The sequence below is a fragment of the Stenotrophomonas sp. YJH_SMC_64 genome, from assembly GCF_059371375.1.
The window spans coordinates 110,398-166,224 of the sequence record NZ_JCAFUN010000009.1 but is presented as its reverse complement, the minus strand read 5'-3'; the positions used below and the strand labels follow the sequence as shown (position 1 = coordinate 166,224).

General features: G+C 66.0%; 50 protein-coding genes (2 of these 50 cut by a window edge). 26 read left to right on the top strand and 24 right to left on the bottom strand.

Annotation, left to right across the window (positions count from 1 at the left end):
* A protein-coding gene (locus tag AC5P9L_RS11680; RefSeq protein WP_060380358.1) for a sigma-54 dependent transcriptional regulator crosses the window boundary here: on the top strand, positions 1-836 show its 3' portion. 520 nt of this gene lie to the left of the window's left edge; the window shows 836 of its 1,356 coding nt (coding positions 521-1,356); its start codon lies beyond the left edge, outside the window; its stop codon occupies positions 834-836.
* Here the strand turns inward: AC5P9L_RS11680 and AC5P9L_RS11675 are convergent, their stop codons facing one another.
* From AC5P9L_RS11675 to AC5P9L_RS11660, 4 genes are all read right to left on the bottom strand, one after another.
* Positions 837-1,145: a DUF6958 family protein gene (locus AC5P9L_RS11675; RefSeq protein WP_005413537.1), complete on the bottom strand. Its 309-nt coding sequence runs from the start codon at positions 1,143-1,145 to the stop codon at positions 837-839.
* A complete protein-coding gene (locus AC5P9L_RS11670) occupies positions 1,138-1,674 on the bottom strand; it encodes a GFA family protein (protein WP_111118065.1) in 537 nt (178 codons plus the stop codon). Before AC5P9L_RS11670 ends, AC5P9L_RS11675 begins: the two co-directional genes overlap by 8 nt.
* 67 nt (positions 1,675-1,741) lie before the next feature.
* Positions 1,742-2,623: a TolB family protein gene (locus AC5P9L_RS11665; RefSeq protein ID WP_279915518.1), complete on the bottom strand. Its 882-nt coding sequence runs from the start codon at positions 2,621-2,623 to the stop codon at positions 1,742-1,744.
* Positions 2,620-3,660 carry a hypothetical protein gene (locus tag AC5P9L_RS11660; RefSeq protein ID WP_495230621.1) on the bottom strand — a complete coding sequence of 347 codons (1,041 nt, stop codon included), beginning with the start codon at positions 3,658-3,660 and terminating at the stop codon, positions 2,620-2,622. Before AC5P9L_RS11660 ends, AC5P9L_RS11665 begins: the two co-directional genes overlap by 4 nt.
* A 91-nt stretch (positions 3,661-3,751) precedes the next feature.
* Here AC5P9L_RS11660 and AC5P9L_RS11655 point away from each other — a divergent pair, with 91 nt between their 5' ends.
* The 4 genes from AC5P9L_RS11655 to AC5P9L_RS11640 are packed head-to-tail and all read left to right on the top strand — an operon-like array spanning position 3,752 to position 5,805.
* A complete protein-coding gene (locus AC5P9L_RS11655) occupies positions 3,752-4,678 on the top strand; it encodes a LysR substrate-binding domain-containing protein (RefSeq protein ID WP_227415512.1) in 927 nt (308 codons plus the stop codon).
* The gene (locus tag AC5P9L_RS11650; protein WP_024957195.1) at positions 4,675-5,142 is read left to right on the top strand and encodes a helix-turn-helix domain-containing protein; all 468 of its coding nucleotides are present in this window, start codon (positions 4,675-4,677) and stop codon (positions 5,140-5,142) included. Before AC5P9L_RS11655 ends, AC5P9L_RS11650 begins: the two co-directional genes overlap by 4 nt.
* Before the next feature lie 10 nt (positions 5,143-5,152).
* Positions 5,153-5,578 carry a VOC family protein gene (locus tag AC5P9L_RS11645; protein WP_049450762.1) on the top strand — a complete coding sequence of 142 codons (426 nt, stop codon included), beginning with the start codon at positions 5,153-5,155 and terminating at the stop codon, positions 5,576-5,578.
* Positions 5,575-5,805 (top strand): hypothetical protein, encoded by a 231-nt coding sequence (locus AC5P9L_RS11640; protein ID WP_033834252.1) that lies wholly within the window; start codon positions 5,575-5,577, stop codon positions 5,803-5,805. Before AC5P9L_RS11645 ends, AC5P9L_RS11640 begins: the two co-directional genes overlap by 4 nt.
* A gap of 6 nt (positions 5,806-5,811) precedes the next feature.
* On the opposite strand, the gene AC5P9L_RS11635 is transcribed toward AC5P9L_RS11640, so the two are convergent.
* The 3 genes from AC5P9L_RS11635 to AC5P9L_RS11625 form a co-directional block, all read right to left on the bottom strand.
* Positions 5,812-6,507, bottom strand: coding sequence for an HAD family hydrolase (locus AC5P9L_RS11635; protein WP_279915517.1), 696 nt, complete (start codon positions 6,505-6,507; stop codon positions 5,812-5,814).
* A gap of 104 nt (positions 6,508-6,611) precedes the next feature.
* Entirely contained in the window at positions 6,612-7,352 is a 741-nt protein-coding gene (locus AC5P9L_RS11630; RefSeq protein WP_099531350.1) for a DNA/RNA non-specific endonuclease, read from the bottom strand.
* A 289-nt stretch (positions 7,353-7,641) separates the two neighbouring features.
* Positions 7,642-8,955: an adenine nucleotide alpha hydrolase family protein gene (locus AC5P9L_RS11625; RefSeq protein ID WP_180881192.1), complete on the bottom strand. Its 1,314-nt coding sequence runs from the start codon at positions 8,953-8,955 to the stop codon at positions 7,642-7,644.
* A 143-nt stretch (positions 8,956-9,098) separates the two neighbouring features.
* Here AC5P9L_RS11625 and AC5P9L_RS11620 point away from each other — a divergent pair, with 143 nt between their 5' ends.
* Together AC5P9L_RS11620 and AC5P9L_RS11615 are read left to right on the top strand one after the other, a co-directional pair.
* The gene (locus AC5P9L_RS11620) at positions 9,099-10,673 is read left to right on the top strand and encodes a S15 peptidase family protein (RefSeq protein ID WP_180881193.1); all 1,575 of its coding nucleotides are present in this window, start codon (positions 9,099-9,101) and stop codon (positions 10,671-10,673) included.
* A gap of 87 nt (positions 10,674-10,760) precedes the next feature.
* Entirely contained in the window at positions 10,761-12,212 is a 1,452-nt protein-coding gene (locus tag AC5P9L_RS11615) for a S41 family peptidase (protein WP_279915516.1), read from the top strand.
* A 58-nt stretch (positions 12,213-12,270) separates the two neighbouring features.
* On the opposite strand, the gene AC5P9L_RS11610 is transcribed toward AC5P9L_RS11615, so the two are convergent.
* The 7 genes from AC5P9L_RS11610 to AC5P9L_RS11580 form a co-directional block, all read right to left on the bottom strand.
* The gene (locus tag AC5P9L_RS11610; protein ID WP_024957202.1) at positions 12,271-13,200 is read right to left on the bottom strand and encodes a DUF6708 domain-containing protein; all 930 of its coding nucleotides are present in this window, start codon (positions 13,198-13,200) and stop codon (positions 12,271-12,273) included.
* Between the two features lie 61 nt (positions 13,201-13,261).
* Positions 13,262-14,281, bottom strand: coding sequence for a sugar kinase (locus AC5P9L_RS11605; protein WP_197584218.1), 1,020 nt, complete (start codon positions 14,279-14,281; stop codon positions 13,262-13,264).
* Positions 14,282-14,291: 10 nt separating this feature from the next.
* Positions 14,292-15,479, bottom strand: coding sequence for a GDSL-type esterase/lipase family protein (locus tag AC5P9L_RS11600; RefSeq protein WP_197584216.1), 1,188 nt, complete (start codon positions 15,477-15,479; stop codon positions 14,292-14,294).
* A gap of 21 nt (positions 15,480-15,500) precedes the next feature.
* Positions 15,501-16,253: an SDR family NAD(P)-dependent oxidoreductase gene (locus AC5P9L_RS11595; RefSeq protein WP_005409758.1), complete on the bottom strand. Its 753-nt coding sequence runs from the start codon at positions 16,251-16,253 to the stop codon at positions 15,501-15,503.
* Positions 16,254-16,295: 42 nt separating this feature from the next.
* Complete coding sequence (locus AC5P9L_RS11590) at positions 16,296-17,600, bottom strand: MFS transporter (protein WP_279915515.1); 1,305 nt, start codon at positions 17,598-17,600, stop codon at positions 16,296-16,298.
* On the bottom strand, positions 17,597-19,822 hold the full coding sequence (locus AC5P9L_RS11585; protein ID WP_005413518.1) for an oligoalginate lyase: 2,226 nt from the start codon (positions 19,820-19,822) through the stop codon (positions 17,597-17,599). Before AC5P9L_RS11585 ends, AC5P9L_RS11590 begins: the two co-directional genes overlap by 4 nt.
* The gene (locus tag AC5P9L_RS11580) at positions 19,819-21,258 is read right to left on the bottom strand and encodes a polysaccharide lyase 6 family protein (RefSeq protein WP_005413517.1); all 1,440 of its coding nucleotides are present in this window, start codon (positions 21,256-21,258) and stop codon (positions 19,819-19,821) included. The genes AC5P9L_RS11585 and AC5P9L_RS11580 overlap by 4 nt, the downstream gene beginning before the upstream one ends.
* A 241-nt stretch (positions 21,259-21,499) precedes the next feature.
* On the opposite strand from AC5P9L_RS11580, the gene AC5P9L_RS11575 reads away from it, so the two are divergent.
* From AC5P9L_RS11575 to AC5P9L_RS11560, 4 genes are all read left to right on the top strand, one after another.
* Positions 21,500-24,391, top strand: coding sequence for a TonB-dependent receptor (locus tag AC5P9L_RS11575; protein WP_279915514.1), 2,892 nt, complete (start codon positions 21,500-21,502; stop codon positions 24,389-24,391).
* 102 nt (positions 24,392-24,493) lie between these two features.
* A complete protein-coding gene (locus AC5P9L_RS11570; RefSeq protein ID WP_005409753.1) occupies positions 24,494-25,237 on the top strand; it encodes a FadR/GntR family transcriptional regulator in 744 nt (247 codons plus the stop codon).
* A gap of 117 nt (positions 25,238-25,354) precedes the next feature.
* Positions 25,355-27,121, top strand: a complete 1,767-nt coding sequence (locus AC5P9L_RS11565; RefSeq protein WP_279915513.1) for a wall associated protein — start codon at positions 25,355-25,357, stop codon at positions 27,119-27,121.
* Between the two features lie 164 nt (positions 27,122-27,285).
* A complete protein-coding gene (locus AC5P9L_RS11560) occupies positions 27,286-27,885 on the top strand; it encodes an NADPH-dependent FMN reductase (RefSeq protein ID WP_065183560.1) in 600 nt (199 codons plus the stop codon).
* A 19-nt stretch (positions 27,886-27,904) separates the two neighbouring features.
* Here AC5P9L_RS11560 and AC5P9L_RS11555 read toward each other — a convergent pair whose 3' ends face one another.
* Positions 27,905-29,551 carry a fatty acid--CoA ligase gene (locus AC5P9L_RS11555; RefSeq protein ID WP_180881196.1) on the bottom strand — a complete coding sequence of 549 codons (1,647 nt, stop codon included), beginning with the start codon at positions 29,549-29,551 and terminating at the stop codon, positions 27,905-27,907.
* A gap of 129 nt (positions 29,552-29,680) precedes the next feature.
* Between AC5P9L_RS11555 and AC5P9L_RS11550 the strand changes: the two genes are divergently transcribed.
* Positions 29,681-30,355, top strand: coding sequence for a response regulator transcription factor (locus tag AC5P9L_RS11550; protein ID WP_062607091.1), 675 nt, complete (start codon positions 29,681-29,683; stop codon positions 30,353-30,355).
* A gap of 4 nt (positions 30,356-30,359) precedes the next feature.
* Here AC5P9L_RS11550 and AC5P9L_RS11545 read toward each other — a convergent pair whose 3' ends face one another.
* Genes AC5P9L_RS11545 through AC5P9L_RS11530 form a run of 4 tightly spaced genes read right to left on the bottom strand, consistent with a single transcriptional unit; the run spans position 30,360 to position 37,308 of the window.
* Complete coding sequence (locus AC5P9L_RS11545) at positions 30,360-33,689, bottom strand: hybrid sensor histidine kinase/response regulator (protein WP_279915512.1); 3,330 nt, start codon at positions 33,687-33,689, stop codon at positions 30,360-30,362.
* 36 nt (positions 33,690-33,725) lie between these two features.
* Entirely contained in the window at positions 33,726-34,202 is a 477-nt protein-coding gene (locus AC5P9L_RS11540; RefSeq protein ID WP_049450730.1) for a MaoC family dehydratase, read from the bottom strand.
* A complete protein-coding gene (locus AC5P9L_RS11535; RefSeq protein ID WP_227415521.1) occupies positions 34,199-35,077 on the bottom strand; it encodes an alpha/beta fold hydrolase in 879 nt (292 codons plus the stop codon). Before AC5P9L_RS11535 ends, AC5P9L_RS11540 begins: the two co-directional genes overlap by 4 nt.
* Before the next feature lie 32 nt (positions 35,078-35,109).
* Positions 35,110-37,308, bottom strand: coding sequence for a TonB-dependent receptor (locus AC5P9L_RS11530; RefSeq protein ID WP_227415522.1), 2,199 nt, complete (start codon positions 37,306-37,308; stop codon positions 35,110-35,112).
* A 196-nt stretch (positions 37,309-37,504) separates the two neighbouring features.
* Here AC5P9L_RS11530 and AC5P9L_RS11525 point away from each other — a divergent pair, with 196 nt between their 5' ends.
* The 4 genes from AC5P9L_RS11525 to AC5P9L_RS11510 all read left to right on the top strand — a co-directional run bounded on the left by AC5P9L_RS11525 (position 37,505) and on the right by AC5P9L_RS11510 (position 41,497).
* Positions 37,505-38,509 carry an extracellular catalytic domain type 1 short-chain-length polyhydroxyalkanoate depolymerase gene (locus tag AC5P9L_RS11525; protein WP_049459993.1) on the top strand — a complete coding sequence of 335 codons (1,005 nt, stop codon included), beginning with the start codon at positions 37,505-37,507 and terminating at the stop codon, positions 38,507-38,509.
* A gap of 128 nt (positions 38,510-38,637) precedes the next feature.
* Positions 38,638-39,786, top strand: a complete 1,149-nt coding sequence (locus AC5P9L_RS11520) for a serine hydrolase domain-containing protein (RefSeq protein WP_164172786.1) — start codon at positions 38,638-38,640, stop codon at positions 39,784-39,786.
* 245 nt (positions 39,787-40,031) lie between these two features.
* Positions 40,032-40,844 carry a S1 family peptidase gene (locus tag AC5P9L_RS11515; RefSeq protein WP_049450722.1) on the top strand — a complete coding sequence of 271 codons (813 nt, stop codon included), beginning with the start codon at positions 40,032-40,034 and terminating at the stop codon, positions 40,842-40,844.
* A gap of 83 nt (positions 40,845-40,927) precedes the next feature.
* A complete protein-coding gene (locus AC5P9L_RS11510) occupies positions 40,928-41,497 on the top strand; it encodes a hypothetical protein (RefSeq protein ID WP_225792127.1) in 570 nt (189 codons plus the stop codon).
* On the opposite strand, the gene AC5P9L_RS11505 is transcribed toward AC5P9L_RS11510, so the two are convergent.
* Genes AC5P9L_RS11505 through msuE form a run of 3 tightly spaced genes read right to left on the bottom strand, consistent with a single transcriptional unit; the run spans position 41,454 to position 44,149 of the window.
* Positions 41,454-42,488, bottom strand: coding sequence for a methionine synthase (locus AC5P9L_RS11505; protein ID WP_005409740.1), 1,035 nt, complete (start codon positions 42,486-42,488; stop codon positions 41,454-41,456). The two genes, AC5P9L_RS11510 and AC5P9L_RS11505, sit on opposite strands and share 44 nt — an antisense overlap.
* A gap of 39 nt (positions 42,489-42,527) precedes the next feature.
* Positions 42,528-43,505, bottom strand: a complete 978-nt coding sequence (locus AC5P9L_RS11500; RefSeq protein ID WP_049459991.1) for a DUF1852 domain-containing protein — start codon at positions 43,503-43,505, stop codon at positions 42,528-42,530.
* Between the two features lie 56 nt (positions 43,506-43,561).
* Positions 43,562-44,149, bottom strand: coding sequence for an FMN reductase (msuE, locus tag AC5P9L_RS11495; protein WP_171968491.1), 588 nt, complete (start codon positions 44,147-44,149; stop codon positions 43,562-43,564).
* Positions 44,150-44,224: 75 nt separating this feature from the next.
* On the opposite strand from msuE, the gene AC5P9L_RS11490 reads away from it, so the two are divergent.
* Both AC5P9L_RS11490 and AC5P9L_RS11485 read left to right on the top strand, forming a co-directional pair.
* Positions 44,225-45,139 carry a LysR family transcriptional regulator gene (locus tag AC5P9L_RS11490; RefSeq protein WP_024956807.1) on the top strand — a complete coding sequence of 305 codons (915 nt, stop codon included), beginning with the start codon at positions 44,225-44,227 and terminating at the stop codon, positions 45,137-45,139.
* Entirely contained in the window at positions 45,139-46,008 is an 870-nt protein-coding gene (locus AC5P9L_RS11485) for a methylenetetrahydrofolate reductase (protein ID WP_005413500.1), read from the top strand. The genes AC5P9L_RS11490 and AC5P9L_RS11485 overlap by 1 nt, the downstream gene beginning before the upstream one ends.
* A 392-nt stretch (positions 46,009-46,400) precedes the next feature.
* Here AC5P9L_RS11485 and AC5P9L_RS11480 read toward each other — a convergent pair whose 3' ends face one another.
* A complete protein-coding gene (locus AC5P9L_RS11480) occupies positions 46,401-46,646 on the bottom strand; it encodes a hypothetical protein (protein WP_005409734.1) in 246 nt (81 codons plus the stop codon).
* Between the two features lie 170 nt (positions 46,647-46,816).
* On the opposite strand from AC5P9L_RS11480, the gene AC5P9L_RS11475 reads away from it, so the two are divergent.
* The 3 genes from AC5P9L_RS11475 (at position 46,817) to AC5P9L_RS11465 (ending at position 50,399) form a co-directional block, all read left to right on the top strand.
* Positions 46,817-47,248 carry a BLUF domain-containing protein gene (locus AC5P9L_RS11475; RefSeq protein WP_005413499.1) on the top strand — a complete coding sequence of 144 codons (432 nt, stop codon included), beginning with the start codon at positions 46,817-46,819 and terminating at the stop codon, positions 47,246-47,248.
* Positions 47,249-47,288: 40 nt separating this feature from the next.
* Positions 47,289-47,657, top strand: coding sequence for a hypothetical protein (locus AC5P9L_RS11470; RefSeq protein WP_227415523.1), 369 nt, complete (start codon positions 47,289-47,291; stop codon positions 47,655-47,657).
* Between the two features lie 93 nt (positions 47,658-47,750).
* Positions 47,751-50,399 carry an excinuclease ABC subunit UvrA gene (locus AC5P9L_RS11465; protein ID WP_227415524.1) on the top strand — a complete coding sequence of 883 codons (2,649 nt, stop codon included), beginning with the start codon at positions 47,751-47,753 and terminating at the stop codon, positions 50,397-50,399.
* A 65-nt stretch (positions 50,400-50,464) separates the two neighbouring features.
* Here AC5P9L_RS11465 and AC5P9L_RS11460 read toward each other — a convergent pair whose 3' ends face one another.
* Positions 50,465-51,367, bottom strand: a complete 903-nt coding sequence (locus AC5P9L_RS11460; RefSeq protein ID WP_005409730.1) for a LysR family transcriptional regulator — start codon at positions 51,365-51,367, stop codon at positions 50,465-50,467.
* 109 nt (positions 51,368-51,476) lie between these two features.
* Between AC5P9L_RS11460 and AC5P9L_RS11455 the strand changes: the two genes are divergently transcribed.
* The 5 genes from AC5P9L_RS11455 to AC5P9L_RS11435 all read left to right on the top strand — a co-directional run.
* Positions 51,477-52,598 carry a 4-oxalomesaconate tautomerase gene (locus tag AC5P9L_RS11455; protein ID WP_227415525.1) on the top strand — a complete coding sequence of 374 codons (1,122 nt, stop codon included), beginning with the start codon at positions 51,477-51,479 and terminating at the stop codon, positions 52,596-52,598.
* Positions 52,599-52,673: 75 nt separating this feature from the next.
* Positions 52,674-53,732: an ABC transporter substrate-binding protein gene (locus tag AC5P9L_RS11450; RefSeq protein WP_171968494.1), complete on the top strand. Its 1,059-nt coding sequence runs from the start codon at positions 52,674-52,676 to the stop codon at positions 53,730-53,732.
* Positions 53,733-53,746: 14 nt separating this feature from the next.
* Complete coding sequence (locus AC5P9L_RS11445; RefSeq protein ID WP_227415526.1) at positions 53,747-54,580, top strand: ABC transporter ATP-binding protein; 834 nt, start codon at positions 53,747-53,749, stop codon at positions 54,578-54,580.
* A complete protein-coding gene (locus AC5P9L_RS11440; protein WP_005409726.1) occupies positions 54,564-55,340 on the top strand; it encodes an ABC transporter permease in 777 nt (258 codons plus the stop codon). Before AC5P9L_RS11445 ends, AC5P9L_RS11440 begins: the two co-directional genes overlap by 17 nt.
* Positions 55,341-55,474: 134 nt before the next feature.
* Positions 55,475-55,827: the 5' portion of an OprO/OprP family phosphate-selective porin gene (locus tag AC5P9L_RS11435; RefSeq protein ID WP_138969980.1), read on the top strand. It continues 1,081 nt past the right edge of the window; the window shows 353 of its 1,434 coding nt (coding positions 1-353); its start codon is at positions 55,475-55,477; its stop codon lies off the right edge, out of view.

Below are 55,827 nucleotides of genomic sequence, written 5' to 3'. Positions count from 1 at the left end.
CCGGTACAGGCAAGGAACTGGCCGCACACGCGCTGCATGCGCTGTCGGGGCGTGCCGGCAAGCCTTTCATTGCAGTGAACTGCGGTGCGATTCCGGCCAACCTGGTGCAGTCGGAGCTGTTCGGCCACGAACGTGGCTCGTTCACCGGTGCCGACAAGCGGCAGATCGGCGTGTTCGAATCGGCCCACGGCGGAACGGTGTTTCTTGATGAGGTGGGCGATCTGCCGGCAGAGGCACAGACCAGTCTTCTGCGTGTGTTGCAGGAAGGAACCTTCGAGCGCGTGGGCAGCAGCCAGCCGCTGCGCGCAGACGTGCGTGTGCTTGCCGCGACCCACGTCGAACTGGAACACGCGGTGGCGCAGGGGCGGTTCCGCAGCGATCTCTACTACCGCCTGAATGTGCTGCGCCTGCTGATGCCGCCGCTGCGCGAGCGCGGTGCCGACGTGCAGCTGCTGGCCGAGCACTTCCTGCGCTGCTTCCGGTTGCGCCACGGCGTGCGTGCACGCGGCTTTGCACCGGCCGCAGTACAGGCCATGCGGCGCTTCGACTGGCCCGGCAACGTACGCGAACTGCTGAACCGTGTGCAGCGTGCAGCGATCATGGCCGAAGGCGAGCTGATCAGTGAGCGTGACCTGGAGCTGGGCGCATCGGCGGCGGTCCTGCCGGCGGCGATGCTGCACGATGCACGGGGGCAGGCCGAGCGCGATGTGCTGCTGCAGACCCTGCGCCAGACCGGCTACAACGTCTCCGAGTGTGCGCGGCAGATGCAGATATCGCGGGTGACGGTGTATCGCCTGTGCCGCAAGCACCGGCTGGAGCTGCCTGCGCAGCGCTGATCAGCCGGCCGCGAGGTGCTTGAACAGGCGCAACGGCTTGCCCGCGACGCGCTCGATCACGCCCTTGGCTTCCAGGTCCAGCTGCACGGCCTTCAACCACCAGCCGGCGGTGGCACCTGCCGGGAACAGGGTGGCGGGCAGATGTGGCAGCAGTGCCTGTTTTGCCTGCGCAACGGTCAGGCCGGGCGGTTGCGCAGGCAGGGCCCGCAGCAAGGCATGGCGCATGGCGAGATACTTGGCGCGATCCACGCGCTGGATGTGCCCGGGCGTGGTGATGCTCTCGATCTCGATCCGCTCGGGCTCAGACATGGGTATCTCCCGCGACTTCGATGCGCGGGCTGCGGAAGCCCATGGCGATCCACGCCTTCATCAGGCGGGCGTAGAACCGCAGCGAGTGGGTCTTCAGGTTCGGCACATCGTCCGGAAGGACAGACGGGTCAGGAAGATCACTGACCATCGTCCGCATCTCCACGGCGGGTCTTGCCGACGCCGGCCACAACAGGCCATACAGGCTCAGCCAATGGCCGCCGCTGAACTCCAGGAAGAGTGGTGTGTTGCAGCATCCCGCCACGACGCGGCGGCTGCCGCCCGTGCTGGACAACCGCAACGCGCGCAGCATGGCATGTCCGGCATCGATGCTGACGCGATCCTTGCGGTGCATTACGAAGAGCGTCTGGCCGTGCGGGCCCAGGACGTCCGGTGCTCGGGGCATCGACTGCAGCATGGCGCCGGCCTTGCGGCAGCTGTCGCAGCAGCATTCGACGGTGGCAATGGGTTGGCCCGTGGCGGTCAGGCGCACCTGGCCGCAGGCGCAGGCAAGGGACTGGTGTGAGGCCATCTGCGTTTTCTCCTGGGGTTTCATCCTCTCGACGAACCGGGGCGCCGAAAATCGACAACATCTGCCTTCAAGGGCGCATCATCCGAAAGCGGATTCGATACAGGTCCAACCCTGCACCGTCCGCGCGCCGCGCCGAATAGGTCAAGGTGTCGGGTTGCGAGCCATCCAGCATCGCGCCGTAGCTGTCGCCGGAGGCCTCGTTCAAGGGGGAGGGCAATGCAAGGCCCGCGTCATAACGGCCTCCACGCTCGTAGGCGATGAACTGGCGTACCGGTGCACTGCCGAAGTCCAGAGCGCGGGCAAACACCAGCGTCCGGCCGTCGCCCAGGAAGGTGGCATCGAACTCCTGCGCTGCGGTATTGAGGTCTCCCGGCAGCGGCCGTGCCGGCTGCGCAATGCCACGGACCATCGCTGCGACGTAGAGGTCATGGCCACCCGCACCGCCTGCGCGATCGCTGGAGAACAGCAGCGTGGCTGCGTCGGGCGAGAGCATCGGCGCGAATTCATCGGCCGCGCTGTTCACTGCCGGGCCAAGATTGACCGGCTCCCCGAATCGACCGTCGCTCCCCATGCTGACCCGGTACAGATCGTCGCCGCCCTGGCCGCCTGCGCGATCCGAACAGAAATACACCACGCGGCCATCGGCGGAAAAGGCGGGATCGAAGTCGCGCCCCGGCGAGTTGAACGGCACCGGCATCGCCGGCCGCCAGCGCTGACCATCGTTGCGGGAGACCCAGATGTCATACCCGCCCGGACCGCCGGGCCGGTTGCGGCTGAACCACAGTGCGGTTTTTCCGTCCGGGCTCAAGGTCAGTCGAATCTCGTCGTATTGCGTGGATGCAACGCCCGGGGCGAAGCGCTCGGCGGGGCCGACGATCCGCAGCACCCGTGATGGAGACGCGGGAGGCGACGCAGCAACCAGCAGCATCACGGCCAGCAGCGCCTTCATGCCTGTCGCTCGAAGTCGCTGACCCAGTTTGTTTCCCAGCTGCGCCCGCCATCGGTCGATGCCGCCTGTTCCCAACGCGCCGAGCGCGGGGTAATGCGTGACCAGATCACCCGCGTCTGGATTGATCGGCCGTCGTGCTGGTCTTCGCCGAAGAAGCGGCCGACACCGGCCTGGAAACCACCACGCAGTGGCGCGCCGATCCGGGTTGGCTCCCGGCCATCCAGCCACCAGCTCAGCCAGTGCCGCTCCGCCGCATTCCAAGCGCGGATGCCCATGCCTCGCAGCGGCGCTCCAGGCACGTCCATCAGGTTGTCACCCACGTTGCCGAATCCTCCCAGGACCGGCCAGTTGTGCAGGGTGCCGTTGAACGCGTCCCATGCATCGCTGCCTGCCAGCCGAGCGCGCAGGCGACGATGGCGCACGTTCCAATGGCCCACCAGGAAATCAAAATCGCCCGGTGCATCCGGCAGCTTCGGAAGCGGAGAGGGGACCGCAGCAGTGCGGCGGAACCAGTTGCGCCAGTTCACTTCCCAGTGCGCACCGGCATCGTCGGAGAACGCCTGTTCCCACCACGGCTCCTCGCCGTGAATGTCATGCCAACGGAACCAGACCTCGATGGGGCGCCCGTCGATCCGGTCGGCGCCGCGGAAGCTGCCGGCATCGCCTTTGAAAGCGCCGCGCACAGGGGCTTCGATATGGGTAGGGTTGCGGCCATCGATCCACCAGATCGACCACGTGGAAGACACCGGATCGAATGCGCGCACGCCCAGGCCCCTGTAGGCGCCCGAAGGCAGCGCCATGACGTTGTCATCGATGGTGCCGAGTCCGCCCAGGGTGAGCCAGACCGCGCTGGAACCGGTGAAGGACTCCCAACGGGTATCGCCGACCAGGCGCTCCTTCAGGCGTCGGTGCCGGACCTGCCAGTTGCCCTGCAACCATTGCCAGTCTTCGCTGTGGCCGGGCAGGGCCCACCCGGGGGGCAGCGCCGTAGATGCCGCCGAGGCGGCCAGGGTGGCCAGGAACTGCCGTCGATCCATGTGCGTGATCCCCTGTCGAAGGTGCCTCCATCGTTGCGCGTACCAGGGGGATTGACCACGCAGATATCGGGGCTCAGGCTAAGTCACACTTATGGTCACCCAACGCCAGCTGCCATCGCTTGCCGCCATCCGTGCCTTCGAGGCGGCGGCGCGGCTGGGCAGCTTCGCGCGCGCCGCCGAAGAGCTTGACACCAGTGCGGCGTCGGTGAGCTACCACGTGCGGCGGCTGGAGGCCCAGACCGGGATCTGCCTGTTCCTGCGCCACGCACAGCACGTGGAACTGACGGTGGCGGGTGCCAGCGTCGCTCAGGAGGCAACCCGGGCATTCGATGCACTGCGCGCCAGCTTCATGCGCGCCGCTGACAGGGATGCGGCGCGACTGCGCCTGTCCGCGCTGCCGACGCTGGGCACCAGTTGGCTGACGCCGCGGCTGGGCACGTTCCGCGCCCGCTACCGGCAGTTCGTGCTGGAGCTGGATCTGTCAGCACAGCCGCAGGATCTGGCCGCCGGTCACTTCGATGCCGCCATCCGCAATGGCCAGGGCGAATGGCCGGGTCTTCAGGCAACTCCCTTGTTTCCCAGCGTGTTCACACCGTTGTGTGCGCCGGCGCTGCTGCACAAGGCGCGTGGGCTGGGCAGCAGCGCGCTTGAGATTCCCCTGCTCGGGCGGCCGGACTGGTGGGCCCTGTGGTTTGCCGCGCACGGGCACATTCCACCGCCGCCACCGGAGAGTTTCGTCGCGCCCTTTGCCGTCGAACATCTGGATGTCGGCGCCGCGATCGCCGGGCAAGGCATCGCCATTGGTTCGCCGATCCTGTTCCAGGCCGAGCTGGACAGCGGGCGGCTGGTGCAGGCGCATCCGGGCGTCGCCAGCGACGGTCGCAGCTTCTGGTTCGTGGCACCCACGGCGCGAAATGGCAGTGCCAAGGTCATTGCATTGCGTGACTGGCTGGTCGAGCAGGCCGCTGAGGCGCGGCACGCGGCACGCCACTACCTGGCCCAGGCGGTGGTGCCATGAACCAGAGCCCCGAACTGCTGCGGCGCCTGCTGCGTGCCAAGGACCGGATGGACCGCGCCAGCCATGAGGAATGGCCGGTCGCGCGCCTGGCCGAGGTCAGTGCGGTGTCGCCGGCGCACTTCGCCCGCTCGTTCAAGCAGGCCTTCGGGCTGCCACCGCACCGCTATCTCCTCAGCCGGCGCATCGAACGGGCCGTGGCGATGTTGCGTGACACCGAGTTGCCGGTCACCGAAATCGCCGCGCAGACCGGGTGGAGCAGCCTGGGTACCTTCGGCCGCATCTTCCGTGACATCACCGGTGACAGCCCGGGCAATGTGCGTGAGCGTGAGCGTGAGCGTGCGGGCCAGGCGGCGTCGGCCAGCGTGCCGGAATGCCATGCACGCGCCGCGCAGCGCCCGGACCTGAAGATCGCAGTTTTGGAGAAGCGCCGCCGCGAGGCGGTTGCTAACGTGGACCCTACCTGAGGGAGGTCCCATGACGAACACTGTGAACACGGTCGGCCTGTATGTGCGCGACCAGGATGAGGCGCTGGCGTTCTACGTCGGCAAGCTCGGCTTCGAAGTGCATACCGACGTACGCAATGGCAGCTACCGATGGCTGACGGTACGCAGCCCGGGCCAGGACGGTTTCCAGCTGGGCCTGTTCGTGCCAGGCCCGCCCACCCACGACGCCGCTACCGCGCTTTCGCTGCAGCAGCTGGTGGCCAAGGGCGCAATGCCGCCGCTGGTGCTGGCCGTGGATGACTGCCAGGCGCGCTACACGCAATGGCTGGCACAGGGCGTGGAATTCACCCAGGAGCCGATCGAGCGCTATGGCGCCGTCGACGCCGGTTTCCGTGACCCGTCAGGCAATGGCTGGAAGATGATCGAAGCCCGTTCCGAAGCGAGGCGCCGGCAATGAGCCGCGGTGGCTGGGCACGGCCCGTGCATCGTTGGACCTCGATCGTATTCACCCTGGCGGTGATCGCCAACTTCGCCGTTCGCGGGCTGGGGCAGGGCGAACCTGCAGCGTGGATCACCTATTCGCCGCTGCCGCCGCTGTTCCTGCAACTGTTCACTGGCCTGTACCTGTTCGCGCTGCACTACGCCGGAAAGCGCCGCAGCGCCGCACTGGGCACTGCGGGCTGAGCAGGGTCAGGCGACGGCGTCCACCGCGTAGGCGGCAAGCAGGTCCGGCAGCTGGTCCATGCGCTGGAAAATCACCTTTGCACCGACTGCGCGCAGGGCTTCGGGTGTACTGTGGTGCGGGCCACCCTCACTGAAGCCGAACACGGTGGCGCCTGCGGCAACGCCCGCAGTGGCGCCGGTGACGGTGTCCTCGATCACTGCACAGCGCGTCGGGTCCACGCCCAGTGCTGCGGCAGCAGCCAGGTACACGTCCGGGTGCGGCTTGGTGCGCGGCATGTCCTGGCCACTGAACACATGGGCACCGAAGGCATCAAGGATGCCGACCTTGCCCAGCTGCAGCTTCACCTTGTGCAGGTCGGCACCGGAAGCGCAGGCGATCCGCCCGCCGGTGGCCGCAGCGATCGCACGCACGGCCTCGGGTGCACCCTGGATCGCTTCAAGGTCACGTTCCAGTGCCCGGTTGCGCTGATGGCGGAACTCCTCCAGCCATTCCTCGGTGAACGGCTTGCCGGTGCGCTCTGCGATCAGCCCTGCCAGATGGGCCACGGACTGGCCGAGGAAGACTTCACCCGCCTGCGCCGGGGTCAGCGGCCAGCCGCGTGCGGTCAGCATTTCCGAGAGAACGCGGGCGACCAGCGGCTCGGAATCGACGAGTACGCCGTCGCAGTCGAACAGCACGGCGTCGAAGGGGAAACGGCACATCTACAGCTCCAGGGGGCAATGCGGTGGTGCAATTGCCCGCCATTTTCCCACAGCCATCCCTGTGTGGCACCCGGACTGGGTGCCACCCATTCCCGGCCGGCCGGTCAGCCCAGGTCACAACCCGCCGGCTGCGGCCAGGTGCTGGCCGGCAGCATGTTCTTCAACGAGGCCGGTGCGTTGATCGCCACGTAGCTCGCACCCAGCAGCTCCTCCAGATCGGCGATGGTCACCAGGTAGCTGTCGAGGCTTCCGAGATTGGCTTCGTTGGGAATGATCCAGCTGATCGCCTTGGCGGTGCCGGTGTTCGGGTCACGGGTGATGATGGTCTTCCAGAAGAACTCCGGCGTCGGGATGCCGTGGCTGGAAAGGAAGTAGTCGTTGGAGACGTCGCCGTAGACCACGCCACCATAGACATCCACCGGCGCGATGTCGCGGTAGCACTCGGCCACGTTCTCGGCCTTCACCCAGATGCCCTGGTTGAAGCTGGACACCTGCGGAACGATGTTGGTCATGTAGTTGGCGCGGCGGATGTAGGTCGCGTTGTAGTCCATGTGGTTGGACGTCACCAGATGGCCGCGGTCATAGCCGGACTTGATGCTGGCGTAGGAAGCGGTGCTGGTCTGGCCGAGGCAGCCTGCCGGCAGGTCCGGATCCTTGTAGAAGCTGGACGGGCGCGCGGCCGAGCCGGTGTCTGCGGTCAGGGTGTATTCGTAGCGGGTGGCGCTGTGGATGCTGCAGTCGTAGGTGAGCACGAAGCCGCCCTTGTTGAGGGTGACGACCTGGGCCTGGGCAGCGCCGGCGAAGGCACTGAGGACGAACGCGAAGAAGAAGCTTGCAAGGCGCATTGCGGTTCTCCAGCAGAAGTTCAGGGCGCAGCCGTCCGCCACGACCAGGCCGGGGCGAAGTCATGGGAGGGCGTTGCGGGGACGGGTGCTACGGATTGCGGTAGGACGTGACCGCGATGACAGGGCCGTGGGGGCCGTGCGGTGTCGTAAGCGTCACAAGCTGTCGTCTTTCGGTCAACGACGAAAAGACCAAGCTGTGACAGCGCGCAAGCACTGGAGATGTGTCAGATGGAGCAGGGCGTGACTGAAACCCAGGCGTGCTAGGGCATCGCGACGCCTGCAGCGGTCGTCAGGGGTTCGCCTTCAACACGTAGTCGCCATTGCGTGTTCCCGGCACCAGCGACCACTCCGGCTTCAGGTCCAGCGACCATCCCGGCCCCTGCAGCGGCGGCTCAGTATTTGCGGGCGCCTGCACGAACACCGCCTTCCAGTCGCTCTGCATCAACGCACCGTCGGTGACTTCCAGGCTGCCCCAGACGTCGGTCAGCCGCATCGTTGGATATACCGTGCCACGGCCAGGCAACGGCTGCATCGTGTTGGGGTTGAACTGGATGCGCATGCTGCGCAGGTCCAGGCGCACGACCGGGCCTGTCACGAAGCGCGCACGATTGTGTTCCAGCTGCGCCAGGCGCTGCTGTTCGCGCAGCGTTTCAGCTTCGCGCAGTGCTGGCCCGTCGTAGCGCGTGGCAGCTGCCCGCAGTGCGGTAACGTCCGTCTGTGGAGGTGCACCGGTCGCTTCGGCCAGGCGCGTGCCGAGATCCCGGGCGTGGTGGGCGAGATCGCTGCGCCAACCGGGGGCCGCCTGGTCCAGCAGCAGGCCATAGGCCGGGCCGGTGGCGTAGGCGAAAGAGCGGACGAAGCTGCGATCAGCAACGTGCGCCCGGAGGTCATGCAGCGCCGCCTGGACGCGTGTCGCGGGTGACGGGTTGCCGACGACCACGCCGGTGTATTCAGCCAGGCCCTCGTTCAATTCCAGCGCGGCTTCGTCCTGCGCGGCCGCAGGGAACTGGTGGTGGCGTTCGGCGCGGAATGCAAGCGCATCCATCATCGCAGTGTGCTGCGCCACTGCATCGGTGGCCGCAAGCGCATCCGCCAGTGCGCGCCATTCCAGTTGCAGCCAGTAGCGTCCTTCAAGCGTGTCGAGGTGTTCGTTTCCGCCCTCGGTCGGCGCGATGATGGGCAACGCCGGTTGCAGGCGATGGAACATTTCGTGAGCCAGCAGGGTACTGCGCCGGGACGCGTCCTGCGGCAATGGCCAGAGCAGCTGCGTCCAGCGTGTGCCGGACCAGTCCACGGCGGTATTGGCGACGATCGCATCGGCCGGAAGCTGGCCTGCGAACACGTTACCGCTTGCCTTCAGCGCCCCCTGTACGTCTGCGTGCGAGGCGATGACCTGACGGCTCCCTGGATCAACCAGCATCATCGGCCCGCACAGGGAGTGCCCCCACAGTCGGCCCTGGTCTCCGTTGCAGAGTTGTTCTGCGTGCAGGAAGACCTCCCGGGCCGCCGCGTCGGAGAGCTCCCGTTCGTTGGCCATCACGGTTGGTTGCGCACATAGCGCCAGTACAGCAAGCAGCAGGAAGCGTGACCCCATGACGTCCATTCATCCTTGAGACCGAGCTCTAATAGCATCGATCCCACGGGCCGGCAACGCAGCAAACGTCATGCTGCGTCGCAAGGTGCCACCCACCATTCGCACTGGTACGGTCCAACCCGTTGCACCACCACCGACGGGGAGAGACGACGATGCGCAAGGTATTGCTGCTGTTGATCCTGCTGACCGGCCTGGCGCCGACCGCCTGGGCCGCCACGGTCAAGACCACCCACCGCACCATTCCCGGCTGGGATGGAACGCCTCTCGGGGCCTTCGTCATCGAACCGCAGGACGCGGGCAGCGGGCGCTATCCGCTGCTGGTGATGCCCAGCAGCTGGGCGGTGCCCAGCGTGGAGTACGTGGGGGTGGCGCAGTCGCTGGCTCGGCGCGGCTATGTGGTGATCAGCTACAGCTCGCGTGGCTTCTGGGAATCCGGCGGCAGCATCGACATCGCCGGCCCAGCCACGGTCGAAGATGTCAGCGCCCTGATCGATTGGGCGCTGGACAACACCCGCGCCGACCCGGCCCGGATCGGCGTTTCGGGCATCTCCTACGGTGCGGGCACCAGCCTGCTGGCGGCGGCACGCGATCCGCGCATCAAGGCCGTGGCAGCGCTCAGTGGCTGGGCCGATCTGCAGGCCTCGCTGTACAGCAACGATACCCCGAGCGCGCAGGGCATCGCCCTGCTGGTGGCGGCCGGGCTGGTGACCGGACGTGCCGGCTCGGAGCTGGCCACGATCAACCGCAATGTGCTGGTCGGCAACTACCAGGGCGCGGTGGATTCGCTGCTACCGGTGGCGGCGCAACGCAGTCCTGCGGCCAGCATCGACGAGATCAACGCCAACCAGCCGGCGGTGTTCCTGGCCAACGCCTTCAACGACAGCCTGTTCCCGCCGGGCCAGCTGGTTGACTTCTTCAACCGGCTGAAGGGCCCGAAGCAGCTGCAGCTGCGCCACGGCGACCACGCGCTCAACGAAGCGTTCGGTGCACTGGGCATCCCCAATGAAGTCTATGACCAGGTGGGCGACTGGTTCGATCACTATCTGAAGGCGGCGGCCAACGGCATCGACCGCCAGCCGGCGGTGCAGCTGAAGTCACAGAAGGGCAGCTGGAGCAGTTACCCGGACTGGCAGGCGACCAGCAAGGGTGCGGTCAGCTACGGCCTGACCGCACCCTCTGGCCTGCTGCTGCCGACCGGTGGCCTGGTCGAGAATGGCAGCAATACTGGCTGGAACTATCGCATCGGCAGCGGGCTGCTGACCGCAGCCAGTTCCGGCGTGGCGATGGCCTCCGGCGCGCTGCAGATGATCAATCTGCCGCCGGGTGCCTACGTGCCGTTTGTTGGCCGCAGTGCTGCCGGCGTCTGGCAGGGGCCGATCCAGTGGAGCGCCAAACGGCTGGACGGTACGCCGGAAGTGCGCCTGACGGTCACGCCCAGCCGCGCCAATACCACGCTGTATGCCTACCTGTACGCCGAGGATGTGCTGGGCAACGGCCAGCTGATCAGCCACAAGCCGTACACGCTGCGCGGTGCCACGCCGGGCCAGCCGAAGACGCTCGACCTGCGGCTGGAAGCGAGCAGCTGGAACCTTCCAGCCGGCAGCCGCCTGACCCTGGTGGTTGATACCGTGGATCTGCGCTATGCGGGCATCAGCCAGTTGGGTGGCACGGTGAGCTTCAGTTCACCGGCGAACGCGCCGTCGGTATTGAAGGTGCCGCTGCATTGATGTGGCGCCGTGCCCGTTGCGGCGGGCACGGTACGCCAGCGCGGAAAGCTGCGAGACTGCAGGTCGGTCCGGTAGAGGGATGAATCCATGGCCATTGCATGGCTGTTGCTGGGTGCAGTGCTGGCTGCACCTGCCACGCAGGACGCGCCGATCGACTGGCCGAGTACGCTGCAGAAGGATCTGGAGGCTGCCGATGCGGCGATGCGCGGCAGCCATCCCGGGGCCGTTGATCGGCAGAACCCCGGATTCGGCGCCCAGCTGGACGCTGCCCTGGCACTGGCACGCTCCCGCGTTGGAAAGGCGAAGAGTTTCGCGGGCTACTGGTGGGCCATGAAGGGCTATGCAGCCTCTTTCAACGATGGTCATGTCAGCCTCAATGCGCTTGCCGGGGCTCCCGAGCTGCCAACGCGGTGGCCCGGCTTCCTGACCGGCTTCGATGGCGACACGCAGGTGGTCGTGACCGTGGACGGTGGCCCAGGCTATCCGCCACTTGGAGCACGATTGCTGTCCTGTGATGGCATCGATGCACAGACGCTGGCTGCGCGCAGGATCGGGGACTTCAGCGGGCGCTGGAACCTGCAGGCGAGCCGCATCCACGGCGGCGGTGAGGTATTGCTGGAGCAGGGCAATCCTTACGTGCCGGCACTGCGCACCTGCGTTTTCCTGGTGGACGGACGCGAGAAATCCTATGCACTGCAGTGGCAGCCGCTGCAGGCCGCACAGCGCAAGGAGCGGCTGGCCGACACCCGGCGCAGCTTCCGACCGGCCAATGGCTGGCACACGATGCCCAATGGCGGCTACTGGATCACCACAAGCAGCTTCAATGCCGATCCCACTGCGGCCAATTTCAAGGAGCTGACCCGGATGCTGCAGCAACTCACCCCGGTGGCTGATGCGTTGCGGCAGGCGCCATGGGTTGTGCTCGATGTGCGCGGTAACAGCGGTGGTGCGTCGCACTGGAGCATCGAGCTGGCGCGGTTGATCTGGGGGCGCGAGGCCGTGGACGCAGTGCGTGACGACAGCTGGGTGGAGTGGCGGGCGTCCGAGCCCAACATCGCACAGCTGCGTGGCTTTCTGGAGAAACTGAAGCAGGCACCTGACGCATCACCGGCGTTGCTACACATGCTGCAGTCCGTGACCGAAGGGATGGCGCAGGCAAGAGAGCAAGGCCAGCCATTTTGGCGGGAACCGGCCAATGATCCGGCCGCCGCGGTATCGCAGGTAGAGCAGGCCGGATCCGGACACACGGGCAGGGTGGTGATCGTGGCCGATGCCTCCTGCGGCTCGGCCTGCCTCGATGCACTGGATCTGTGGAAACGGCTGGGCGCGATGCAGGTCGGCGTCGAGACTTCGGCCGACAGCCTCTACATGGATGTCAGGCCGGAGCGGCTGCCGAGCGGCCTGGCCAGGATTTCCGTACCGATGAAGGTTTTCCGAGGCCGGGTGCGCGGTTCCAATGAACCGCATGTTCCGGATCGTCGCTATGACGGCGACATGCGGGACACACGCGCACTGGAAGCGTGGCTGCTGGCGCTATGAGGACGCGCTTGCCCGTGACGCGGGATTCCCACGTGCTGTTGCCGGACGCAACGCTGGGTCAGCGCAGGTCCGGTGGATTCATCGAAGCGTCGCGGACACAGGGATCACCAGCGTCCGGTGTCAAGCGCGCCTCGATGTCCGGTGGAAACCGCGGAATCCTGCTGGTCTGCATCACCACCCAGCGCATGATCGTGTGCAGGTAGTTGAGTGGCAGCATCGTGAGCCACATGAAACCCGGGAGCTGCGCGTCTTCGGCGAAGATGCGCTCCTTGCCGGACGCGAAGCTCTCGTGCTTGCCGTCCAGCGGCATGCAGTAGTGCACCGCGTCCACGACGGCTGCCGGTCCTTCTTCCATGTAGCGCCGCAGGAACTCCCAGTGGGCATGTGCGTTCTCGATGCGAGAGGTCGCGATGCAGAACGCGAACGTCTCCCGTACTGTGACGCCATCCGCGTCCAGGATCAGTCCGCGGACATCCCAGTTGTACCATCCGAAGGTTCCGGTTCCGCGGCCAAGCGTGAAATAGACCTGGTCCCAGGGCACGCTGAGGGTGGTGCCATCCAGCCGGAACACGTGTATCTGCCGGTGCTTGCGATCGAGTGCGATCGGATAGTAGGTCCAGCGGAACAGCTCGAGGCAAGCCACCCAGATGCTCGCTGCAGTGAAGGCGGCCAGCATCGCCATGCCGATGAATATCGCCTCCCACAGGCCGTTTTCGTTGGGCAGCCTGTTCACGATCAGCAACCAGAGCAGCATTAGCATGCCGCCCAGCCCGAAGGCAATGCCGATCGCGCCCAGCAGGGCTGCAAAGCCACGCGCGGCGAACCAGCGATCCACCGAAACCAGGCCGTTCGAATTCATCTTCACCACGCACAGCTGCGCCAACGGCACGACATCCAGCCGCTTCTTCTGCAGCAGGCGGTGCTCGCGATCAAACGCATTCAGTGGGCGGTTGTTGGGAAACTTGCGCGTGTATCCGGTGTAATCCATGGGCGATTCCTGCGCGATTCCAGCGCCCGTTGGATTCTAGCGGGATTCTCCCGGGGGGAGATCAGCGACGAACGTCGAACGGGTGGCTCTCCATCAGTGCCCGGACTTCAGCTTCGCGGGCAGGGCTGAAGTCGCCGGGAATGGCGTGCTTCAACGCGCCCGCGGCCAGTCCGAAGCGGACGGTGCTTTCTGCGTCCAGACCGGACAGCAATCCGTGCAGGATGCCGGCGGCAAAGGCATCGCCACCGCCGATGCGATCAACGATGCCGGGCAGCGGCCTCGGAGCAGCCTGCGCGCGGGTTCCATCGCGTCCCAGCAGCAGCGCACCGAGCACGTGATGGTCGGCGCTGATCACCTCGCGCTGGGTGCAGGACAGCCACCGCAGGTGCGGGAACGCGGCAAAGGCAGCGGCCGCAGCGGCCTCGGTTCGGGCGATCGCATCGTCCTGCGCGAAGTGCAGCCCCAGCACCAGTTCGATGTCCCGATGATCGGCAAAGACAATGTCGGCCTCGGCGAAGACCTCGCGCAGGATCGCCGCTGCGTCGCCATCCCAGCGTCGCCACAGTGAGGGACGATAATTGCCGTCGAAGGACACCTGGACACCGGCCGCGCGAGCCGTACGCACGGCACCCAGCACCGACTCGGCCACGTTGGCGCCCAGCGCCGGACTGACGCCCGAGACATGCAGCAGGTGCGCGCCGGACAGCAGGGCGGGCCACGCATGGTCACTGGCATTGCTGTTTGCGAATGCAGAGCCGGCCCGGTCATACACCACTTCACTGGCGCGCTGCACCGCCCCGGTCGCCAGGAAGTACAGGCCCATGCGGTCACCCTCCACTTCACGCACGGCGCCCACGCCCACGCCATGCCGCCGCAGCTCGGCCACAGCATGCCGGCCCAGCGCGTTACCGGGTACCGTGCTGACCATCTGCACATCGTGGCCCAGGCTGGTCAGCGAGACCGCCACATTGGCCTCGGCGCCTCCCACATGGACCTGCAGCTGCGGCGTCTGCAGCAGTAGTTCACGACCGGGTGCGCCCAGGCGCAGCAGCAACTCACCGAAACAAACGACGTGGCTCATCGGTTCTCTCTCACTCGGGGGTAGTGCAGCCCAGCATGCGCAGATCGATGGCATCGGCCATGCGCCGGTAGCCTTCGTCGTTGGGATGCAGATGGTCGCGGGTGATCTCGTTGGGCAGCGATTCGGCTGCCTTCGGGTCACGCAGCGCGGCATCGAAATCGATGATGCCGTCGAAGCCGCTGTTGCCGCCGCGTGCCCACTGGTTGATCGTGGTGCGGGTGGCGGCGGACACGGGCTCGTAGCGCTCGGAACCGCCGAACGGGGTCAACGTACCCAGCCAGGCGCGGATGCCGTGCGCATGCAGCCGCGCCGCAACCTGTTGATAGCCCAGCAGCATGTCCGCCGCATTGCGTCCAGGCAGCGGCTGCGCGCCACCGCCGTGGCGGATGTCATTGATGCCTTCGAACAGGATCACCTGATCGGCGTCGGCCACCGCGATCACATCGCGATCCAATCGTGACAGCGCACTGTGGCTGCGGCCATGGTCAAGCAGCTTGTTGCCGCTGATGCCCTGGTTGAGCACCACGAACCGGTTCGGGCAGGCCTGCTGCAGGCGCTGCGCCAACCGCTCCGGCCACTGGTTGAAGGTGCCGCGGCGTGCGGTGGCGCCTTCCGTGATGGAATCGCCCAGCGCCACGATTACCTGGGGACGATCATCACGCTGCACCATCACTGCCGAGAACACGTTCTGCTGGTAGCTCAGCCGCACGCTGTCGGCGACGGCTGTCTGCCTGCCATCTGCGACCCGCAGCTCGGTGCGGCGCACGGCGGGGCGGGTGGGCTGCGGGAAATAGGCACTCACGCTGATCTCCTGCAGCGCCGCCACCGGCATCCGCACCGGGTCGCTCAGCAGCGCGGCTCCGACCGGCACCTCGATGACCGCGCGGCCATCCACCGTTACCCGCAGCGGTGCGGCCTTGCCGTTCTTCACTCCCACACGCAGGTCCTCGACCCGCAAGGGCGCCGTGCCGAGCTCGTTGCTGATGCGCAGCCGCAGCGCATCGCCACGGCTGCCGATACGCATGTCCTGGCGCACGGTCTGTGCGGCGAACTGTAGCGGCGCATCGGACGTTCCGTCCTTGCGGTCGGGCGCGGGCGCGGCCGTCCAGGCAGTGACCCACACGGGTGCGGCCCACGCAGCGGGCGCCGTCATGGCGGAGCAGAGCGTCAATGAAAACAGAAGTGTCCAGCGCTGCATGGGCAGGAGTCCGGTCAGGTGTCAGGAGAAGTAGGTGCCGCCGTTGACGTCCAGATTCGCGCCGGTGATGAACGCCGCCGCATCCGAGGCCAGGAACACCGCAGCGTCGGCGGCTTCGTCCGGCGCGCCCTGGCGGCGCAACGGGGTGGCGCCGGCAACGGCCGTGCGTACTTCCGGCTTGGTGAATTCATCGTGGAAGCGGGTGGCGATCATGCCGCAGCACAGCGCGTTCACCCGGATACCCTTCGGCCCCAGCTCCTTGGCCATGGCGCGGGTGAAGGTCATCACCGCCGCCTTGGCGGTGGCGTAGATCGATGCGCCCGGGCCGCCGCCATCACGACCTGCCTGCGAGGCGAAGTTGACGATGGCCGCGCCTTCGCGCATGTGCGGCACCACCGCGTGGGTGGTGAGGTAGGTCGAGGTCAGGTTCAGGTCCATCACGGTGTGGAAGAACACCGGGTCGATGTCGGCCAGCGGCCGGCGCTGCACCATGCCACCGGCCACGTTCACCAGCAGGTCGATGCGCTCGCCGAACGCGGCCTGTGCCGCAGCGACCAGGCCGGCGACGGCCGTGGCATCGGTGACGTCGGCGCGATGCACGATGGCCTGGCCACCGGCCGCCTGGATCCGTGCCAGCGTTTCCTGGGCACTGGCCTCGTCATTGGCGTAGTTGATGCAGACGCGTGCACCGGCGGCAGCCAGCTTGATCGAAACGGCGCGACCGATATCGCGGCCACCGCCGGTGACAATGGCCACCTTGTCCTGGAACGACATGCGGAAAACTCCTTGGTTTGCGGGGGAATGAAAAACGTGGGCTCAACCGCCGCGGCGGTCGAGCTTCCGGATAGGGCCGGTCCACCACCACAGCGCGGCCAGCGACAGCGGCGCCAGGGCGGCAACGAGGATGAAGATCGGGGCATAGGAGTGGCGGGTCAGCACCGGCACCAGCCAGGTGGTGATCAAGGTGCCGGCCACGGCGGCCAGGCCACCCAGGCCTGCCAGCGTGCCCACCGAGCGGCCGTCGAACAGGTCGCCCGGCAGGGTCTGGATGTTGCCGATGGCCACCTGGAAGCCGAACAGCACCGCAGCGATTGCCAGCACCGCCAGCAGCGGCTGGTTGGCCAGCACGGCACCCAGCAGGGCAGGAGCCATGACCACGCAGCCCAGCGTTATGGACAGCTTGCGGGCGCGGTCCACGCTGTGCCCGGCGCGTATCAGGCGCCCGGACAACCAGCCACCACTCAGGCTGCCCAGCATCGCGCCGACAAACGGAACCCAGGCGAACAGGCCGATCTGCTTGATGTCGAAGCCGAAGGTTTCAGCCAGGTAGATCGGCAGCCAGGACACGAACAGCCACCAGATCGGGTCCAGCAGGAAGCGGCAGGCGAGCATGCCCCAGCTCTGCCGGTGGGCCAGCAGCTCACGAACGCTGGCCTTCGGCGCCACCACCGCCTGTTGCCCGGCCTGGTCTTCCTGGATCAGCCGGCGCTCGGCATCGCTCACCCACGGGTGCTTGTCCGGGCCGGCGCGGTAGACAAACAGCCATGGCAGCAGCCACAGGAAACCGATTGCACCGACCAGCACGAAGGTGCCGCGCCAGCCCAGCCACAGGTACAAGCCGGCGATGGCCGGTGCGGACACGATCGCGCCGATCGACGCGCCGGCGTTGAACACGCCTTGCGCCAATGCGCGCTCGCGCGCCGGGAACCACTCGGCATTGGCCTTCACCGCGCCCGGCCACGCGCCTGCTTCGCTGATGCCGAGCATCGCCCGCACCAGGCTGAAGGACAGCATCGAATGGGTGATCGAGTGCAGGGCGATGGAGATCGACCACACGCTGATCGACAGGGCGAAACCCAGGCGCGTGCCGATCATGTCGAACAGGCGGCCGAACAGGAACTGGCCGGCGGCGTAGAACAGCATGAACACCGTCACCAGCAGGGCGTAGTCATCCTTGGTCGCGCCCACTTCCCTGGCGATTTCCGGCCACATCACCGCCAGTGCGTTGCGGTCGATGTAGTTGATGACCGTGGCCACGGCAATCAGGCCCACGATCAGCCAGCGCACGGCTGAACGCACCGGCATCTTGCGCAGCTTGGCCACCACCGCAGGGCCGTTCATTTGCCGTCACCCTTGCTGCGGTCCATGCGTGCGTGGCTGCCGCTCCAGCGGTAGGCATGGCCGTCCACGCTCACGCTGTGCTCGCCCTTGGCGCTGCTGTCGTCGGCCACGCCCAGGGCGATGCGTGCACCGCTGGCCAGGCGCAGCTCGATCACCTCGGCATCGCTGCCGCGGGTACGCACGATCTCCCTGATGCGGCTGTCGGCGCCGTGCACGTACTCGGCGGTGCCGTTGTACTCGCCATGCGGCTCCAGCACGCTGAAGAAGGTGACGTCCTTGTGGCCGTCCACGCGCTGCAGCAGGGCAGGCTCGCGGCGCAGGTTGAATTCCGGATCGTTCGCGCCGCTTTCCACCAGCAGCGCCTGCGCCGGCGCACTGCTGCCGAAGCGGTAGGTGTAGAAGCGCCCGTCCAGCAGCCACGCCAGCGACCGCGGCTCGCTGCCGGGTTTGCTGCGTGCATCAAGCCACAGGTGCTGGTAGCCGTTGTCCTTCCCCAGCACCGGGCGCTGGCTGGGGAAGTGCTCGGCCTCGAAGCCGGTGGTGACGATGTGGCCGTTGAAGTGCAGCGGCAGGTCGTAGCGCGCGGCCTTGTCGCCGTGCACCTGCAGCAGGTCCAGCACCACCGGCAGGCCCAGGTCCGGGTGGCGCAGCAGCGCCTGGGTGCGGGTGAACGCCACGCCGGGATAGGCATCGCGCATCGTTGCCGAGGCAATCTGGGTATCGGCGTCGGCCTGGAAGAAGCGCACCTGCGGGGCATGCGCCTCGCCACGCTTCCAGTCGCCGTTGAAGTGGCTCTGCTCGTCCACCACCAGGGTGTTGTGGGCCACGGTCTGCTTGGCCCAGCTGCGGTTCTCGGCCAGGTAGATGCCACCGCGCTTGGCTTCCACGTTGAGGAAGCGGGCGGCGCCGTAATCGGTCACCACCGGGTTGCCGTTGTCGTAGAACAGCCAGTTGAGCTTGTCGAAGTGGCCGTGGCCCATGCCCTGCATCGTGTCCTTCTGCACCAGTGCCTGGCCGCGTTCGCCGTTCATGCGCAGGATCGCCAGGCCGCCGCGGTCGCCGTCGGGGCCGTCGCGCAGCAGCATCGGGCGGTAGTCGAAGGGCTTGGCCTTGTTGGCGGCCAGTGCCTGCGCCACCTGCAGGCCTTCGGGTGACAACAGCAGGCGCTTCTGCTGCTCGGCCACCGACAGCAGGCGGTCATCACCGGTGCGCGCATAGGCGATGCCGATGCCGGCCACCAGCTCTTCGGTGTCGATGCCCTTGTCCAGGATCGCATCGTTGATCGGGAAGAACAGGCCGCCATAGCTGGACTGCACCAGCACATCCACCGCCTTCAGCAGCACGCCATCGCGACGCGCGAAGATCTTCCGCTGCGGCTCATTGCGTTCGATGGCGTTGGCGAACAGCAGGAACGGCGCCAGTGCATAGCGCTGGTAGTAGGGGCCTTCCTCGTAGTAGCCATCGGGCGAGAACAGCAGGTCGATCTGCCGCAGGAAGCCGAACTTGTCGTCCTTCTGGCTGCCGCGCAGGGACTTCTCCACCAGTTCCTGGTCGCGCAGCACGTAGCCGGTCATGCCGGTGGCGGCCACCGCCCACGTGGCGTGGTTATGGATCTGGTCGTAGTTCTTCGGCTCGCTGACGAGGAACTCGGCCATCGGCCGGAACACCTTCGATTCGATGGTGTTGCGGTCCTCGGCGGACAGCACGTCACGGATCGCGTCATAGCCCTGGATGGCGTTGACCAGCCATACCGAATCGTTGAGCACCTGCCAGAACACGCGGCCGGGAATCTGGCCCCTGCCTTCCGGGTGCGGGCCGAGCGTCGGGTACAGCTTGGCATACTGCAGCAGCATGTCGCGCGCGTAGTCCACGTAGGCCCTGTCGCCGGTCAACCGGTACAGCGTGCCCGCCGCCAACAGTGCCTGGTAGTTGCGCTTGTGCTGTTCATGCGTGCGCCCGCCGCCTTTGTCCCTGGGCACCGGCACGTCGATACCGGCCTTCATCATCTTCTTCAGCGTTGCCTCGGTGCGCGCCTGCTCCTTGGCGAACCACGGGTAGCGGCTGCCTTCACTGGCCATCTGCTGCCACTGTGCGGCGGTGACCAACACCGGTGCGGCTTCGGCCTGTCGCGCGACGGTGGCCGGAGCCGCCAGCAGCGGGGCCGGCATCAAGGCAACGGGACAGGTCAAGGCCAGGGAGACGAACAGCGGCTGCAACCTCATCGATCAACTCCATTGCGGGTGCGTGACAGGGCAACTTCGCCCACCTTGGGATACCAGGCGACGCCGGTCGCCTCGCGCGCGGTCATCGCCAGGGCAGGATCGGCGCCCACGGCGGGCAGGGCAGGCGCGGCCACCCACAATCCGCTGGCAGCCTGCTGCAGGCTGACGCCACGGCCCTCTACGCCACCCGGGAACACGGTGCTGGCTGCCGGCGACTGCACGTTGCCGCTGAAGTCGATGCCGGCCAGCGAACTGGCGGCATTCGGCGGGTTCCTGCTGCTGCGGTTGACGATCAGGTTGCCGGTGAAGCGGCTGCTGCTGGCGGCGACCACGATGCCTTTGGCTTCATCGTGGCCGACGCCGAAACTGATCTTCGCCACGTCCACGAAGGTGTTGCGATTGATCGTGGCATTCACCACCGGCGCATAGCCGGACAGCGGAGGACTGGCCTGCGCATCCATCACCGCCAGTGCCGAGCGGTTGCTGGACCCGGCCAGCCGCTCGAAGTAGTTGTTGCTGACGGTCTGGTCGGCGTTGATGATGCGTACGCCGCCGGTGCCGGCCTTGTCATCGCCGAGGAAGACGTTGTCGATCACCCGGTTGCCGTTGCCATGGCGCAGGGTCAACGCGCCGGCCGAACGGTAGAACACGTTGCCGCGGTAGGTGTTGCCGCCGGACTTGTTGCTGATGATCTCAGTCTCGCCGTCGCAGCCTTCGAACCAGTTGTTCTCCACCGTGCTGTTGGAATCGCTCAGTGAGCTGTCGCTGGTGCCGACGCGGATCGTTTCGCCCCCGTTGACGCCCAGCGCCGGGCGCGGCCCGAACCAGTTGTGGTCGATACGGTGCTGGTTGTCCAGGCCCTGGGTGGCATCGCGCACGACCACCACGGTCGGCCCGGCGTTGGTCTTGCCGCGCAACTGGCTGTGATCCAACCGGTTGTTGCTGCCATACAGCGATACCCAGTAGTCCTGGTCGCTGGCATCCGGGTTGGTGTAGTCATCGATCACCAGGCCGGTGACGCGGCTGTTGCTGGCGACTGCCTTGCTCGACTCGCGGAACGCCACCACCGCATCACCCGGCGCATGGCCGTTGCGGAACACCAGGTTGGACACCTGCAGGTAGTTCCCGGCCAGGCGCAGGTCCGAGCGTCCGCTGAGGACGACCTTGCCGGCGGTCTGCGCGCGCAGCACGATCGGTGCGGCTGCCGTGCCCTGACCCTTAAGCAGCAGCCGGGCATCGGTCCAGGTGCCGTCAGCCAGCACGATCTCATCGCCAGGCTGCAGCGCCGAGGCGGCGGTAGTGAACTCCGCGACATCGTGGACGAGCCAGCTGGCTGCACTTGCTGCTGAAGTGGTCAGGCACATTGCCAGACCAGTGGTCAGGCAAAACAGCCATGAATCATTGGATCGGTGACGCGCCAGCGAGTGAATGCGCATGAAATCCTTCCAGGGACGGCCGGTCCGTCGTTTCAGGGTGGGCCTGCATACCACTTTCGGGTCTGTTGTAAGCCAGCTTTCGCGCAAAGTCATGCTGCATGAGCACATTAAATTGCGATCAAGTGGTATGGATCAAAGGCATTTGAACAATCGCATACCAATTGGTTGACATTTTCATGTCGCCGTGCCGAAGCTGCGTCCCACGCCTGGCATGCAGGCGATCCTTTGGGAGGAGGAAACCATGCGGCGACCCGCCGGAGCAGTGCACAGCAACTCGTTGTCCCCCACACCCCTGATCGTGGCGCTGCTCGCCGTGCTGGCGGGGCTGCCCACGGCCCAGGCGCAATCCGGCAAGGACGCGGCAGGGCAGGATCCCACCACGCTGGACCAGGTGCAGGTCACCGGCATCCGCGAATCGATGCAGAGTTCGATCAACAGGAAGCGCGATGACACGGTCATTGCCGACGTGCTCTCGGCCGATGACATCGGCGACTTGCCGGCGCCTTCGCTGGCCGATGCGATCGAGACCCTGACCGGCGCCGCTTCGACCCGCGACAAGACCGGCGCCTCGGAAATCTCCATCCGTGGCCTGGGCGCCTTCCTCAGCAGCACCAACTTCAATGGCCGCGAGATCACCAACGGCAGCGGCGACCGCTCGGTGAACTTCAACATGTTCCCCGCCGAGCTGATCAATACGGTGGCCATCTACAAGACCCAGCGCGCCGACATCATCGAAGGCGGCGTGGCTGGCACCATCGGCCTGGAAACAGTGCGCCCACTGGAGTACGGCAAGCGTGCGGCGCAGCTGGACCTGCGCGGCAGCTGGGCCGAGTATGACAAGAAGTACCGCGACGACGAAGGCATCGGCTATCGCGGCACCGCCAGCTACATCGACCAGTTCGAGTTCGGCAACGGGCAGAAGCTGGGCATCTCGCTGGGCTTCCAGCGCCTGGACGGCACCGACCCGGAAGAGAGCATCACCAGCGGTTCCACCTGGTATGCCTGCGATGGCACGCAGAACGTGGGCAATGCCAACTGCAATGAAGTGTCCGCGCAGGCCATCGCCAACGGCGCGCCGTACTACCTGGTGCCAAGCAGCCGCATCTACCGGCTCAAGCAGGAGCGCAACGACCGGCAGAGCGAGTTCGCCGCATTGCAGTGGCGGCCCAATGACGTGGTTGAAGTGAACCTCGACTTCGAACACACCGAGCGCAACTGGTACGAGAACCGCAGCGACCTGAGCCTGTCCAACGCCCGCCGTGGCATCACCCGGCGCGAGGTGGACGAGGACGGCATCGTGCGCCACCTGCATGGCAGCACCTCGATTGATTCCACTTCAAACCGCTACTGGCGTGGCGAGGAGTACACCGGGGGTGGCCTGAACCTGATCCTGCGACCGACCCCGGCCTGGGAACTGTCCACCGATCTTTCGTACTCGCACACCAATCGCCTCGACAGCGAGCGCATGACCCGCCTTCGTGCCAACCAGCGCGACGTCAACAATGCCATCGTGCCGGGCATCAGCAGTGGTGCCACCGGCTACGTGGACTATGACTGGGACTGGCACGGCGAAGTACCCAGTGTCGCGCTGGCGCCGAACTTCGACCCCAACAACTGGGACGCCTACACCGGCGCGGCGCGCGTCACCTCCAGCGCAACGGAGAACGACCACAGGATCAAGGCCGGCCGCTTCGATGCCAGCTTCATGCCCGAGTCCGGTTTCTTTACCCGCATCAAGGGTGGCGTGCGTGCCAGCCAGGCTGACTACCGTCTGCGCGACAACACCCTGGTAACCGACTACGACCAGCGCGTGGCGGCCGACAAGGCGAAGATCATCGCCGCCAACCGGGCCTGCCGCGCGCCGTTCCCGCAGGATGACTTCATGGATGCCGCCAGCGGCAACACGATCTCCTCGTGGGCGTACTTCGATCCGAACTGCCTGTACCAGTCGTTCCGTGGCAGCCTCGACAGTGGGTTGGATCCGGGTTTCCAGGATCCGAACAATGTCGATATCACCGAGAAGACACGCGCGCTCTATCTGATGGGGGAGTTCAGCAGCAGCCTGTTCGGCTTGCCGGTGACCGGCAACCTCGGCCTGCGCTGGGTCAAGACCGACGTTCGCTCCGAAGGCGTGCGTACCGGGCTGCGTATCGAGGACAATGGTGACGGCACGATCCGCCTGCAACCCACCGGTGCGTACAGCACGCAGGTGTTCAAGGCGGGCAACGACAAGCTGCTGCCCAGCCTCAACGCGGCCTTCGAACTGCGCCCGGACGTGCTGCTGCGGGTCGGTGCATACCGCGCGATGTCACGGCCGGACATCGCCGCGCTGGGTGCCGGGCGCACCATCAACGTGAGCAGTGATGCCACCTACGGCAATCTGGCCGACGCGCTGGATGACATCAGCGCCAGCGGCAACCCCGCCGCGCAGCCGCTGATGTCCTGGAACGGCGACCTGTCACTGGAGTGGTACCCGAACCCGGACACGATGCTGGCCGGCGCGGTGTACTGGAAGCAGTTCAACGGCGGCACCGCCACTGCGCTGGTGCCGGAGACCTACACCATCGACGGCCAGAGCGTGACCGTGCCGGTACGCCAGCAGGTAACCACCGACGAGGACAGCACGCTGACCGGCTTCGAGCTGACCGCCACCCATCGACTGTCGTACCTGCCCAAGCCGTTCGACGGACTGGGCTTCAAGGTCAGTTACAACTACGCCGATGCCGACTACCGGACCCAGGACTCGCGACTGGGCGAGCAGCTGGCCAGTGACGGCACGATCATTCCGGCGATCGTGCCGCCGGCGGGCCTCAGCGGCTTCTCGCGGCACGTCCTGTCCGGCTCGATCTACTGGGACGTCGGGCGCTTCAACATCCAGGCCATCGGCAAGTTCCGCTCGCACTACTACCAGGACTTCACCGGCAACACCGCACAGCAGAACCGCTACTACGATGACAACACCAGCGTGGACCTGCGCCTGCGCTACCGGGTGAACAAGCGGTTGTCGCTGTCGCTGGAGTTGATGAACCTGACCAACGAGCCGCGCGTGGCCTACCAGCCGCTTTATGGGAACTTCCGCGAAGTGGTGACCTACGGGCGGCGTGCGTATTTCGGTGTACGATACAAGTTCTGAACAGGGCGGCGCGGCCAGTGGTCGCGCCGTCGCTCCAACCGGACCCTTGCCGGCCGCGGTGGCAGGGCAGGGACCGGGAAGGAATCGCCAAGGGTCAGCCGCATGTCCGCCAACCGCCTTTACCAGACCATCGCTGCCAAGCTCCGCAAGCTGATCGAGGACGGCGAATTTCCGCCGGGCTCGCGGCTGCCGGGCGAGCGTGAACTGGCCGAACGGTTCGGAGTCAGCCGGGTCACCATCCGCGAAGCCGAGATCGCCCTGGAAGCACAGGGCTGGATTGCGATCCGCATCGGTTCGGGCGTGCATGTGAAGCCGCGCCCGACGCAGGCGCCCGGCGGGCTGCCGGATGTCAGCGCCTTCGACCTCACCGCTGCCCGCGCGGTATTCGAGGCCGAGGCCGCCGCTCTGGCGGCAAGCAATCTGGATGATGCCGGCATTGCCGAGCTGCAGGCGCTGGCCGAAGCGCTGTGCCGTCGCGACCTGAGCGACGCGGAAGCCGGCGAGTACGACCGCCGTTTCCACCTGGCCATCGCACGGCTTTCCGGTAACCCGGTGGTGGAGTTCTTCGTGCAGCAGATCTGGCGCATGCGCAGCGAACTGCCGCGGGTAACCGAGGTCTATGCACGGGTCTGCCATGATGATGGCGCCAGCCGTGCCGACGAGCACATGGCGATCTTCGAAGCCCTGCGCGCGCGCGATCCGGTGGCCGCGCGCAATGCGATGCGCCATCACTTCCAGCGTCTGTTCGAGGCCATGCTGCAGGCGACCGAAAGCCAGGCGCTGGAGGAGATCCGCCGCCGCACGCAGCAGGACCGCGAACGGTTCATGGCCACGACGCGTATCTGAGTAACGGCGTTTCCAGGGCCGCCGGGGCGGGTCAGGACGCTGTGACGTGCGGGGAATCATCCTTGCGGGTGCCGACGAGCGCGAAGTAAGCTCTGCTTCGTCGACGAGGGGGACACCATGTACGCAAGGATCGCGGCAGCTGCGCTGCTGTGTATGACGGCCCTGCCTGCGTCGAGCGCCAACCGCGGCTCGACGGTGATGGAGGACTACGCGGCGGCGCTGAATGCCCGCGGGCAGATTCTGCAGTTGGATACCGGTGACATGTTCGGGGAAAGGATCGGGCTGTTTACCGGCTCGGTGGAATTCCTGCAGACCGACGTCGACCTGCAGGGCAACAGTGCGCTGGAGGTGGGCATCAAGCGGCGCTTGGTGGCAGGTGCGCAGGGCCGGCAGGGATTGGGCATGTTCGGGGTGTGGGACCTGGCCCTGCCCAGGGTGCATGGGACGTTCAGTACTCAGGGTGGATGGAAGAATTACGTGGTGGCCGAGCCGCTCAACCGCTGTTCGAAGTTCACCCCGCCTCCAACCGAGATCGTCACGGTGAAGGCACAGACGCCGACAGGGCCGGGGACATTCACCGAGTACTTCAACTCCGACGAGTTCTGGCATGGAACGCAGCTCTACCTGCCAGAGACCGGTGACGAGGATCTACTCGCGCAAAGCAACGAATGGCCCGTGCCGAGTACAGGCCATGCCTACCCGATGCGAACCAAGAGCGGCAATGTCATCCGCTGCGTCGCCATGGACGACGGGGCGGGTGAGGGCTTCGAAGTCACGACGCCTGCCGGTATCACCTATACGCTCAATCATATGGCCAGCCTTGGTAGCGGACCGCCATTGATCAAGAAGGGATACTCGCGGGGAAACTTCGGCTCGGTTACGGAGTTCGAGTTCGTTCTTTTCCGGCAGGAGTTCCATATTCTTCCGACCAGTGCCCGAGACCGGTTTGGAAATTCGGTGACCTACACGTGGGATCCGGCAAATCCACGGCAGTTGCTGCGCATCGCAGCCAACGATGGCCGCACCGTCGATCTCGAATGGACGGCTGGATCGCCCAGCACGCTGCCAAGCGAAGTGAGCGCGGTCCGTGCGGGCGGGAGGACGTGGACCTACGGTACCGTGGTGGGTGGCTACAAGGTCACCTTCCCGGACCAGTCCTACTGGCAGACTACGGGGTTCAACGTAGGCACCATGGGTGCCGGTGCCGTTCCCGCAGAGCGGGGTTTCTGCCGGAATCCGGGTGTGGTGACCTACGGCCATTCCGGTTCGATCCGCCATCCCAGTGGTGCAGTGGCGAAGTATCGCTTCGAGCCGACGCTGCATGGCCGCTCGTGGGCGCGTTATGGCTGCAATATGCCCGACAGCACCGGTAGCGGGTTCCTCGACTCGATCGAATACACGCCCGCCAGGTACTACACGTGGTCGCTGGTTTCCAGGACAGTCACCGGGCCGGGCATCGACCAGCCTTATACGTGGGCCTACAGTTACGGCCCGGCCAACGGGTGCTATGCCGACGGCAGCAAGGAACTGTGCCAGGCGAATTCGCCGGCCACGAAGTGGGTGGACGTCAAGGATGCAGAGGGCGTCACCACCCGGCACACCTTTGGCAATCGATTCAATGTGGACGAAGGCTATCTGCTTTCCTCGGTCCAGCCGGGCCGCGCCACCACCCTCAGCTATCAGCTTGACGCTTCCGGCAGCTATCCGGCATTGGCCGGGCGACCGGCATATCAGCGTGCCAGCGGAATCATCGCAGCCAAGCAGATACCGTTGTTGCAGAAGGTCATCGAGCAGGATGGCGTACGCTACATCTGGAAGGTCAATACGTTCGACAGCATGGCACGACCTGTGTCCATCACTGAAGCCAGCCAGCCCGTGCAGTAGCATCGCCCCGCCGCGCCCTGTTCGCCCTGGAAGAGGGAGCAGCAAGGACGAAGGCACTACACCGCCGGAACCGTGATCCTCTGCAGATCCAGTCTGGCCCTGGCCCACCCGTGCTGTCGGTGTCTGCCCCGTGACCCCGCACCGACGCATCCGAGGAATCCCGCATGTCCGACAACCCTCCACCGCTGAACATCCTGGCGTTTGCCGGCAGCCTGCGCAGCAACAGTTACAACCGGCGCCTGGTCAGGGCAGCAGCAGGCGCCGCGCCTGCGGGCCTGCTGCTGACCGTGCATGACACCATTGCCGATATTCCGCTGTTCGACGAAGACCTGGAAGCCGCCGACCCGGCCGGCCCTGCCGGGGTCAAGCGCCTGCGCGCGGCCATTGCGGCCGCTGACGGCGTGCTGATCGCCACGCCGGAGTACAGCCAGTCACTGCCCGGCGTACTCAAGAACACGCTCGATTGGCTGTCCCGCGACGATGCCGAGTACCGCACGGTCCTTTCGGCCAAGCCGGTGGCGATCATCGGCGCTACGCCGGGCCGCTGGGGCACCAAACTGGCACAGTCGCAGCTGCGCCATACACTGACCGCCATGGGCGCATTGACCATGGCCTCGCCACAGCTCTATGTGGCCGAAGCAGCGGCCGCCTACGACGATGACGCGGAAGATTTCGACGCGGCGACGCGCAAGCGCCTGCAGCGCTTCCTGGAGGGATTCCAGAGCTGGGTCCAGCTGCTGCAGGGTGGGGCGTCGCGCGGTTGAGCGGTGCCGGCAGAGGCCGTCATCGCCCGCCGGTGCCAAGGACCGGATCATGCAGCCCGCGCAGCTTCTTCTTGTTGATCTTGCCCACGCTGGTCCGCTCGATTGCATCCACGAAGCTCACGCGCTCCGGGATCGCATAGCGTGAGATGTCTCCGGAACGGCTGCGCGCCGCGACCAGTTCGATGATCTCCGCTTCGGCCACATGGCTTCCCGGCTTCCTGACCACCAGTGGCAATGGCCGCTCGCCCCATTTCGTGTCGGCGATACCGATCACCGCGACCTCGCTGACCGCCGGGTGCAGTGCGATGATGTCTTCCAGCGCGAGCGAGGAGATCCATTCGCCCCCGGTCTTGATCACGTCCTTGATGCGGTCGGTGACACGCAGGTAGCCAGCTTCGTCGATGTTGCCGATGTCGCCGGTGTGCAGGTAGCCGCCCGCCCACAGCGTTGCCGAAGCCTCGGGATCGTGCAGGTAGCCCTGGGTCAGCCAGGGGGCGCGCGCCACCACTTCACCGGTGGCGATGCCATCATGGGCGACATCGCCCATGTCCGGGTCGACGATGCGCAGGTCCACCAGCGGCACCGGAATGCCGGCCTTGGTGCGCAGTGACAGCACCTCGTCGGCATCGGTCACGCTGTCCACGTCGATCTGGGCGATGGTGAGCAGAGGGCAGGTCTCGGACATGCCATAGCCGCCGAAGATGTCGATGCCCCGCGCCAGTGCGCGCTGCGCCAGGGCACGGGGCAGCGCGGCACCGCCGATGATCACCTTCCAGCCCTCCAGGTCGGTCTGCGCGGCGTCCGGGTGCTCCAGCAGCATGTGCAGGATGGTTGGCACGCAGTGCGAGAAGGTCACCTTTTCGCGGGCGATCAACGCCAGCAGTTTCGCAGGCAGGTAGCGCCCCGGATAGACCTGCCTGATGCCCATCGCGGTAGCCACGTAGGGTAGGCCCCACGCGTGCACATGGAACATCGGGGTGATGGGCATGTAGACATCGTCACGATGCAGGCGGCCCTGGCGGGGTGCGCCGCCGAGCGCGGCCATCGCCGCCAGCGAATGCAGCACCAGCTGCCGGTGGCTGAAATAGACCCCCTTGGGCAATCCGGTGGTTCCGGTGGTGTAGAACACCGTGGCACGGGCATTCTCGTCGAAGTCCGGGAAGCGGACGACCGGCGTGGCACCGCGCAACCCCGCTTCGTACTCGGTGGCGAAGCGAGGCGGCAGCGGGCCACCGGCATCGTCCAGCAGGATGCGCGTGCGCAGGTCCGGCAGCTGCTCGTCGATGGCGTCCAGCAGCGGCAGGAACTCGCGGTTGGCCAGGATCACCCGCGCGCCGCTGTGGTTCAGCGTGTACGCGATCTGCTCGGGGGCCAGGCGCACATTCACCATCATCAGCACCGCACCGATCATCGGAACCGCGAAGTAGGCCTCCAGGTAGCGGTTGCTGTCCCAGTCCATCACCGCCACCGTGTCGCCGTGGCCGACGCCCAACGAGGTCAACAGGCCGGCCAGCTGGCCGATGCGCGCCTGCAGGGTGCGGTAATCGAATCGGACCCTGTCGCCATAGACGACTTCCTGTTCAGGACTCACCGCCAGCGGCATCAGCAGCAGCTGCTTGATCAGCAGTGGATAGGCATGGGCATCGGGAGTGGGGGCGGATGACATGGCATTTCCTCGTGGGCGGCGTTGCGGTCGCCGGCCTTCTCCGCACCACACTATCAAGCCCTTCCTGCTGTACCAGCGTACCTAGGTACCTGTTCCCGCGCGCAGCCGATTTGATAATCTCGCCAGGACATGCCAACCCTGCTCATCGCCGATGATCACCCCTTGTTCCGTGCGGCACTGCATCGCGCGGCGGAAGAGGCGGTCGCCGATCTGCAGATCAGCGAGGCGGATTCACTGGACAGCGTGCTGGAGGCGATCGAGAACCAGTCGATCGACCTGATGCTGCTGGACCTGCACATGCCGGGCAACCATGGGCTGGCCGGGCTGGCGACCATCCGTGCGCTGCAGCCGGGCCTGGCGATCATCATCGTCTCCGCCAACGAGGAGCCGCAGGTGATCCGGCGCGCCATCGACCTCGGCGCCGCGGGCTACCTGCCCAAGAGCTCGGGTTTGAACGAGCTGCAGTCCGCGCTGCAGTCCGTGCTGGAGGGCGAACGCTGGATCCCGGCGCTGTTGCGCGAGCCGGTGGCGCGGGTAGCGCCGTTCAGCAGGGATGCCGACCTCGCCGCGCGCCTGGCCAGCCTGTCCGCACATCAATACAAAGTGCTGGGGCTGGTGGCCGAGGGCCTGCTCAACAAGCAGATTGCCGACCGGCTGGGCGTACAGCTGCGCACGGTCAAGGCGCACATGACACGCATCATGGAGCGGCTGGGCGTGCGCAACCGTGCGCAGGCCATCCGCGTGCTGCACGAAATGGGGTTGGCCGATCCGTCGCGGCAGATCGAAGAGCTGCCCGAGCGCTGAACGGTCAGCGCGTGGCAGTGGCCGCCAGCAGGTGGTTGATCGCCCAGCGCAACGCCAACGGCTTGAACGGCTTGTTGAGCAGGGATAGCCCAGCGCCGCGCACCGCCTCGCGTGTATCACTGCTGGTATCCGCACTGAGGATTACCGTCGGCCGCGGTCCATGCATGTCCGCCAGCCGCTGCCACAGCGCAACACCGGTATCGCCGTCATCCAGGTGATAGTCGAACAGCCACAGCGCCGCCTCGTGCGCTGAGGGCCCGATGGCATCGGCGCTGCCTGCCGCGATGACGTCGCAGCCCCAGGAAATCAGCAGTTGCCGCATCGCCTCCAGCGCGTCCGGGTCGTTGTCCACTGCCAGTATGCGGATACCCTTGAGGGCGTTGCTGCCACCCGTCGGTGCCGAACTGCGCGGGGTCACTGGCGGTGCTGCGCGTTGCACGCTGATCGAGAAGGCCGAGCCGTGCCCGGGCACGCTGCGCAGGTGCAAGGGTGCATGCAGCAGATCGGCGATGCGGTGGGCGATGGTCAAGCCCAGTCCCAGTCCCTGGCCGTTGCTGCGGTCGACCCGGTGGAACTCCTCGAACACCACCGCCTGCTGCTCCTGAGCAATGCCGGGGCCGGTGTCATGCACGCCGATCATCAGTGCCTGCCCCTGGCGGCGCACACCCAGCAACACACCGCCATGGCGGGTGTAGCGGATGGCATTGGCCAGGAAGTTCTGCAGCACCCGGCGCAGCAGCAGGGGATCGCTATGGACCCAGGCCTGGCTCCGCACATGGCGGAACTGCAGGCCGCGCGCCGCCGCCAGCACCGCGAACTCCTGCGCGAGCGGATCCAGCACCGTCGACAGCGCGAACGGGCGCGGATCGGCCACCAACCCACCGGCTTCCAGTCGCGAAATATCGAGCAGGCCGGACAGCAGGTCATCGGTGGAATCCAGTGCGCCGCGGATCTGCCGCAGGAAACTGTCGAGGAACTCGGATTCGATGTGCTGCGACATCGCCTCGGTCAGCAGCTGGGCCGCATGCAGGGGCTGGATGAGGTCATGGCCGACCGCCGTCAGGAAGCGGGTTTTCGCCGCGTTCGCGCGCTCGGCCTCCTGGACCGCCTGCTGCAGCCTCGCGGTGCGGTCCTGTACGCGGCGTTCCAGCGTTTCATTGCTGCGCTTGAGCGCATCCTCCGCGCGGCGGAACGCCGTGACATCGGTGAAGGTGGCCACGTAGCCACCGCCCGGCATCGGGTTGCCGCGGATCTCGACGATGGTGTCATCGGGAAATATCCGTTCCGACAGGTGCGGCGTGCCACGGCGCATGTGCGCGACGCGGCGCTGCAACGCCCTGGTGGGCGTGTCGCCGGGGCCATCGCCGATCTTCAGCTGCCCCAGTGCCCACGCCGTGAGGTTGACCACCGGCTGCCCGACCTGCAGCAGCTCCGGCGGGAACTTGAACAGCGCGGCGTAGCGGCTGTTCCAGGCCACCAGCTGCAGCTGCGCATCGACCACGCTGATGCCCTGGCTCATGTTCTCCAGCGCGGCTTCGAGCAGTCGCTGGTTGAAGCGCAGCACCTGGGTAGCTTCGCCGACGGCGCGGGTCACCGCATCCAGCGGCGCGGCGCCGCCCTCGCGTGCGGCTTCGACCAGCAGCCGTGCCATGCCTGCGCCCACCACGGCCGTCAGCTCACGCTCGACGGCGGTGACCCGGTCGTCATCCAACATCTGCCCGGCGTGGCCCTCCAGCAGCTGGCGCGCACGCTCCTGGCCAAGGAAGCGTCCGGCGGTCCTGCGCAGGGACGCCGCAGCCACCGCATCCCGCCGCCGCGGCAATGACGGACGCACGGCCCGCGACACCAGGGCCACGGTCAGCAGGTTGATCGCCAGGCTGGCCCCCATGCTGATGGCGATATGGCCCGGCTGCACGCGCAGCGAGACCACCGACAACCAGTGCAGCCCGTCGGCGGCGACCGACGGCGTCGCGGCCGGGATCACCATCGGCAGCAGTACCAGCCACAGCCAGGCCAATGAGCCCAGCACGATGCCGGCCATGATGGCCGCGGAGGGCGTACGTGGGCGATACACCGCCAGCAGCACAGCCGGTGCCAGCTGCGAGAGGGCGGTGAAGGACATCAGGCCGAAATCGCTGAGTGCCTCGGTGTCGCTCATCGCGCGGCTGTACAGCCACGACATCACGAACACGGCGAGGATGCCGGCACGGCGGAACGCCAGCACGCGCGGGCGCAGATCGGCATTGGCCACGCCGCCCCCGATGCCGCCGAGCAGGCGCGAACCGAATCCATGGTTGCCAAGCATGATCGACAGCGTCAGCCCGGACAGGATCATCATGCCGGTGGCTGCGCTCAGGCTGCCCAGGTAGGCCAGCAGCGCCAGCAGATGATGGCCGCCGGCCTGCGGCAGCGCCAGCACGTACAGGTCAGGCGATACCGAGGCCGGCAGCTGCGCGGCGCCGGCCAATGCCATCGGCACCGACGGCAGGCCGATCAGCAGCAGGTAGACCGGGAACATCCAGCGTGCCGTCTTCAGGTCCGATGTCTGGCGAAGCTCGACCACGCCAACATGGAACTGGTGCGGCAGGGTGAACGCGGAGATCGCCCCCAGCGCGACCATGGTGAGATAGTCCGGCACGATGGCCGGTGGTGGCAGCTGCGCCATCTTCTCCAGCAGCGGTGTGCCGGCCTTGTGTACGGACAACGCCGCATACAGGCCAATGGCCAGCAGCGCCACCAGCTTCAATACGGACTCCAAGCCCAGCGCGACCACGATGCCGCGGTTGGGCTCGGTGGCCGAGGCCTTGCGTGCACCGAACAGCAGGGTGAACGCGGCCATCGTCAGCGCGAACCAGAACGACATGTCCAGCTGCGCACCGGCAGGCGCGAACCCATCACCCAGCAGGGTGCCCAGCCCCTGGCTGACGGCTTTCAGCTGCAGTGCGATGTACGGAATGATGCCGAACAGCGCCACCAGGGTGATGGTGAAGCCGAGGCCGCGATCGGCACGCAGTCGTGCAACGACCAGATCGGCGATGGTGGCACTGTTGTGCTGCTTGGCCAGCCGCCCGAGGCGGAGCAGGAACGGCAGGCCGAACGCGAAGATCAGCGCCATGCCGGCCAGGGTTGGTGGAATGGGGAAACCCCATTGCCGCCCCTGCGAGGCCGCACCGTAGTAGGTCCACGCGGTGCAGTGCACGGCCAGCGACAGTGCATAGATGAGCGGCCATGCCTTCGAAAGCCGGTGCCCCCGGCGCTCGCCCCACAGCGCCACGCCAAACAGCAGTGCGGTCCATGCAATGCAGGCGAAGAGGACGATGGAGGGCGTCAACATCGCTCCAGTGTAGGGAGAGAACCGGGCAGGGTGGTGCTAGGGGGTGATCACGATCAGTGACAGCTGCTCAGCGACCAGTGCCAGCTCGCCATCGGCGACCCGCTCGACGGCCTTGCGCTGGATCAGCAGCCACTGGCCGGGCTGGCGCGCATCCAGTGACACCAGCTGCGAGCGTACCCGCACCTCGGACCCGCTCGGCACCGGCGCCAGGAAGCGGACCTTGTTCAAGCCGTAGTTGAGCACATGGGCGATGCCGGGGAAGCCGGCCAGGGCGGCCACATCGTCCTCCACCGTCAGCGAGAGCAGCAGGAAGCCGTGTGCGATGGTACGCCCGCCCGGCATCTGCGCCTGCGCCCGCGCTGGATCGACATGGATCCAGTTGTGGTCGCCGGTGGCGTCGGCAAAGGCATCGATGCGCGCCTGGTCCAGGCAGGTCACGCCACTCAGCCGCTCACTGGCGGCCCACTGCTGCACGGCCTGCAGGGCGGGAGGCAGCTCGCTGTCCGCACTCACGCCACGCGCTCCAGCAAGGTCAGGATCGCGTCACGTGCCTCTGGCTCGGACAGCATCGGCGCGTGCCCCACATCGGGCACCTCCACCAGCCGGGCACTTTCCGAGGTGGCCGCCATCTGCCGCGCGACATCGGCCGGCAGGATGTCGGACAACGCACCGCGTACCACCAGCACCGGCACCCGTGTGGTCAGCCCGCGAACCGCACGCCACAGCAGCGGACGCAACAGCCACAGCAGCCATGGCCGGGTGGTGCGGATCACTGCCGGATCGTAGTCCAGTTCCAGCAGGCCATCGCTGCGCGGGCGGAAGGTGCGCACCGCCATCTGCCGCCAGTCGTCGGTGCTGAAGCGCGGGAACGCGGCCTTGCCGATGGATTCCACGTAGGCCGTGGCCTGCACCAGGTCCATCGGCGGTACCGGCTTGCCGGCATACTTGCCGATCCGTGCCAGCGCCTCACGCGGCACCCTGGGGCCGGCATCGTTGAGCACCGCGCCCGCGATCCGCTCCGGCGCGCGCGAGGCGAGGGTGATGGTCACCAGCACGCCCAGTGAGGTGCCGACGAACACCGCCTTGTCGATGTTCTGCGCGCGCAGCAGCGCGACCATGTCATCTGCGTAGGTGCGCGGGTTGTAGCTGGACGGATCATGCGCACGTTCTGAACCGGCGCGGCCACGCAGGTCGACGGCGATCACGCGCCATCCCTCGGCGGTGAGTGTTTCGGCCAGTGCATCGAAATCGGCACCATTGCGGGTCAGGCCGGGAATGCAGACCACGGTGCCGCGGGGCGCCTGCCGGGCATCCGCTGCATGGTCGCGCGCGTGCAGGCGCAGGCCATCGTCGCTGTTCCAGTACAGGTCGTCGTAAGACTGCGTCATGCAGAAGCTTCCTGAAGATCGTAACGGATGCGCTAGAAATCGTAACGGACGCTGAGGCTATATTGGCGCGGCGGACCATAGAAGCCAATCAGCGTGCCGACTGCAGGAATGTTGTAGCCAGTAGTGCGGTATTCCTTGTCGGCCAGGTTGGTGCCCTGCAACGAGAAGGTCCACGCATCATCCAGGCGCCAGATGACGCCGGCGTTGACCAGCCCGTAACCCTGCTGGCGGATCACCGGGCTGAGGTCGGTGGTCGGCCACACTTCGCTCTGGTAGCTGTAGCTCACCCGTGCCGACAGGTTGCTGCCGTTGGCCAGGTCGGTGCGGTATTCCACGTTGAACGCACCGGAGAACTCCGGCGCATTGGTGAACTTCATCTGCCTGGCCACGTTGATGCCGCGGTCCATGTACTCGTCGTATCTGGTATCCAGCCACGCCAGGTTGCCGGAAATCAGCCAGTGCTGGCTGGGCAGGTACTGATACTCGACCTCCAGGCCTTTGACGGTACCGGCGCCGGCATTGGTGAAATCGCCGAAGAAGGAATCATCGATGCCATCGCCATTGGTATCCAGGCCGGTGAACACCGACAGCTGGATGTCCTTGTACTTGTTGTAGAACGCTGACAGGTTCAGGAACAGGCGCCGGTCGAGGAAGGCCATCTTGCTGCCGACCTCGTAGCTGTCCACGGTCTCGTCATCGAACGGCTCCGCCGAGCGCGGTACCGCCACCGCGTTGGCGCGGATGTTGTAGCCGCCGGACTTGAAGCCACGCGTCGCCAGGCCATAGACCATGATGTCCGGAGTGATCTGGTAGTCCAGCGAGACCTTGGGCGAGACGTTCCTGAAATTGGTCTTCTTGTCGAAATCGGCGGTCACCGCCACCGGCCGGCTGAAGCCCGGGTCGGCGTAGAGGCGGTTGAGCACGATCGCGCGCTTGTCCTCGTCGGTGTAGCGGGCGCCGACATCGAGCTTCAGTCTGCGGGTCAGGTCGAAGGTCCAGTCCGCGTACAGCGCGATGCTGTCGGTCAACACCTTGCCCTGGTTGTCGGCAAACTGGGCACTGAAGTAGTTGTTCTGGATCTGGCCACCGGCCTCGCCACTGAACTGGTACAGGCCGACCACACCGCGCACCCGACCGCCAGCATCGTAGTTCAACTGCACTTCGTTGCTGACCTGGTCGTCGTGGTAGGTGCCACCCACGTCGGCGAGCTTGACCGGGGCGGTATCGAAGTCGATGTTGGCCTCGCTGTCCGATTCACGCTTGGCAACCACGTATTTCAGCGCGATGTCTTCGTTCGGCCGCCAGTTCACCGTGGCTGAGGCGCCCTTGCTCTCCACGTTGTTGAGGTTGCGCATGCCCGAGCGGATGTCATAGCGGCTGTCCATCGGCGGGTAGGCGCGCAGGAACGGATTGGGTGCCAGCATCTTCGAGCCGCGCATGCCGGACTGATCGTCGATCCAGTCCAGTGCGAACTGCACGTCGAAGTCGTCGCCCGCATAGGCGCCCAGGTTCAGGCGTGCCGCGTTGATCTGCTTGTCACTGACCGGCTGGCCGTTGAAAGTGTTCTCGCCAAACCCGTCGTGGTTCATGCTGGCCACCGCCACGCGGGCGCGCAGGCCGCTGTCAGCACCGCCGATCGGACCGCCGATGGCTGCCTTGGCATCCAACTGGCTGTAGTTGCCCACGGTGATCTGGGCGAAGCCCTCGGTCTGGGTGGGCAGGCCGCGCGAGATGTACTTGATCGCGCCTCCGATGGTGTTCTTGCCATACAACGTGCCCTGCGGGCCGCGCAGCACCTCGATGCGCGAGACGTCGAACACGTCCAGCAGCGCGCCCTGCGGACGTGCGATGTAGACGTCATCCAGATAGATGCCGACGCCCGGGTCCGCGCCCCAGGTGGGGTCGGACTGGCCGATGCCACGGATGTAGGCGGTGACCGTGCTGCTGGCACCGCGGGCGGCGTAGATGGTCAGGTTGGGCACCTGCGCATCCAGGTCGCTGATGTCCTGGACATTCATCTTGTCCAGCGCTTCGGAGGTAAATGCGGTAACCGCTACCGGGACCTCCTGCAGGGTTTCCTCGCGCTTGCGCGCGGTGACCTTGATGCTGTCCAGGTTGGTGGGTGATGCAGTCCTGGCCGCCGTCGGCGTGGCCTGGGGCGTTTCCTGTGCCAGTACCGGCCCGGAGGCCAGCAATGCGCCGATCATGAGACTCAGGCAATTCCGTTTCATTCGGTCCTCCCCCAGGCAGCTGCTTGCAGATGGCCCATTGCCATCCTGCAGCCAAGGCTAGCGGTGTCATCACGCAGCGGCGAGTGGACCTAGGTCCAGTCGGCAGCGGCCGCTGGATGCGGATACTGGGCGCGCCCCCAGCCGGAAGCGCGTCCCGGTACCACTTCATCCACGACTCACGCATGAGGATCTGGCCATGAAATCCGGAATCGATTCGATCAAGGTTGTACTGCTGGTGCTGTGCAGTTGGCTGGCGATGGCGGGCAGTGCCCTTGCCGCAGGCCCGGCCGGGCATTGGGACATTGGCCTGTACGGCAATCTGTTCGGCGCCCGCGAGTACCAGGTGTGGGTGCCGGCCGGCTACGACGACCAGCAGCCGCTACCGTTGCTGCTGGTGCTGCACGGCTGCGTCAACGGGCCCAACCTGATGGGGGAGGCGTCAGGCTTCAATGATGTGGCCGACACCGAAGGGTTCATCGTGGTCTACCCCCGGCAGAACGTCACCTCCAATCCGGCCCGCTGCTGGAACTGGCAGCTGCCGATCAACCAGGCGCGCGACAGCGGCGAAGCGTCGATCCTGGCCGGCATCGTGGACAAGGTGAAAGCGGACTACAGCGTGGATCCGCGCCGGGTCTATGTCACCGGCATTTCGGCGGGCGGTGCGATGACCTCGATCATGCTGGCCTGCTATTCGGATGTGTTCGCTGCCGGCGTCATCCACTCCGGTGGCATGTTCAAGGGCGCGACCACGATTTCCGGCAGCGCCTACGCACTGCTGGCCGGCAGCATCTATTCGCCGGACAGCAATGGCCGTCTGGCGTGGCAGTGCTCGGGTTCGCCGTCGCCGCGACCGCTGCCGGTGCTCGTGTTCCATGGCAGCGCCGATCTCACCGTCAATCCGGTGAACGGCCAGCAGGCCGTGCGCCAGTTCCTGCAGACCAATGACCTGGCCGACGACGGCCAGGACAACGACTCGGTGAAATACGTGCCGACCAGCACCTATCACGGGCAGGTGCCGGGCGGCCGCGCGTATACCGTCGACACCTACGCCTACGGTGGCAGGACGCTGGTCCAGCACTACGTGGTGCAGGGCATGGGGCATGCCTGGAGCGGCAGCCAGTCGGGCCTGCCATTCACCGACCCGAAGGGGCCGGACGCCACGCTGATCACCTGGTTGTTCCTGAAGGACTACCAGCGCTGACGGGGGGCAGGGGGCCTTCCAGGGAGGGGCGCGACTGGAGGTGCCGGATGGCACCTTCAGCCGCTCATGGCAATCGATTATCGTGAGCGCCCGTTCCCACGACCTTCAAGCGCCGGCGCATGGAATCCATGTCAACGACTGCCCGAAACCGGCAATGGCTCAATGCCGTCGTGCTATCCGCAGTGCTCCTTGCCGTCGGCTGCGAGGGCAGGAAGGCACCGCCGAACGATGTGGGGGCGGCGGTCGACGAGGCGGCCCATGCCCTGATTGAACAGCCTTTGCTGCACTCGGCCTCCATCGGCGTGGTGTACCGGGGCAAGACCTTCATCCGTCACCGCGGCGAGATGGTAGCCGGCAAGCCCGATGTTCCGACCGACGCAACGCTGTATGAGATCGGCTCGCTGAGCAAGACCCTGGCGGGCACGTTGATGGCCCGTGCGGTGCTTGAGGGCAGGGTGGGCCTGGAGGATGACGTTCGCAGCTACCTGCAGGGCGACTATCCGAACCTGCAGTACCAGGGCCAGCCCATACGGGTCCGTCACCTGCTGTCACACACCAGTGGCCTGCCGAACATGCTGCCGGAGCGGGCGAACACCGTGTTGGAGGACTTCACCGATCACCGCGTGCCCGGTGAACTCAGTGCCCTCTATGCGCATTACGGCAAGCCGGATTTCCTGCGGGATCTGCACGCCGTGCGGATCCCACGGATGCCCGGGAAAGAGTACGCCTACTCCAGTGCTGGGACGGAGCTGACGGCCCACATTCTGGAAGGCGTCTACAAGACCGACTACACGTCATTGCTGCGTGGCTTCTTCAGCGACGCCGCAGCAATGACCAGCATCGGGATCAAGCTGGGGAATGCGGAAAAAGACCGTCTTGCCATCGGCTACCACAGCGACAATCCGGTGCCGACCTCGCCGATGCCACAGTTGCCATGGGGCGCTTCCGGCAACGTCAAGGCAACAGTGCCCGACATGGTGAAATACCTTCAGTTCCAGCTGGCCAACGGCCCGGTGGTGCAGGAATCGCATCGCACTCTGGCCAGATTCGACGACGAGTTCAGCATCGGCTATTTCTGGAACATCGTCGCTGGCGATCGCCAGAAGGGTGTCTATTACGTCCACCACGGTGGCGTTCCACGCTCGCAGTGCTACATCTACATCATGCCGGAGCACGATCTGGGCATCTTCGTGATCACCAACCAGAGCGGCGACCGGACCGCGCGTGCCATGGAGGCGGCGATCGATACCCTGGTCGGGAGAATCGCGGCGCGTTGAACCGCCCGCTGAGGCTCGGGCCCACGCGGCCCGGTCCGTGCACCAATGTGGCTTCGCAGGACGACGTGTCGGACAAGCCTGGAACCGATCTGGACAGACTGCTCGGCCCCGGCGGCTGTCGGCCGCAGGGCTTTGCGCTCGCATTCCTGGCGTTCGTCGCTGGATATCATCGTTGGTCGCATGGTCTGCGCCGCGGCAATGCCCTCGGCTAGGCTATAGCGATCGACCGCAGGGATGACGACCCCATGAACCGCTGGCTTTTCCTGGCGCTTGCTGCGCTCCCGTTCACTGCCGGTGCCGTGGTCATCCGTGATGACGTTGACGACGCCCGGTATCAGATCGATGCCTCTGTCTTCCCGGCGCTGGCTGACATGCCGGGTGAAGGACATGGCGTTCTCATCGCCCCGCGCTGGGTACTGACCGCAGCGCATGCGGCACCCATGGAAGGGATGGAAGAATCCATCTCCATCAATGGACGCGCCTATGCGGTCGAGCGCGTCTTCGTGCATCCCGGTTTCAGAAGAATGCCGGAGGCCCTGGGCAAGGAGGCGCTGGCGACAGGAAATCCCTCCAGGATCCACGCGTTCCTGGCAGCATCGGATGACATCGCACTGATCAGGCTTGCGACTGCTGTAAGGGATGTACAGCCCGTAGCGCTCTATCGCGGTGCTGCCGAAGTCGCGCAGATCGCGGCCCTGATAGGGAAGGGGGCTACCGGCAATGGCGTCGTAGGGCTGGTGCCAGGCGGCCCGCATCGCACGACCCTGCGGCGTGCATACAACGCGCTTACCGGCGGCAACGACCGGTATCTCTGGTACCGGTTCGATCCGCCACCGCAGGCCCTGCCGCTGGAGGGGGTTCTCGGCAACGGTGACAGCGGCGGTCCGCTGGTGATTGATGATCACGGAACGCCGCAGCTGGTGGGGCTTGGTTCGTGGATCACTGCGGTTCCAGAGCATGCGCTCGAGGCGGGGTTCTATGGCCAGGTGGTCTACAACGTCCGCGTATCGCGCTACATCGACTGGATCGAAAGCATCAGCCGTGACGCGTCACATTGATTGCTTTTCGTGGAGGCGTAGCAGTGCAGGGGGGCGTTACCCTGATCTCAGCCGGTGCGACGGGCGTTCGTATGCTTCCCATCATGGGCTCATCATTTCACCGTCCAGATTTCATGATCGTCACCCGGCCGTCCGGCTGGGTGCAGAGCGGCGAGCGCTGGGATCTGTGGTGGAACGGCCGTTCGGTGGCCAGTATCGTGCCGCATGCCGTGCTCGGGTTCCGCCTGAAACTGGACGCACGCAGGATGTCACAGAGCAAGGTCGTGTCCGTCGCCAGCGCCCGCCAGGCGAAGCGCTACGCCGAGCGCTGGTGCGCGGCGCGGCTCTGCCCACAACTGCCACTGCGTGACGCCGTCGCCCGACTGGTGCAGAGCGCACCCGAACCGGGCGCCGTGTTCGCGCCGCCACTGACCCGGACGCAGCGGCAGCAGGCCCGGCGCCTGGCCGAGGCCGGCGCAAGCGAGATGGGGCGGATCAAGGAAGCGCTGGCGCCACGGCCGCGCGTGATGGCCGCCAGGCCCGAGGTGCAGGGGCGAGGTGGAACCTGGTCTGTACCCGGCCAGAATCCATCCTCGCCGCACCGAAACGGGAACACCTCCCCAGCCAGGGTTACGCCGAAAGCTCCTCACGCACGATCCTGGCCCCTTCGCTGAGCGCGCGCAGCTTGCCGCGTGCCACTTCCCGTGCAAGCGGCGCCATGCCGCAGTTGGTGCTTGGGTAGAGTTTGTCGGCATCCACGAACTGCAGCGCCCTGCGCAGCGTGTTGGCCACGTCTTCCGGCGTTTCCACCGTATTGGAGGCCACGTCGATGGCGCCCACCATCACCGTCTTGCCGCGCACCAGTTCGATCAGGTCGATCGGCACGTGCGAGTTCTGGCATTCCAGCGAGATGATATCGATGCTGGAGGTCTGCAGCTTTGGGAACGATTCTTCATACTGCCGCCATTCCGAGCCCAGTGTCTGCTTCCAGTCGGTGTTGGCCTTGATGCCATAGCCGTAGCAGATGTGCACCGCCGTCTGGCACTTCAGGCCCTCAACCGCACGCTCCAGCGCGGCCACGCCCCAGTCGTTCACTTCGTCGAAGAACACGTTGAAGGCCGGCTCATCGAACTGGATGATGTCGACGCCAGCGGCTTCCAGCTCCTTCGCTTCCTCGTTGAGGATCTTCGCGAACTCCCAGGCCAGCTTTTCGCGGCTCTTGTAGTGCGCGTCGTACAGCGTATCGATCATGGTCATCGGGCCGGGCAGGGCCCACTTGATCGGCTGCGTGGTCTGGCGGCGCAGGAACTTCGCATCCTCGACGAACACCGGCTTCGGACGGCTCACGGCGCCGACCACGGTCGGCACGCTGGCATCGTAGCGGTTGCGGATGCGGACCGTTTCGCGCTTCTCGAAATCGACACCGCTGAGGTGCTCGATGAAAGTGGTGACGAAGTGCTGCCGGGTCTGTTCGCCGTCGCTGACGATGTCGATGCCGGCGTGCTGCTGCTCCTGCAGGGACAGGCGCAGTGCATCCTGCTTGCCTTCAATCAGGCCGTCGTCCTGCAGCTTCCAGGGTGACCAGAGCTTCTCGGGCTCGGCCAGCCAGGAGGGCTTGGGCAGGCTGCCTGCGGTGGAGGTGGGAAGCAGTTTCTTCGTCGACATTGCGTCTGGTTTCCTGGGGGCGAATGGGGAATCAATGGATCAGCGGGCAGCCCACTGCTCAAGCACGGCGCGGTACGGCTTGATGAAGTGTTCTTCGGTGAACCGGCCCTGCTTGACCGCCAGCTGGCTGCGCTCTTCGCGGTCGTAGACGATGCGGGTGGAGGAGTAATCCTGGTGCTTCAGGCTGGGCTGATAGACCTTGCCCGCCACGGAGTTGGCGTTGTAGATCTCCGGGCGGTAGATCTTCTGGAAGGCCTCCATTGTGCTGATGGTGCCGATCAGCTCCAGGTTCGAGTAGTCGCCCAGCAGGTCGCCCTGGAAGTAGAACGCCAGCGGTGCGACGCTGCCCGGCGGCATGAAGTAGCGCACCTGCAGGCCCATCTTGTCGAAGTACTGGTCAGTGGGAGAGAACTCGCCCTGGCGGTATTCCACGCCCAGGATCGGGTGGTGGTTCTCGGTGCGGTGATAGGTCTTGCTGCTGGATACGCTGATGCAGATTACCGGCCCCTTGCTGAAGTTGGCGCGGTAGGCCTCGGACTCCAGGAAATGCTTGAACAACTTGCCATGCAGGTCGCCAAAGCCCTCCGGGATGCCAAAGGTGGCCTTCCCTTCGTTGCTGGCCGGCAGCACCACGCTGAAATCGTAGTCGCGCACGTAGGACGAGAAATTGTTGCCGACGATGCCTTCGATGCGCGCGCCGGTGCGGGTGTCGACGATGGTCGGGCGCAGCACCTCGATCAGCGGGAACGGATCGCCGCCATCGCTGTTGCCGATGTGCATCTCCACCGAGATGATGTCCAGCTCGACCGCGTAGCGATCCGCGCTGGGGTTGTCCCAATGCGCCAGATCGTTGAAGCGGTTGTTGATCATGCTGATCGTGTTGCGCAGGTTTTCCTGGCGGGACGCGCCGCGGGCCAGGTTGGCGAAATTGGTGGTGATGCGTGTCCCGTCAGCAGGCTGGTAATCCTCGTTGAAGGGGATCTGCGTGATGCTGAAGGTGAAGGTGTCGGTCGTCATGGGTGGCGTTCCGTAGTGCGGGGTGACATCCGGATGCGGGCGAGGGCATCCGGCATTCAAAGTGCTGCGGCCGCTTCCAGGTCGGCGGCGCGCTGGCGAGGCAGGTCCAGCAGCGGCACGGCCCGCCGCACCGCCAGCCGTGCGCGCTCGACCAGGGCGTCGTTGTGCACGCGACCGTCGGCGAAATCGCGGTCGGTGGCGTAGACGCCCAGCGGCAGGGTGCGCGCCTGGAAGAAGCTGAAGAGCGGGCGCAGCTGATGGTCGATCACCAGCGAGTGGCGCTCGCTGCCGCCGGTCGCGGCCAGCAGGATGGGGGTGTCGACCAGTGCGTCCTGGTGGACGAAGTCGAAGAAATGCTTGAACAGCCCTGTGTACGAGCCGCGATAGACCGGCGTGCTCACCACCAGCACATCGGCCTGCTCGACGGTGGTCAACTGGCGTTCCACGGTGTCGGGCAACTGCGAACGCCAGAGCGCACCGGCCAGCTGCGGGGCCAGTTCGCCCAGTTCGACCAGGTGCTGCTCGCTGTGGATGTCCTCGCCGATCAAGCCCAGCAGATGCTCGGCCAGGGTGGCGGCCTTGGAGGGGCGCTGCAATCCGCCGGACACGGCGACGATTCGAAGGGGGCGGGCAGGTGAAAGCATGACCCGATGCTAGCCACGGCCTTCCATGACGTAAAATGGTATTACTTCACCTATCCATGAGCAGGATTCATCGTCATGCTGGAGCGGATCCACCTCAGCATCGTGCAGCAGGTCGAGCAGCAGGGCTCGCTTACCGCGGCCGCCGGCGTACTCAACCTGACCCAGTCGGCCCTGAGCCACAGCATGAAGAAGCTGGAGCAGCAGCTGGGCACTGATGTATGGCTGCGCGAAGGCCGCAGCCTGCGCCTGACCCAGGCCGGGCAATACCTGCTGGCCGTCGCCAACCGCGTGCTGCCGCAGCTGGATCTGGCCGAGGAGCGGTTGGGCCAGTTCGCACAGGGCGAGCGCGGCGCGCTGCGCATCGGCATGGAATGCCATCCCTGCTACCAGTGGCTGCTGAAGATCGTCTCGCCGTACCTGGCCGCGTGGCCGGATGTGGATGTGGACGTCAAGCAGAAATTCCAGTTCGGCGGCATCGGCGCGCTGTTCGGCTACGAGATCGACCTGCTGGTTACCCCCGATCCACTGCTGAAGCCAGGCCTCAAGTTCATTCCCGTGTTCGACTACGAGCAGGTGCTGGTGGTGGCCAGGAACCACGCCCTTGCCAAGGTGGATTACGTGAAGCCGCGCCAGCTCGGCCAGGAAGTGCTGATCAGCTATCCGGTGCCGTTCGAGCGCCTGGACATCTACAACCAGTTCCTGCTGCCGGCCGGCATCACGCCGCGACGGCACAAGGCCATTGAAACCACCGACATCATGATGCAGATGGTGGCCAGCGGTCGTGGCGTGGCCGCCATGCCGCGCTGGCTGGTGGAAGAGTACGCCACCCGCATGGACGTGGTGCCGGTGCGCCTCGGTGCGAAGGGCATTCCCAAGCAGATCTATCTGGGTGCGCGCGAAGCCGATACCAGCATCGACTACCTGCAGGCCTTCATCGAACTGGCGCGGAACAGTTCGCCCCTGGCCAGCAATGCAGGCGTGGGCGCGTGATGTCCGCGCCTACGTCGCTGCGGGTGCAGGCCTTCCTTGATGCTTTTTCGCTGGAGGTGAGCGCCAGAGCCATGCCGGCGCTGGGTGCCGAAGCCACCCGCATTCCGCGTGGCACCACGATCTCCATTCCCTGGCTGGCCAGCGAGGACGACGACGCACGCCTGGCAGCGGCGCGCAGGGTGCGTGAACTGGGCTTCGAGCCGATGCCGCATCTCTCGGCGCGGCGCATCGGGTCGCGTGCGGTGCTTGAGCGCTTCCTGCAGCGTGCCGCCAACGAGGCAGGTGTCGCCCAGTGCTTGGTGATCGCCGGCGACCTGGCCACGCCCGCCGGACCGTTTGCTGACAGCGCTTCGATCATCGAGAGCGGCCTTCTGGAGAGGGCCGGTATCAAGGTCGTCGCCATCGGCGGTCACCCCGATGGCCATCCGGTCCTGGGCAGTGACGCGTGCTGGCAGGTACTGGAACACAAGTGCCAGTCCATCGAAGCGCGCGGCATGGCGCCAATGATCATCACGCAGTTCGCCTTCGATGCCGACATCGTCCTGGCCTGGTTGCACGCGCTGCGCGCCCGTGGCATCCACGTTCCGGTGCTGGTCGGCGTGCCGGGCCCGGCAAGCATCGCGCGGCTGGTACGTTACGCCGCAATGTGTGGGGTGGGGGCCAGTGCATTGATGCTGTCCCGGTATGGCATCTCGATCGGCCGGTTGCTGGGCAGCGCGGGCCCGGAGGTGTTCGTGGACCGTCTGGCGGGCGGTTTGACTGATGCCCACGGGTTGGTCAGCCCGCACTTCTTTCCGTTCGGTGGAATTGCCCAGTCGTTGGACTGGATCAAACAGCATCGGGCGCTGCCATCGGTTGCCCGCCGCTGACAGGCCATCAATCGTGCCTGCCGGGCAGCGCATGGCCCGGTGCCGCCCCGCTCAGCCCCGGCGGTGGCGTATCCCTGACGGGGTACTGATCAGGCCCGCATTGCTGATGGCCTGGCGCGTACCGCACGTCCGGCACGCAAGCACGGTTCCTCCTCGCACATGCTCCATTTCCTGCTCGGCCCAGACGCTGGTTGCGCCGCAGGCCGTGCAGGTGGCTTCGATCTGCAGGGCACGGGCCAGGTCGCCCTCCGCGCCTGGCGTGTAGGTGAGGTCCCTGATCTTGAATAGGCCGGTATGACTCATTGGAACGCCGTTGTGGGTGCACTACGGGAAGATGCGAGGCGAAGGTGTCGACAGGGTTGGCACAGTGTCGAGAAACGGCGCGCTTCAGCTCATGGATCACTACGCAGCACGAACTCCTCCAGCCGCGCCCGGCTGACGGACTGGTGGTTGCCACAGCCTGGGCAACTGAGCGAAGCAGCGCCGTTGAGGTCGACGAGGCCATGATCAGGAATGGCGCGGAACTGCCTTGAACACTTCAGGCAGGAACAATCGATCCGGGTGACCTGCAGCAGGGTGCCATCCTCACGCGCCACTCCTTCGACGCTGTTTACATAGAACTGTCCGATGTCGCGCATGAAGATGAATAAAGCCCTTAACGTACGGGGGCGTTCATCATGCCGCCTGTCGCGCTGCTAGGCGCGAACCGTATTCTGAAGAATTAAGAATACGCATCACGGCCCGGACTTGCGCCGGGTGCTAGAGTGTGAATAGGTGCCGACGTGGCCCTGCATTCAAGGCGAAGTCCATGCCCATCCGGGCCGTTGTATACGCAAGCCAGGCCGTTGAAGGCCTTTCGATTGACCGCCTGGAAGCACTCGTCACCGATGCTGCGAGGTTCAACAAGCTTGCAGGGGTGACAGGCGTGCTGCTGCATGACGGCACGCGATTCGTGCAGTACTTCGAAGGGCCGGAAGATGGGGTGGCCAGCGTCTACGAGCGGGTGCTGCAATCGACCAGCCACACGGATGTGGTGGAGCTGGCCCGGGGGCGTGTCTCTACCCGGCAGTTCCCCTATTGGTCGATGCACCAGCTTCCTGCCGACCAGCTTCTGGTCGGCCGACTTGCCAGGGCCGACTGGTCACGCTTCAAGAGAAGCCAGCCCGAGGAGATTGCGGGTTCCGCGTGGGGTATTGATGTGCTGGCCGCTGCGGTTGAGCCCCACGTGCACGCCGCTTAGTTTGCGGTTCGGCGGCCGCTCCTTTTAGATGTGCAGCGACATGAAGGCTTTCATTACGCTCATCGCCGCATTTGCTGCGGGCCCGGCGCTTGCCGATTCCCCGCTGCCGCCGCCAGAAAGGTTCACGGCATGCTCCTCCACGCGAAATCTCTGTACCGATTCGGATCCAGCCGTCAATTCAACGCGGGTAACGCCACAGGCATCGGGTCAGGATGCCTGGCTGATATGCGGATGGCATCGCGGGTTGTTCCCGTCGGACGATGGGGAGCCGGTCGTGGTCGGCTGCGAAGGCATGAACCTGGTTCCGGCTGACGTGACGTTGAGTGAGCCGGTGCTGCATTTCTACAATCGCGGCCGCCTGGTTCGCACCGTTACGCTCGATCAGTTGTATCGGCGCACCATGGCGTGACCACGCCATCACCCGTATTCACCCCGCAGCAGCGAAAATGCACCATCGGGCGTGCCCCTACGCGCGCCGCTCACTGCCCGCAGGATCGCGAAGATGTCCAATCCCCCCTTTGGTGAATCGTCATGCGCCGCCGCTGCCAGCGGTTGCGTCGAGGTGCGTGGCGCGCGCGAGCACAACCTCAGGAATGTCGACGTCTCCATCCCGCGCAACGCATTGGTGGTGTTTTCCGGTGTTTCGGGCTCCGGCAAGTCATCGCTGGCGTTCGGCACGATCTTCGCGGAGGCGCAGCGGCGCTACTTTGAGTCGGTTGCGCCGTATGCACGGCGTCTGATCGACCAGGCCGGCGTGCCCGATGTGGACGCCATCGACGGGTTGCCGCCGGCAGTGGCCCTGCAGCAGCAGCGCGGCGCCAGCAACGCGCGCTCATCGGTGGGCAGCGTCACTACGCTGTCCAGCCTGGTGCGCATGATGTATTCGCGTGCAGGTGCATACCCGGCCAACCAGCCGATGCTTTACGCCGAGGACTTTTCGCCCAATACCCCGCAGGGCGCCTGCAGCACCTGTCACGGGCTGGGGCACGTCTACGAGGTGACGGAAGCCTTGATGGTGCCGGATCCGTCGCTGAGCATCCGCGAGCGCGCCATCGCCTCCTGGCCGCCGGCCTGGCATGGCCAGAACCTGCGTGACATCCTGGTCACGCTCGGCTACGACATCGACGTACCGTGGAAGAAGCTGCCGAAGAAGGATCGGGAGTGGATCCTGTTCACGGAAGAAACGCCCACCGTGCCGGTCTATGCAGGCTTCACGCCTGCCGAGACCCGGGCTGCGCTCAAGCGAAAGCTCGAGCCGAGCTACATGGGTACATACACCGGCGCGCGTCGCTATGTGCTGCATACCTTCGCCAACACCCAGAGCGCGCTGATGCGCAAACGGGTTTCCCGCTACATGGAAGGCAAGCTGTGCCCGGCCTGCCACGGAAAGCGCCTGAAGCCGGAAGCGCTCTCGGTCACCTTCGCGGGCGTGGATATCGGTGAGTTCATGCGGTTGCCCCTGGATCAACTGGCGGATCTGCTGGAGCCCATCGCGGAAGGTGATTTCGGCGCACACAGCAAGGGTGCACCTATCAGCAGGCATGCGACACCCCGCGATCGTGCCCGGCGCGCCGCGAGTGGCCGCGCGACGCACGAGGGCGCCCCCGACGTGCGCCTGACCTCGGCCCTGTCCGAAGAGAAGCGGCTGGCCGCACAGCGGCTGGCGGGCGGGGTCATGGGGCGGGTACGGCAACTGCGCGAGCTTGGCCTGGGCTATCTCTCGCTGGACCGCGCCACGCCCACGCTGTCCGCCGGCGAACTGCAGCGCCTGCGGCTGGCCACGCAGCTCAGCTCGTTGCTGTTTGGTGTGCTGTACGTGCTCGACGAGCCTTCGGCCGGACTGCATCCCGCCGACAGCCAGGCGCTGTACGACGCGCTGGACCGGCTGCGTGATGGTGGCAACTCGGTGTTCGTGGTCGAGCACGATCTGGAGCTGATGCGCCGCGCGCAGTGGCTGGTGGACGTGGGCCCGGAGGCCGGCGAGCGGGGAGGGCGCGTGCTCTACAGCGGTGAGCCGGGCGGCCTGCGCCAGGTGCAGGAGTCGCGCACGGCACTGTATCTGTTCGACCAGGTACCCGCGCCCACCCGTCGGCAGCGCACCGCCACCTACTGGCTGGAACTGCAGGGCATCCATCGCCACAACCTGCAGGGAGTGGACGCGCAGGTGCCGCTGGGTTTGCTGACGGCCGTGACCGGCATTTCGGGGTCGGGCAAGTCCAGCCTGATGGCACAGGCCTTGCCCGAGCTGATGCTGCTGCACCTGGGGCATGAACCCGCGGACGATGGCGCCGAGGCGTCGCCGGACGACGGGCCGACGGTGATGGAAACCACCCGTGGCCAGTTGGCCGGTGATGTGGACGCCATCCAGCGGGTCGTGCAGGTCGACCAGAAGCCGATCGGCCGCACGCCACGCTCCAACCTGGCCACCTATACCGGGCTGTTCGATCACGTGCGCAAACTGTTCGCGGCGACGCCCGCCGCACGTCGTCGTCGCTTCGATGCGGGTCGTTTCTCGTTCAACGTAGCCAAGGGCCGATGCGAAACCTGCGAAGGCGAGGGTTTCGTGAGTGTCGAACTGCTGTTCATGCCCAGCGTCTATGCCCCATGCCCCACCTGCCACGGCGCCCGCTACAACGAGGCCACGCTGAAGGTGCTATGGAATGACCGCAACATCGCCGAGGTCCTGCAGATGACCGTGGACCAGGCGCATGCATTCTTCATGGCGGAAGAGGTGATTGCCCGGCCGTTGCAGCTGCTGCAGGACATCGGCCTGGGCTACCTGAGGCTGGGCCAGCCGGCCACGGAGCTTTCAGGCGGCGAGGCCCAGCGCATCAAGCTGGCCACCGAACTGCAGCGCAGCCAGCGCGGGCGCACGCTTTACGTGCTGGACGAACCCACCACCGGCCTGCACGCGTCGGATGCGGACAGGCTGCTGGTTCAGCTGCAGCGGCTGGTCGACGCAGGAAATACGGTGGTGATGATCGAGCATGACATGCGGGCGGTCGCCCAGGCGGACTGGGTGATTGACGTCGGGCCGGGCGCAGGCAGCGCGGGTGGCACCATCGTGGCGAAGGGAACGCCGCAACAGGTGGCCCGCGCACGGGGAAGCAGGACAGCGCCTTTCCTTGCGCGCGAGCTGGCTCCTCTGTAGGGCCGAGCCATGCCCGGCCATCATCCTCGGCCAGATCCGGGGGTGGCCTGTCCAGCAAACGATGCTCAGGTCTCCCCGCGCCACTGGCTCATCAACATCTGCAGAAAGCGTTCCGCAGTAGGCGAGAGCAGGGCGCCCCGGCGACGGACGATCCCGATCGTGCGCGACACCACGGGGTTACCAATCGTGCGCGTCACCAGGGTCGGATGATCCCCGTCCGGCGTGGCCATCTTCGGCAGGACCGACACGCCGATGCCGGCCTCGACCATGCCCAGTGACGTCGACAGGTGGGTCACTTCGTAGTGCCAGCTCAACTTGAGGTTCTCGCGCGCCAGGGCACCATCCAGCAGCGTGCGGTTGCCGCTGGTGCGATGCACGGTGATCAGCTGGTGCTCGGCCAGATCGGCCCATTCAACCTTGCGCTTGCGGGCCAGCGGATGATCGCGTCGGCAGGCCAGCACGAAGGGATCTTCGGCCAGCACGTCGAAATCGAGATTCGGATCGTTGGCGCCCATGAAGTTGATGCCGAACTCGACTTCGCCACGCTCTACCGCCTGCAGGCCTTCGGTGGCCGGGATATCCAGGATCCGGAAGCGCACGTTGGGATGCGCTTCGTGGAAACGCGCCATCACGCTGGGCAGGAAGTAGAACGCCGCCGTGGGCAGGCAGGCGATGGTGACGGTAGCGCCCCGCGTATCGTCCCGGCCCCGCAGTGAGAACAGTGACCCATCGAATTCCTCCAGCATGCGACGCACCAGCGGCAGCAGGTTCTCGCCGACGGCGGTGGTGCTGACGCTGCGCGTGGTGCGCTCCAGCAGTGGCGAACCCACAGCCTGCTCCAGCTTCTGTATCCGTCGGCTGAGTGCCGGCTGGGAGACGTGCAGGATCTCCGCGGCGCGGTGGAAGCTGCGCGTCTCCGACACCAGCAGGAATGCGCGTAGATCCAGGATTTCGCAATTGATGCTCATTGGGTATCAATCATCCAAAAATCAGCAATTCACAGATCAATTGTGGTCATGCCAGTATCGAATCACAGAGGGGTCATTCATCCCCTATACGCATCAATCTAGCACACGTATGTCCAACGATCTGCTCAGCATTCCCTGCGTACTCATGCGCGGTGGTACATCCAAGGGCCCGTTCTTCCTGGCCAGCGATCTTCCGGCGGACATTGCTGAACGCGATCGCCTGCTGGTGGAAGTAATGGGGTCGGGCCATCCGCTGCAGATCGATGGCATCGGTGGCGGCAACGCGCTGACCAGCAAGGTGGCCATCATCGACCGATCCAGCCGGGCAGACGCCGACGTGGACTATCTGTTCGCCCAGGTACGGGTGGAGCAGCAGGCGGTGGACACGTCCCCCAACTGCGGCAACATGCTGGCGGCGGTGGGCCCGTATGCCATCGAGCGGGGGCTGGTGCAGGCTCAGGACCCGCAGACCGAGGTGCGCATCCACAACGTCAACACCGGCAAGCTGATCATCGCCACGGTGGAAACGCCCGGCGGCAACGTGGTGTACCGAGGTGATACGCGCATTGCCGGCGCACCGGGCTCGGCCGCGCCGGTCAGGCTTTCCTTCCTTGATGCCGCAGGCGCCCGCACCGGCAAGCTGCTGCCCAGCGGCCACGCCCGGGAAACCATCGATGGCGTGCCGGTCAGCCTGGTGGACTGCGCCATGCCGATGATGCTGGTGCGTGCCGAAGACCTGGGCGTGCACGGTGATGCCTCGCCCGCCGAACTGAACGCGGATGCCGCGCTCATGCGCCGGCTGGAAGCGCTGCGCATCGAGGCGGGCGCCCGCATGGGCATCGCCGACGCCGGCAACAAGGTCATTCCCAAGCCGGTGCTGCTGTCGGCGCCGCAACACGGCGGCGATCTGCAGGTGCGTTACTTCATGCCGCACCAATGCCACACCGCACTGGCGATCACCGGTGCGGTCGGCCTGGCTACCGCCGCCGTCACGCCGGGCACGCTGGCCCACACTTTGGTCGGGTGCCTGTCCGTTCCCGGCAGCATTACCCTCGAACATCCGAGCGGGGACCTGCAGGTGGGCCTCAGTCGCAGCTCGGATGACGCACCGGTGATTGCCAGCGTGGTCCGCACCGCACGCCGACTGTTCGAAGGTCGCGTGTTTGCGACAACGCCAGCGCCTGCCATGGCCAGTTCCACCCAAGCCCGCCAATGGACGTCAGCGGCATGATCTGAACCCGGCAGGGCCGGCGCAGACGCGCATGCCTGCCATTACAACGTAGATGCTTCACTCCTGGGAGGGATGATGTACAAGCAGTTCTTCATGGCCGCGCTGTGCGCGGCCGGCCTGGCCGCGGCCGGTTGCAGCAACAGCGGGCGCGCGGAAGGCGCATCCACCGGCACCGGTGACGATGCACCCGTGCGCATCAGCGTCGGCTCCTACAACCTCAACAACCTTCCGTTCTTCATTGCCGATGCCAAGGGCTACTTCAAGGACGTCGGCCTGGACGTAAAAACCGAGAACTTCGCCCAGGGTGGCTCGAAGGTGCTGCAGGCCCTGGTGGCGAATTCCACCGACGTGGCGGTCGGTTTCTACGACCACACCATCCAGATGCAGGCCAAGGGCAAGGACGTGGTGGCCTTCGTGCTGCTCTCGCGCAATTCCGGCCTGGTGATGGCGGGGCGCGAAGATGCCACGTTTGATCCTGCGCGACCGGAGTCCATCAAGGGCCAGAAGGTCGGCATCACGGCCCCGGGCTCCTCGTCCGACTTCTTCGTCCGCCACTTCCTGGCGCAGCACGATATTCCGGCCGACAGCATTTCGCTGATCGGCGTCGGCTCCGGCGCTGCTGCAGTCGCCGCGCTCGAGCAGGGCAAGATCGATCTGCTGGTCAACTACGATCCGGCTGCAACCCTGATCACCGAGCGCAAGGTCGGGAAGATCATCCTCGACGCGCGCAGCGACGAAGGCGCCCGCCAGGTCTATGGCGGGCTGTACCCGACCTCGGTGATGTATGCCAACCAGAGCTTCCTGGACAAGCGCCCCGAAGCGGCCGAGAAGATCGCCCGTGCCGAGCAGATGGCATTGAAGTTCATCGCCGACAACAGTGCAGAAGAGATCGTTGCCGCGCTGCCGGACAGCTACGTCTCCGGCGACCGCGCCACCTATGCCCGCGCGGTGGAGAACGCCCGCGCGATCTTTACCCGGGACGGTCACTTCACGCCGGCCGACCTGGAAACCCCACTGAAGGTGCTGCGCGAGTTCAACACGGATGTGGCCAAGGCCAACATCGATCTGTCCAGGACCTACACCAATGCCTTCGTCGAGCGTGCCCACGCTGCGGCGCCGGCTGCCCAACCGTAAGCGGAGGTAACCCCATGGCCCTCAATGCCACCGTGCGCCAGCTCAACGGCGCGCCGCAGCTGGAGCCTGCACAGACCATGGTCGCCCTCAACAAGGTGAGCATGTCCTTCGGCGAATTCACCGCCGTGCGTGATGTCGACATCCAGGTGGGTGACGGCGAGTTCCTTGCCATCGTCGGGCCGACCGGCTGCGGCAAGAGCACCATCCTCAATTCCGTGGCGGGGCTGTTGAAACCGTCCTCCGGCGAAGTAGCCATCGATGGCCGCACTGTCAGCGGCGTGCAGGAGTCGGTCGGCTACCTGTTCCAGCAGGATGCGCTACTGCCGTGGAAGACGGCTTACCAGAATGTTGAACTCGGCCTGCGCTTCCGCGGCGTGCCCGAAGCCGAACGCAAGGCCAAGGCCAACGCGTGGCTGGCCAAGGTCGGCCTGGCCGGTTTCGAGCATCGCTATCCGCATCAGTTGTCCGGTGGCCAGCGCAAGCGTGTGCAGATGGCGCAGGCGCTGATCGTCGAGCCGAAGGTGATCCTGATGGACGAGCCGTTCTCGGCGCTGGACATCCACACCCGCCACCTGATGCAGAACGAGCTGCTGCGCCTGTGGCAGGAGGATCGCCGCTCGGTGATCCTGATTACCCATGACCTGGAAGAAGCAATCGCGCTGGGTGACCGCGTGGTGGTGCTGTCGTCCGGTCCAGCGAGCCGCGTGGTGCGCAGTTTCGACGTGGATCTGGAACGGCCGCGCAATGTGTCCGAGATCAAGCTGGATGACCGTTTCACCGACCTGTACCGCGACATCTGGGCCTGCCTGCGCGGCGAAGTGGAGAAGAGCTATGCACGCCAAGACTGACAAATTCATCCAGCTGGCCCTGGTAGTCGCCGTGTTCGGCGGCTGGGAAGGCGGTATCGCGCTGGGCGTGATCGATCCGTTCTTCTTCCCTTCGCCAACGGCCATCGTGCAGCAGGCCTGGACCTGGTTGTCCGATACCTCGTTCTACCAGCATGTCTACATCACCCTTACTGAAACCGCGCTGGGCTACATCATCGGCACCGGCCTGGGCGTGGCCGGCGGTGTCTGGCTGGGCCTGAGCCGGCGCTCGGCGCGCATCCTGGATCCCTTCATCAAGGGCTTCAACGCGATTCCGCGCGTGGTGCTGGCGCCGATTTTCGTGTTGTGGCTGGGGCTGGGCCTGTGGTCGAAGGTGGCGCTGGCGGTCACGCTGGTGTTCTTCACCACGTTCTTCAACGCCATGCAGGGAGTGCGCGAGGTGAATCCGGTGGTGCTGGCCAATGCCCGCATCCTGGGCGCAAGCCGCAGCGATCTGCTGCGCCATGTCTACTTCCCGGCAGCGGCGAGCTGGATCCTGTCCTCGCTGCGCACCTCGGTCGGCTTTGCCGTGGTCGGCGCGATCATCGGCGAGTACCTCGGCGCTTCGGCGGGCCTGGGTTACCTGATCGCGCAGGCCGAGGGCAACTTCAATGCCGTGGGTGTGTTCGCCGGCATCATCATCCTGGCCGCCTTCGTGCTGGTCATCGACGCCCTGCTGGACGTGGTCGAGAACAAGCTGATCACCTGGCGTCCCAACGCCCAGGCACAGGCCACCAGCTGACCGGGCCGGGCTGAGCCCGCCTGCCGCGCCGCCGGTCCGATCCGGCGGCGCGAGCTTCCTCCCCCGATCTTCCCCCGCACCACCGCAACAGGCCAGCGCCGGGCCAGGGGGCCGGCTGGCCGGAGAGAGAGTCCATGAACCCTTCCACCGTGCTGCCGCTGGCAGCGCTGCCGGTCGCGCTCGGCCTGCTGTTGGCCAGTGGCCACGCCGACGCCCAGTCTGTTTCATCCCCGCCCACGCCACTGAGCCAGGCCGAGCTGTCACGCTTGGTGCAGCAGCAGGCGCTGCAGATCCAGCAATTGGAAGCGCGCCTCCGCGCCGTCGAGGGCGGACAGGGCAGTGCGGGGGCACCGTCAACGCCGCCCGCGCCTGCGCTGGAAACGCGGGTGGCCGCACTGGAATCCGGCCAGTCCAGGCAGCCCAAGGTCTCCTGGGCCAAGGGCGCACCCGAGCTCAGCAGCGCCGACGGCACTACGGTGTTCCGTCC

What these genes read in the sequence shown, in the direction of transcription:
- AC5P9L_RS11675 (WP_005413537.1), bottom strand. Translation starts at nt 1,145, where the DNA reads ATGTCTGAGCCCGAGCGGATCGAGATCGAGAGCATCACCACGCCCGGG.
- AC5P9L_RS11670 (WP_111118065.1), bottom strand. Translation starts at nt 1,674, where the DNA reads ATGGCCTCACACCAGTCCCTTGCCTGCGCCTGCGGCCAGGTGCGCCTG.
- AC5P9L_RS11665 (WP_279915518.1), bottom strand. Translation starts at nt 2,623, where the DNA reads ATGAAGGCGCTGCTGGCCGTGATGCTGCTGGTTGCTGCGTCGCCTCCC.
- AC5P9L_RS11660 (WP_495230621.1), bottom strand. Translation starts at nt 3,660, where the DNA reads ATGGATCGACGGCAGTTCCTGGCCACCCTGGCCGCCTCGGCGGCATCT.
- AC5P9L_RS11655 (WP_227415512.1), top strand. Translation starts at nt 3,752, where the DNA reads ATGGTCACCCAACGCCAGCTGCCATCGCTTGCCGCCATCCGTGCCTTC.
- AC5P9L_RS11650 (WP_024957195.1), top strand. Translation starts at nt 4,675, where the DNA reads ATGAACCAGAGCCCCGAACTGCTGCGGCGCCTGCTGCGTGCCAAGGAC.
- AC5P9L_RS11645 (WP_049450762.1), top strand. Translation starts at nt 5,153, where the DNA reads ATGACGAACACTGTGAACACGGTCGGCCTGTATGTGCGCGACCAGGAT.
- AC5P9L_RS11640 (WP_033834252.1), top strand. Translation starts at nt 5,575, where the DNA reads ATGAGCCGCGGTGGCTGGGCACGGCCCGTGCATCGTTGGACCTCGATC.
- AC5P9L_RS11635 (WP_279915517.1), bottom strand. Translation starts at nt 6,507, where the DNA reads ATGTGCCGTTTCCCCTTCGACGCCGTGCTGTTCGACTGCGACGGCGTA.
- AC5P9L_RS11630 (WP_099531350.1), bottom strand. Translation starts at nt 7,352, where the DNA reads ATGCGCCTTGCAAGCTTCTTCTTCGCGTTCGTCCTCAGTGCCTTCGCC.
- AC5P9L_RS11625 (WP_180881192.1), bottom strand. Translation starts at nt 8,955, where the DNA reads ATGGACGTCATGGGGTCACGCTTCCTGCTGCTTGCTGTACTGGCGCTA.
- AC5P9L_RS11620 (WP_180881193.1), top strand. Translation starts at nt 9,099, where the DNA reads ATGCGCAAGGTATTGCTGCTGTTGATCCTGCTGACCGGCCTGGCGCCG.
- AC5P9L_RS11615 (WP_279915516.1), top strand. Translation starts at nt 10,761, where the DNA reads ATGGCCATTGCATGGCTGTTGCTGGGTGCAGTGCTGGCTGCACCTGCC.
- AC5P9L_RS11610 (WP_024957202.1), bottom strand. Translation starts at nt 13,200, where the DNA reads ATGGATTACACCGGATACACGCGCAAGTTTCCCAACAACCGCCCACTG.
- AC5P9L_RS11605 (WP_197584218.1), bottom strand. Translation starts at nt 14,281, where the DNA reads ATGAGCCACGTCGTTTGTTTCGGTGAGTTGCTGCTGCGCCTGGGCGCA.
- AC5P9L_RS11600 (WP_197584216.1), bottom strand. Translation starts at nt 15,479, where the DNA reads ATGCAGCGCTGGACACTTCTGTTTTCATTGACGCTCTGCTCCGCCATG.
- AC5P9L_RS11595 (WP_005409758.1), bottom strand. Translation starts at nt 16,253, where the DNA reads ATGTCGTTCCAGGACAAGGTGGCCATTGTCACCGGCGGTGGCCGCGAT.
- AC5P9L_RS11590 (WP_279915515.1), bottom strand. Translation starts at nt 17,600, where the DNA reads ATGAACGGCCCTGCGGTGGTGGCCAAGCTGCGCAAGATGCCGGTGCGT.
- AC5P9L_RS11585 (WP_005413518.1), bottom strand. Translation starts at nt 19,822, where the DNA reads ATGAGGTTGCAGCCGCTGTTCGTCTCCCTGGCCTTGACCTGTCCCGTT.
- AC5P9L_RS11580 (WP_005413517.1), bottom strand. Translation starts at nt 21,258, where the DNA reads ATGCGCATTCACTCGCTGGCGCGTCACCGATCCAATGATTCATGGCTG.
- AC5P9L_RS11575 (WP_279915514.1), top strand. Translation starts at nt 21,500, where the DNA reads ATGCGGCGACCCGCCGGAGCAGTGCACAGCAACTCGTTGTCCCCCACA.
- AC5P9L_RS11570 (WP_005409753.1), top strand. Translation starts at nt 24,494, where the DNA reads ATGTCCGCCAACCGCCTTTACCAGACCATCGCTGCCAAGCTCCGCAAG.
- AC5P9L_RS11565 (WP_279915513.1), top strand. Translation starts at nt 25,355, where the DNA reads ATGTACGCAAGGATCGCGGCAGCTGCGCTGCTGTGTATGACGGCCCTG.
- AC5P9L_RS11560 (WP_065183560.1), top strand. Translation starts at nt 27,286, where the DNA reads ATGTCCGACAACCCTCCACCGCTGAACATCCTGGCGTTTGCCGGCAGC.
- AC5P9L_RS11555 (WP_180881196.1), bottom strand. Translation starts at nt 29,551, where the DNA reads ATGTCATCCGCCCCCACTCCCGATGCCCATGCCTATCCACTGCTGATC.
- AC5P9L_RS11550 (WP_062607091.1), top strand. Translation starts at nt 29,681, where the DNA reads ATGCCAACCCTGCTCATCGCCGATGATCACCCCTTGTTCCGTGCGGCA.
- AC5P9L_RS11545 (WP_279915512.1), bottom strand. Translation starts at nt 33,689, where the DNA reads ATGTTGACGCCCTCCATCGTCCTCTTCGCCTGCATTGCATGGACCGCA.
- AC5P9L_RS11535 (WP_227415521.1), bottom strand. Translation starts at nt 35,077, where the DNA reads ATGACGCAGTCTTACGACGACCTGTACTGGAACAGCGACGATGGCCTG.
- AC5P9L_RS11530 (WP_227415522.1), bottom strand. Translation starts at nt 37,308, where the DNA reads ATGAAACGGAATTGCCTGAGTCTCATGATCGGCGCATTGCTGGCCTCC.
- AC5P9L_RS11525 (WP_049459993.1), top strand. Translation starts at nt 37,505, where the DNA reads ATGAAATCCGGAATCGATTCGATCAAGGTTGTACTGCTGGTGCTGTGC.
- AC5P9L_RS11520 (WP_164172786.1), top strand. Translation starts at nt 38,638, where the DNA reads ATGTCAACGACTGCCCGAAACCGGCAATGGCTCAATGCCGTCGTGCTA.
- AC5P9L_RS11515 (WP_049450722.1), top strand. Translation starts at nt 40,032, where the DNA reads ATGAACCGCTGGCTTTTCCTGGCGCTTGCTGCGCTCCCGTTCACTGCC.
- AC5P9L_RS11510 (WP_225792127.1), top strand. Translation starts at nt 40,928, where the DNA reads ATGGGCTCATCATTTCACCGTCCAGATTTCATGATCGTCACCCGGCCG.
- AC5P9L_RS11505 (WP_005409740.1), bottom strand. Translation starts at nt 42,488, where the DNA reads ATGTCGACGAAGAAACTGCTTCCCACCTCCACCGCAGGCAGCCTGCCC.
- AC5P9L_RS11500 (WP_049459991.1), bottom strand. Translation starts at nt 43,505, where the DNA reads ATGACGACCGACACCTTCACCTTCAGCATCACGCAGATCCCCTTCAAC.
- msuE (WP_171968491.1), bottom strand. Translation starts at nt 44,149, where the DNA reads ATGCTTTCACCTGCCCGCCCCCTTCGAATCGTCGCCGTGTCCGGCGGA.
- AC5P9L_RS11490 (WP_024956807.1), top strand. Translation starts at nt 44,225, where the DNA reads ATGCTGGAGCGGATCCACCTCAGCATCGTGCAGCAGGTCGAGCAGCAG.
- AC5P9L_RS11485 (WP_005413500.1), top strand. Translation starts at nt 45,139, where the DNA reads ATGTCCGCGCCTACGTCGCTGCGGGTGCAGGCCTTCCTTGATGCTTTT.
- AC5P9L_RS11480 (WP_005409734.1), bottom strand. Translation starts at nt 46,646, where the DNA reads ATGCGCGACATCGGACAGTTCTATGTAAACAGCGTCGAAGGAGTGGCG.
- AC5P9L_RS11475 (WP_005413499.1), top strand. Translation starts at nt 46,817, where the DNA reads ATGCCCATCCGGGCCGTTGTATACGCAAGCCAGGCCGTTGAAGGCCTT.
- AC5P9L_RS11470 (WP_227415523.1), top strand. Translation starts at nt 47,289, where the DNA reads ATGAAGGCTTTCATTACGCTCATCGCCGCATTTGCTGCGGGCCCGGCG.
- AC5P9L_RS11465 (WP_227415524.1), top strand. Translation starts at nt 47,751, where the DNA reads ATGTCCAATCCCCCCTTTGGTGAATCGTCATGCGCCGCCGCTGCCAGC.
- AC5P9L_RS11460 (WP_005409730.1), bottom strand. Translation starts at nt 51,367, where the DNA reads ATGAGCATCAATTGCGAAATCCTGGATCTACGCGCATTCCTGCTGGTG.
- AC5P9L_RS11455 (WP_227415525.1), top strand. Translation starts at nt 51,477, where the DNA reads ATGTCCAACGATCTGCTCAGCATTCCCTGCGTACTCATGCGCGGTGGT.
- AC5P9L_RS11450 (WP_171968494.1), top strand. Translation starts at nt 52,674, where the DNA reads ATGTACAAGCAGTTCTTCATGGCCGCGCTGTGCGCGGCCGGCCTGGCC.
- AC5P9L_RS11445 (WP_227415526.1), top strand. Translation starts at nt 53,747, where the DNA reads ATGGCCCTCAATGCCACCGTGCGCCAGCTCAACGGCGCGCCGCAGCTG.
- AC5P9L_RS11440 (WP_005409726.1), top strand. Translation starts at nt 54,564, where the DNA reads ATGCACGCCAAGACTGACAAATTCATCCAGCTGGCCCTGGTAGTCGCC.